Below are 57,671 nucleotides of genomic sequence, written 5' to 3'. Positions count from 1 at the left end.
ATTAAGTCATACCAGCGGTTAGCCAGCTCGGTGCGAGTCGCCATTTTTATCACCGGTACCGCCATTAGTCCGTAAGGCGTGCCGCGGCCGGTGGTGAACACCTGCACCGTGATGCCAGAGGCCACCTGCTGGGTGCCGCAGACAAAATCGCTGGCGGGGGTGGCGGCGTAAATCAGGCCACGTTTGGTCGGGCGCTGCCCGGGGGAAAGCACCTCAACGATGGCGCTTTTTCCTGATTTGGCAATCGACCCCAGCGCTTTTTCCACCACGTTGGCCAGGCCGCCTTTCTTGTTACCAGGTGAGGGGTTGGCGCTGCGGTCGGTTTTGCCCATATCGAGATAGTTATCGTACCAGGCCATCTCTTCCAGCAGGCGTTTACCCACCTCTTCGTTGATCGCCCGCGGCGTCAGCAGATGGATAGCGTCGCGGACTTCGGTCACCTCTGAGAACATCACCGTCGCGCCGCAGCGCACCAGCAGATCGGAGGCGTAACCCACCGCCGGGTTGGCGGTCACGCCGGAGAAAGCGTCGCTGCCGCCGCACTGCATACCTACCACCAGTTCAGAAGCCGGGCAGGTTTCCCGCTGACGCTGGTTGAGTTTCGCCAGATGGCGCTCGGCGACCTGCAGAATGTCATCGACCATCGATTTAAAGCCCACGTGCTTTTCATCCTGCAGGCTGACGATACTGGCGCTGTCCACCGGGATGCTTTTGACATCTTCCGTCCCCTGCAGCAGCCGCTCGGGCTGCAGCTTTTCACAGCCAAGGCCAATGACCATCACTTCGCCGCCGAAGTTCGGGTTAAGGGCGATATTGTGGATGGTGCGTATTGGCACCACCGCCGCTGGCGCATTAATCGCAACGCCGCAGCCATAGAGGTGATTCAGACCCACCACGCCGTCGACGTTGGGATATTTCGGCAGCAGGTCGCGTTCAATGAGTTTCACCACGTAATCGACCACGCCCGCAACGCAGTGCACGCTGGTGGTGATACCCAGCAGATTTTTGGTGCCCACGCTGCCGTCGGCATTGCGGTAGCCTGCGAAGGTATAGCCTTCCAGCGGCGGCAGCGGGGCCGGCACTTTGGTGGCCAGCGGCAGGGTGTTCAACGGCGGGGCGGTGGGCAACGCCACTAACGACTCGTCAATCCAGCTTCCTTTGGGGATGTCGCGCATTGCCAAGCCAATGACTTCTCCGTAACGGATAATTTCACCGTGGGCTGGGATATCCACCAGGGCGACTTTATGACCCTGTGGAATGTGCTCGATGAGCGTCAGGCCGTCCGGGAAACGCGTTCCGGCGGTTAATCCCCGATCGTTGACAATAATCGCCACATTATCTGTCGGGTCAACTTTTATATAAAACGCGGTAGGCGATTGTTGTCGAATTGAAATATCAGCCATTGTCCAGTTATCTCCAAACAGGTGCTAAAAATATCATTAAATGGTAATTCTGGCGCTGTTAAGCGGAATAATGAAATAAAGCATGTCAGGTGTGTCGGCGTGAAGATGTGATCTGAATCACTCCTTGTCGCCATGGACGCGCGCGGAGGGTGGGGAATCGTAAGAAGTGTGGATTAGCGCCCATAGCTTAAGGCGATTGCCCAACTAAGGCTTTAAAAAATGTGTTTATATTGTGTTTATGCATAGTGTCTGGCGAGTGGGAGCTGACTATACTGAGTCGTGTTTTTGTGACGTCCGATATGCGCATGGTTTGCCTTTTAATCGCGGGTTAATAATTTAGCAGTCACCTAACGAATATTAAAAGATGGTTAATTTGCGATGGGCTTACATTTTCCGGACTCAAGGGCAGAAAATAAAAAAGGACACCCATTCGCTGGTTTATTCTGCGGATAATATTTGGGGTCAGGCGATACGCTTTTCCAGCCTAATGGGGCTCTCTCGCCGGGCTGGTGATATAACGAATGAATTGCAGAAGTTAGCAACGATTAACGCAAGGTAAAAATCATGGATAACGCAATTTTCCCGAACAAATTTAAGGCCGCGCTGGCGGCTCATCAGGTGCAGATTGGCTGCTGGTGCGCGCTGGCCAATCCGATCAGCACCGAGGTGTTGGGTCTGGCGGGTTTCGACTGGCTGGTACTGGACGCGGAACATGCGCCGAACGACGTCACCACGCTTATCCCACAGCTTATGGCGCTGAAAGGCAGCTCCAGCGCTCAGGTGGTGCGCGTGCCGACCAACGAGCCCATCATCATTAAGCGCATGCTGGATATCGGCTTCTATAACTTCCTGGTGCCATTTGTCGAGACAGCGGAACAGGCGGCGCAGGCGGTGGCTTCTACTCGCTACCCGCCGGAAGGGATCCGCGGAGTCTCCGTTTCCCATCGCGGCAATATGTTCGGCACCGTGCCGGACTACTTCGCCCAGTCCAATAAAAACATTTCCATTCTGGTACAGATTGAGAGCCAAACCGGGGTGGACAACGTCGAGGCGATTGCCGCGACCGAAGGTGTCGACGGCCTGTTCGTCGGCCCGAGCGACCTGGCCGCCGCGTTAGGTCATCTGGGCAATGCCGCCCATCCTGAGGTGCAGCGCGCCATCCAGCATATCTTCGCCAGCGCGAAGAAGCACGGTAAGCCAAGCGGCATTCTGGCGCCGGTAGAGGCCGATGCGCGGCGCTACCTGGAGTGGGGCGCCACTTTTGTCGCCGTCGGCAGCGATCTGGGGGTCTTCCGTTCCGCAACCCAGAAACTTGCTGATGCCTTTAAAAAATAATCACCAGGATGAAGAGAGAGAACAATATGACAATCAAAGTGGGTTTTATCGGTCTTGGCATTATGGGCAAGCCGATGAGCAAAAATTTGCTGAAGGCGGGTTACTCGCTGGTGGTGTCTGACCGTAATCCGGAAGCGATTGCCGACGTGATCGCCGCGGGCGCAGAGACCGCGGCCACGCCGAAGGCGATTGCCGAGCAGTGCGATGTGATCATCACCATGCTGCCGAACTCGCCGCATGTCAAAGAGGTGGCGCTGGGGGAAAACGGCATTATTGAAGGCGCGAAACCGGGCACCGTGGTGATCGACATGAGCTCTATTGCGCCGCTGGCCAGCCGGGAAATTAGCGAAGCGCTGAAGGCCAAAGGTATTGATATGCTGGACGCGCCAGTAAGCGGCGGCGAACCAAAAGCGATCGACGGCACCCTGTCGGTGATGGTCGGCGGCGACAAGGCGATCTTCGACAAATATTACGATCTGATGAAAGCGATGGCCGGCTCCGTGGTGCATACCGGCGACATTGGCGCGGGCAATGTGACCAAACTGGCCAATCAGGTGATCGTCGCCCTGAACATCGCTGCCATGTCCGAAGCGCTGACCCTGGCCACCAAAGCCGGCGTCAATCCGGATCTGGTTTATCAGGCGATCCGCGGCGGTCTGGCGGGGAGTACCGTGCTGGATGCCAAAGCGCCGATGGTGATGGATCGTAACTTCAAGCCGGGCTTCCGGATCGATCTGCATATTAAAGATCTGGCCAATGCGCTGGATACCTCCCATGGCGTGGGCGCTCAACTGCCGCTGACAGCGGCGGTAATGGAGATGATGCAGGCGCTGCGTGCGGACGGTCTGGGCACCGCTGACCATAGCGCGCTGGCATGCTACTACGAAAAGCTGGCGAAAGTGGAAGTGACTCGCTAACAAGAAGAGCCCCTGCGCGGCCTGGTGGTTATGCCTGGTGCAACAGTGCCAGACTGCCACGGCGGGGCTAGCATGGACGCGGTATTGATGCCGTTTCCGCGTGTTAACCTCAGTTGTGACGCAGGAAGCGGCGTTTCGCGGCGCGTTTGATAATATTTATCATGCATCGCGCAATATCGCCGCCACCCTGCTGGTCGGGATGACGACAGAGGGATGACAACGGGCGGTAAACCCACTATACTGCGCGCCGAAGCTGACCAGACAGTCGCCGCTTCGTCGTCGTCCTCCTTCGGGGGGAGACGGGCGGAGGGGAGGAAAGTCCGGGCTCCATAGGGCAAGGTGCCAGGTAACGCCTGGGGGGTGTCACAGCCCACGACCAGTGCAACAGAGAGCAAACCGCCGATGGCCCGCGCAAGCGGGATCAGGTAAGGGTGAAAGGGTGCGGTAAGAGCGCACCGCGCGGCTGGTAACAGTCCGTGGCACGGTAAACTCCACCCGGAGCAAGGCCAAATAGGGGTTCATAAGGTACGGCCCGTACTGAACCCGGGTAGGCTGCTTGAGCCAGTGAGCGATTGCTGGCCTAGATGAATGACTGTCCACGACAGAACCCGGCTTATCGGTCAGTTTCACTCCTTAGAAAACCCCGCTTCGGCGGGGTTTTTGCTATCTGAATACCGGACGCAGGATGAATGACTGTCCACGACGCTATACCAAAAGCACGCGGCTTACCGGTCAGTTTCACCTCTTTATGTCAAAACCCCGCTTCGGCGGGGTTTTTGCTATCTGAATACCGGACGCAGGATGAATGACTGTCCACGACGCTATACCAAAAACACGCGGCTTATCGGTCAGTTTCACCTCTTTATGTCAAAACCCCGCTTCGGCGGGGTTTTTGCTATCTGAATACCGGACGCAGGATGAATGACTGTCCACGACGCTATACCAAAAACACGCGGCTTATCGGTCAGTTTCACCTCTCTATACCAAAACCCCGCTCCGGCGGGGTTTTTGCTATCTGAATCCGTGACGCGAATGAATGACTGTCCACGACGCTATACCAAAAACGCGCGGCGTAGCGGTCAGCTAGCGTTATTTAACCACCTTAGGATTCTGCAGCGTCGGTACCGTAGAATCTTGCACCTGATGAACCTGGCCGATAATCGTGGCGATGCTGCCGTTGCTTAAAGACTCGACGTCTGCGCTGTTATGCGATCCAAAATTAAAGGTCAGACGTTTATCCGTTTTATTCTGCTCATCGCGCATGGTCACGGTAAAATAGTAGCTGCCGGCGATGCCGCTCATTCTGCGAATGTCGACAATCACGCCGCGCACCTTAACCCATTTACCCAGATAATCGCTGCTGGCCTTCGCCGGATTGAGAGTAAACGGCTGCAGAAACTGCGCGACGGAATACGTTTGCATCGAAGCGACGGCGTCATCTCCCGGCTGAAATAATTTATCGCCTGCGGAATAAAAGGCTTTAGAGGCCAGGCCGCAGCCGCTTAACAACAATATGAAAAATACCAACGGTAATACACGAAAGCGTAATAACATACCTATCTCCTTATTTATTTTTTTAATGATATCCCTGATTCACTGGATAACGTGATGTGCGCTGATTAAATTAAAGAAAAAGTCACCACTGTCAACTATTTGATCTGCTTCTTTAATTGAAAGTAATGAGTTAATGTTGTTGTATGGAGTGTACGAATTAACATAGTGACCTCATTCATGTAATCAATGTGTTTGGTGTTTTTATTCTTATCACGAATGAAAATAATCTTTAGGTATTATTTTTTACAATTATTCACTCCCGGCTGTAAAATAATAAACCGCTATTTCTGGCAATTTCACATCAGGATAAGACAATGAAATTAATAACCCGTATTGCGTTCGCCACCCTTCTGACCAGCGGTTTCTCTCTGACGGCACAGGCCGCGGACGTGCAGGCGGCGCCAGCGCCAGCGCAGGATCCTATTGTCCAGCACTTAAAACTCACCAGCGATCAGGTGGCGAAAATTAAAAGCCTGCATCAGCAGCTGGAAAATAATGTGCAGCAGATTTCACAGCAAGACATTAAAGATGGCGCGCTGATTAACGTGATTGATTCCGGTAAATGGAATGAGAAAGCGGTGAAGGATCAGCTGGCGGCTTTCAGTAAAATTGATCAACAGGTACGTTATTATCGCGTGAAGTACTATTTTGATGTGAATCAGGTACTGACACCCGAGCAGCGTACCCAGGTGAAAAAAGATCTTGCCGACGCGCTGAGTGAATAATGCCATCGGCCCCTTTCGGGGCCGATATAAGTGGGAAGTCATCAAGGATAGCCGAATAATCCATACTGCAGGTTCAGGCGAGACTTTCTTCATCCCGCAGGCGAATCTCCGCCTCGGCAACAATGGCTTCCAGTTCGCTAAGCATCTCATCATAACCAAAGCTGACGACGCCGACGGTTTCCGGCGGCGTCGGGGCTAGCGGCGTCGGAGACGCCTTTTTTCTGTTTTTCTTCTTACTCACTGACAGACTCCATCACTTCCGTTGTTACACCGGTAAATCTATCAGCAAAGCGCGCAGCGGCGTATCGGCGACGAGGGTAATGTTAGCTTCGTCACGAATAAATGCCCCATCACCACAGGTGAGAGCCTGTTTTGGTTGTTCCTGCGCGATGGCATGGACCGTGCCGTGGATCGACTGCAGGTAGGCGCGTGGCCCATGCAATTGCACGTTGATCTGCTCACCTTTTTCCAGCGCGATATGATAGACCCAGGCTTGCTGGCGAAGCTGGAGGCTATTATTCCCCCCATCCGGTGAGGCCAGCAGCTGTAGCGGCGCGTTGGCGACCTCGATTTTCTGCTGCAACGGGTTTTCCCGCTGCGGGCAGGCATCGAGCCACAGCTGCATCCGCGTTAACGACTGCTCTTTGCTCAGATTATGCTCGCTATAGCTCACGCCAGGCTGGGTGGCGATCAGCAGTGCTTCACCGGCTTTGGCCTGCACGTGGTTGCCGTCGCTGTCGCGATACTCCGCTTCGCCTTCCAGAATCAGGTTCAGGATATCGACTTTTGGGTACGTTCTGGCCTGGAAGGAAGCGCCTGGCGCCAGCACTTCCTGATTGAGAACGCGTAAGGACGCGAAGCCCAGTAATTTCGGGTCGAAGTAGTGGCCAAAGGAGAAGGTGTAGCGGGCCTGCAGCCAGCCGAAGTCTGCTTGTCCGCATTGTTTGGCTGTTCGGGTAGTAATCATGTTCTTGACCTCTCTTTACACTAAATCAATGGTAAAGGTATGGACGCTGTATTGTTAGCCAGATATTCTGCCCGGTATGTTCAAATTTCCTGAATGAGAAAGCGATGGCCAAAGAGAGAGCATTAACGCTGGAAGCGTTACGCGTGATGGATGCGATCGACCGTCGCGGGAGCTTCGCTGCCGCGGCTGATGAGCTGGGACGCGTGCCTTCCGCCCTGAGCTACACCATGCAAAAACTGGAGGAGGAGCTGGACGTGGTGCTGTTTGACCGCTCAGGTCATCGCACAAAGTTCACCAATGTCGGACGGATGCTGCTGGAGCGCGGGCGCGTGCTGCTTGAGGCGGCGGACAAGCTCACCACCGACGCCGAAGCCCTGTCACGCGGTTGGGAAACTCACCTGACGATCGTCACTGAAGCGCTGGTGCCCACGCCGGATCTGTTTCCGCTGATTGAGAAACTGGCGACCAAGTCCAACACCCAGCTGTCGATTATCACTGAGGTGCTGGCCGGTGCCTGGGAGCGGCTGGAGCAGGGGCGGGCGGATATCGTTGTCGCGCCGGATATGCATTTTCGTTCCTCCTCGGAGATTAACTCGCGCAAACTCTATTCGGTGCTCAGCGTGTACGTCGCGGCGCCGGACCACCCGATCCACCAGGAGCCTGAACCGCTCTCTGAGGTCACCCGCGTGAAATATCGTGGCGTCGCGGTGGCGGATACCGCGCGCGAGCGGCCCGTTCTCACCGTTCAGCTGCTGGATAAACAGCCGCGCTTAACGGTGAGCACCATTGAAGATAAGCGCCAGGCGCTTCTGGCCGGGTTAGGCGTGGCGACCATGCCCTATCCGCTGGTGGAGAAGGATATTGCCGAAGGACGCTTGCGGGTGGTTAGTCCGGAATATACCAATGAAATTGACATTATCATGGCCTGGCGACGGGACAGCATGGGCGAAGCGAAGTCCTGGTGCCTGCGCGAGATCCCTAAGCTTTTTGCCGGCAGATAGTCGAGAACGCTCCTCCCGCTAGCGGGAGGAGCAGGAAGATTTAGTATGAAAAGGGTTTTGGATCGGGCCCGAATCGGTTGTTGCCTTCCGTTCCGCGCTGGCAGTTAAAGATCAGAATCACCAGCCAGCCGATGACCGGGATCAACAGCAGCAGCAGCCACCATGCCGAGCGGTCGGTGTCGTGCAGACGCCGAAACTGCACCGCCCACCACGGTAAAAAGACCAGTATGCCATAGATGGTCGTCAGAATGCCTTCGCCGCCCGCCCGCTGCCAGCCCAGCATTTTATCGATGATGCTCAATACGCCGGTCAGGATGAGGTTGACCAGAATAAACATCCAGTACTCTTTGCGCCGCGCACGGCCGCCAAATCCTATATAGTTTTTTAATACCTTGAGATACCAGTCCATTTCTACGCCTCAATTAACCGTCAATCACTTGTTTTTTAAGCGATCGCAATAAGAATAGACGTGAATGAATGGTGGGTAAATATCTGTTTTCTGAATTATTGGGCGCCATCACTGGCGCCCGACGGATCAACGGAAGCGCTGGTCGCGACCGTGCGGTTCGCTGAGATCCTGCTGCGGCCCAATGGAGATGATGCCGGTAGGGTTAATGGTTTTATGGCTGCGGTAATAGTGGTGACGAATATGCGGAAGACTCACCGTCTCCGCGATACCCGGCATCTGGTAGATGTCGCGCAGGAAACCGTAGAGATTGAGATAATCGCTGATGCGTCGTTTGTCGCATTTAAAATGGGTCACATACACCGGGTCGAAGCGTACCAGCGTCGTCCACAGGCGAATATCCGCTTCCGTCAGCTGATTGCCCGTCAGGTAACGATGCTGACCGAGGATCTGCTCCAGCCGCTCCAGTGAGGTAAACACCGCATCCACCGCTTCGTCGTAAGCCTGCTGACTGGTGGCAAAGCCGGCTTTATACACGCCGTTATTGACGTTGTCGTAGATCCAGCCGTTCAGCTCATCAATTTGTTCCCGCAGCGCCGGCGGGTAGTAATCCCCGGCTCTGGCGCCCAGGCCATCGAAGGCGGTATTAAACATACGGATGATTTCTGCCGACTCATTGCTGACGATGGTCTGCTGTTTTTTATCCCAGAGTACCGGGACGGTGACGCGGCCGGTGTAGTGCGGGTCGGCGTGCAGATACAGCTGATAGAGAAAATCGTGCTGATAAAGGGTGTCACCGGTGGCTCCCGGGAAGCTGTCGTCAAAGGTCCAGCCGTTTTCCAGCATCAGCGGATGGACCACGGAGACAGGAAGAAAGGGCTCCAGTCCTTTCAGCTTACGCATAATTAACGTGCGATGCGCCCACGGGCAGGCGAGAGAGACGTACAGATGATAGCGATCTTTTTCCGCCGCAAATCCCCCTTCGCCACTCGGGCCGGCCGCGCCATCGGCGGTGAGCCAGTTACGGAAGGCGGAAACGGAACGCTTAAAACGCCCACCGGTGGATTTTGTGTCATACCAGGTATCCTGCCAGACGCCGTCGACTAATTGTCCCATCTTTGTTCCTCCTTCTGACTTCAGATAGCAAAAGCGAGGAGTGGTCTCCTCGCTTTTTTCATTCAGTATAGTGCGCTTACCATTTCTTATTCAGTACACGGTCGATGCTGAATGCGCCCGGTCCGGTAATGGCCAGCAGCAGGTAACCGCCAGCGATGGTCAGGTTTTTCATGAACATCAGAGAGTTCACGCCTTCCGCAAAGTTGCTGTGGAACAGGAACGCGGTCAACAGGGTAAAGCCTGCGGTGAACAGCGCGGTGGTCCGGGTCAGGAAACCGAACAGAATCGCCAGTCCGCCGCCGAATTCAAGGAGGATGGTCAGCGGCAGCAGCGCACCCGGTACGCCCATGGCTTCCATATACTGCTGGGTTCCCGCATAACCGGTGATTTTGCCCCATCCTGCAGTGATAAACAGAATCGGCATCAGAATGCGCGCTACCAGTACACCAACATCTTCTAATTTTTTCATTTCTTACTCCAAAAAACCCAAAGGGCGGCGGTTTTGTTTTTTAGCGCAATCCCGCGTAGTTACACGGTGTTGCTGTCGATGGAGAGGATAGTAGCGAGGCGGAGAGGGAATTGTTAGCAAGGAAAACTGTAGATCTAGTTCAAAGTTTCTGAGTAATCGGCAAGAGGGGGGGGGGGGCGAAAGATTCCTGAACGCGATAGATCACTACCGCTCCTGGTATAGGCCTGGCCAGACGGGTAAGAGGACTGGCTGACCGCGGATGGCGGCCAGGAGGCAAGCTGTTACGAACGGCGTTGCGTATCGGGCGGGGAAGTGGCAGAGCGGGGCGCCGGGAAAAGCGCCCGCGCTCCGGGCGGCTAGCGGACTGTCGACTGGCGCAGGATCCCGCGGACCAGCCGCCAGGTACTCCATAAACCCAGTCCGCGTTTGGTCCAGCGCATTAAAAAATGCGGGTGCCGTACGGACCACACGGCCATCAGACCGCTGCCTACCATCAGCCACGAACGTAAACTGAGCAGCGTATGCCAGCCTCGGTCTAAGGGCGCAGTCGCATCCAGCCAGTGGCGGCGACAGGCGCTCAGCTCCAGCCGTTGCTGCTGGATCTGGCGCAGCAGCTGCGCCTTTTGCCGTTCACGCTCCTGTCGGCCATTCATGGTTTATCTTCCTCCAGAAGGGCACGGTCGTTCTCCAGCTCTTTCCGCGTCAGGCGCAGCAGCGTGGAGCGTCGCGCCTTACGTAAGGTAAGGATTCCGACAATCGCGGCGGCGAGTAGCAGCACGACGGTGGTGGCGATCATGACGTGCAGGCGGTACTGAGCGTCAACGGCCCAGATAACCAGCACCAGCAGACTCATGAGGCCAAACGCGGCAAACAGCAGCGTCAGTCCGGTCATGATCAGCAACTGGAAGAGGTTGGCTTTCTCCTCCTCCAGCTCCACGACGACCAGGCGCAGCCTTGTTTCCACCATTTCGACCAGCAGCGTAACGATACGCTGGCCAATGGAGAAGACGCGCTGACCCGGCCCCTGCGTGTGTTGTGTATTCGCCATAATCAGCGACGCGACAGCAGGACACCCAGCACCAGCCCGACGGCGGCGCCAATCCCGACCCCAGTCCACGGATTTTCGCGAACATAATCATCCGCTCGCGCGGCGGTCTCACGAGTTTGACGCAAAATCGCTTCGCTGGTCTCACCCAGGCGGGCGCGGCTCTCTTTCAGCGCGCTCTCCGCTTTACTGCGCAGTTTACCCATCTCTTCTTTCGACTTGTCCGCCGAGGAATTCAGTACTTCCTCCAGGGTGTCCGCCAGCGTTTTCAGTTCTGCACGAAGGTCGTCAGTCACATTCTCTTTAGCCATGTCGTTCTCCTGTAGCGTGGTCCGTATTGCGAAAGTTAATGGTGATTAGTAATCCCGAGACTCCAGCGTTTTCAACTCCTGTTGCGCTTCATTGAGTTTATGCTGGCGTTTGTTGATTTTGTCCGCATCGCCTTTCTTCCGGGCTTCCTGCAGATCGCGCTGACGTTCAGCGATCTCTTCCCGCTGTTTGGCAATTTTTTGCTGATGATCGGCTTTGAGTTTACTGTCGCTGCAGTTCTCCCGTACCTGACGTAGCGCGGTATTTAGCCCATCAATGCGACTTTGATTGTGATGCTTTTCGGCATAGCTGATCTCTCGTTGAATATCCTGCTCTTTTTCCTGGCAGGGAGAGGCGGCTATGGCGCTGGCGCTAAGTGAAGACAGGGCCAGAAGCAGAGCGATGCGGTGTTTCATGGATAGTACCTTCCATTGTCTTAGGGTATACCCGGAGGATAAACCCGTTCCCGTTGGTAAACGTGAATGCGTTGATTCACGCAGGTTTAAGCATAGTAACAAATGCGGGAAACCACCAGACTGCGTTGAAAACGCAGTCTGACGGCCGTTTACCCGAGCCGATGCGGCGCGTCGCGCAGGCGGGATAACCAGGCGGTGGGCGAGTTATCGTCCTCCAGCAAGGCGATAATATAACCATGTGGCAGAGCGCGACCGAGAACCTCTTTCGCCGCCGCGCCCTGGGCGGTGGAATCAAACTTAATCAGCAGGCCATCCTTTTGCGGCGTAATGCTCTTGAAGCGGATACCGTTAGCGTCGAGGTGATGCCAGACGGAGAAACCATCCGGCATACTGACGCCCTGGCCAACCGGACGGATCGCCAGCGTGGCCTCCTGCTGCTGCACCGCCAGCCAGAGCCAGAACAGCACGCAGAGCAAAAGAGAGCCACCCAGCAGCCAGCTGAGCTGGCGCAGGGAAGGGCGTTTTATGACCATCATCAGCCCCGGCTTCTGTATTTTTTCTTCCACAGCACCACCAGCGAGCCGATCAGTCCGAAGACCAACAGCGCAACCGGCAGGAGCATCAGGCAGGACATCAGCTGATCTTCATACTTAAGGAATACCGGGGTTTTGCCCAGCAGATAGCCCAGCGAGGTCAGGATGAGCACCCACAGCAGGCCGCTCATCCAGTTAAAGAACTGAAAGCGGGCGTTATTGAGACCGGAAAGCCCGGCGATGGTCGGCAGCAGCGTGCGCACGAAGGCGATGAAGCGGCCGATCAGCAGCGCGGAGAGGCCATGCTTATGAAACAGGTGATGCGCGCGCTGATGATAGTGAGAGGGCAGATGCGACAGCCAGTTTTGCACGATCCGTGTGTTGCCTAGCCAGCGCCCCTGGATATAGCTCAGCCAGCAGCCGAGGCTGGCGGCGGCGGTGAGCAGCAGCAACGTTTCCGGAAAGCCCATCGCCCCTTTGGCGATCAGCACGCCCACGAGCACAAGCAGGCTGTCCCCCGGCAAAAACGCGGCAGGCAGTAACCCGTTCTCAAGGAACAAAATCATAAACAAGACAAAATACAGCATGCCAATCATGGAGGGATTCGCGAGCGTTTCGTAATCCTGAGCCCACAAGGCATTCAATAACTGGGTTAATAGTTCCATTCACGATTCCTGGTACATCGGTTAACGGCACGTCTGAGCGCGTGGCATGTAGGGCGACAAGATTTTTATGAGATTATGGTCGCTGCTTCGGCGCTCTGAACGCTTCCCTGTATAAAACTGAAGTAAGTCAATACCTACTCCCAGAACGGCAAAATGCATCTAATTGTAACAAATCGTCTGACTTTCCGTCAGAGAAATTGCAATGTGTTGCTCGTTGATTTTGCTGATTGCGGCGATGTGAGGCGAGAGGATTTACACAGGCTGACACTATATATGTTTTGCTTACCTCAGCCTGCCTGGGGAACAGGCGCGCAGGGGCCGCGCGCCGGGGGGATAAAGGCTTATTTCGCGCCGTTGGCCGCCGTATCGAGATGAACCACCGGGTTTTCGGCAAATAAGTAGCGATCGGCATTAAATTCAAAGTCGTCGCTGGTTTCGTTAAACAGCATTTGCTTGGTATTTTCCAGATGCTGCCACATCGCCAGTTTGGCGGCGTTCGGATCTTTTCGCAGCAGAGCCTTCAGGATCTGATCGTGGTCGTCGCACCAGTTATCGACGGTGCGCAGGTCGATATGCTCATGCAGCTTTTTCCAGTACGGGTTATGCACGCGCTGGGTCCACATTTTTTCCACGATCGCCGCCAGGGCGCTATTCTGCGTGGCCAGCGCCACCTGGACATGAAACTGCAGATCCCACTCGGAGTCGCGGAAACACTTCTCGTTGCGCGCTTTCTCCTGAATCTCCATCAGCTTCATGATGTCCTGCTTGGTCACCTGAGTGGCCGCGAATTCGGCGATATTGCTTTCAATAAGCTGCCGCGCCTGCAGCAGCTCAAAGGGGCCATAGTTGGCGAACTCAAGGCTTTCATCGGCCACTTGCTGGTATTTCGGATGGTTAGAGATGACGTGAATGCCCGACCCTTTGCGGACTTCGACATACCCTTCCACTTCCAGCATGATAATGGCTTCACGAACCACGGTGCGGCTAACGTTTTTTTCATCGGCGATAAAGCGCTCGGCGGGCAGCTTATCCCCTACAAGGTAGACACCTTGTTCGATGCGCGTCTTCAGCTCAGCGGCAAGCTGCTGATAAAGACGACGTGGTTCAATGATTTCCATATTCGCTCCCGCAAGATGGCGACAATATTCGATTTGTTATACCACTTTTACGCGATTTCCACCACTGGCAGGGATGAAAAAGCCGCCTGAGAAGGCGGCTTGGCAGGCGATCACCTCAGCATCAGCGTCTCTAACTCTGGGTGGCCGGTTTGCGGCTGCTAAGCGGCGGCGTGTCATCGTCAGCCGGTTTGTTTTTCAGCACCGTCCAGATGACCAGCGCGCCCAGCAGGTCAAAGACCGCCAGTACGGCAAACAGCGGGCTGAAGCCGATGGTGTCTGCCAGCGCGCCGACGACCAGGGCGAACATGGTGCTCGCCAGCCAGGCGGCCATCCCGGTCAGACCGTTGGCGGTAGCGACTTCGTTACGGCCAAAGACGTCGGAAGAGAGGGTAATCAACGCCCCGGACAGCGCCTGGTGAGCGAACCCGCCGATGCACAGCAGGGCAATCGCCACGTACGGGCTGGTGAACAGGCCGATCATCCCCGGGCCAATCATCAGCAGGGCGCCCATGGTGACCACCATTTTACGCGACACGATCAGATTGACGCCGAACCAGCGCTGGAACAGCGGCGGCAGGTATCCACCGACGATGCAGCCGAGGTCGGCGAACAGCATCGGCATCCAGGCGAACATGGCGATCTCTTTCAGGTTAAAGCCGTAAACCTTAAACATGAACAGCGGGATCCAGGCGTTAAAGGTACCCCAGGCCGGCTCGGCGAGAAAACGTGGCAGGGCGATACCCCAGAACTGACGGTTGCGCAGGATCTGCCACGGCGACATTTTCTTCGCGTTATTGGTCTGGTGTTGAGACTCCTGGCCGCCAATGATGTAGTCGCGTTCTTCGTCAGATAATTTCTTCTGATCGCGCGGGTGTTTGTAGAAGATCAGCCAGGCGATGGCCCAGGCGAAGCTCAGCACCCCGGAGATAATGAACGCCATCTGCCAGCTGTGCATGACAATCGCCCACACCACCAGCGGCGGCGCGATCATGGCGCCGATAGAGGAACCCACGTTGAAGTAGCCCACCGCGATAGAGCGCTCTTTCGCCGGGAACCATTCGGAGCTGGCTTTCAGCCCGGCGGGGATCATCGCCGCTTCCGCCGCGCCCACCGCGCCGCGGGCCAGCGCCAGGCCACCCCAGCTGCCGGCGAGGGCGGTCGAGCCACAGAATATCGCCCAGGCGATAGCGAAGAAGGCATAGCCGACTTTAGTCCCCAGAATATCAAGGACATAGCCTGCGACAGGCTGCATGACGGTATAGGCAGCGGAATAGGCTGCAATGATATAGGAGTACTGTTGGGTCGAGATGTGTAACTCTTCCATCAGCGTCGGCGCGGCCGCCGCCACGGTGTTACGGGTCAGGTAGCCCAGCACGGTGCCCAGCGTCACCAGTGCGATCATGTACCAACGTAACCCTTTAATTTTACGCATGTAAACCTCATCGTCTGTAATTTCTCCGCACCAGGTGCGGCCTCTCCTGACGGCGATACGCGGTCGGGAAAGCGAAACGGAGGGTTCAGGAGGGCGGTCCCCTCTGGCCCGAACCTTACCATCAGTTGTTATGTAAAAAGTCGGTATCCATTCCGTATAAGCCGATGCCATCAACACCGGTAAAGCATTCCGTCGGTTTATATGTTGCGACGGCAGAAAGATAACTTGTCATACAACTTTAAAAGTTGAGTGCTGTCACAAAAGTGGGAAAGTTAGTGTGGTCTTTATGACTGGCGAGGAAAGCCAGATACGGCGCGCCCTGGCGAGACGTTTGCCGTGGACAGGCGGTTTTTTTTATCAGCGTTTATTGATCTAACTCACGAAAAACAGTTCGGTCTGTGGAAATTGGTGTGATAACTTTGTCAGCATTGTAGTCAATCATCTGAAAGGCTCCTGTTCCGGAGCGAAGAGGACACACGAATGACACCGTTTATGACCGAAGATTTTCTACTCGATAGCGAATTTGCCCGCCGCCTGTACCACGATTACGCGAAAGATCAGCCTATTTTCGACTACCATTGCCACCTTCCGCCGCAGCAGGTTGCCGAAAATTATCGTTTCAAAAATCTGTATGACATCTGGCTGAAAGGCGATCACTACAAATGGCGCGCGATGCGCACTAACGGCGTGCCGGAGCGTCTGTGTACCGGGGATGCCTCCGATCGCGAGAAATTTGACGCCTGGGCAGCCACCGTGCCTCACACAATTGGCAACCCGTTATACCACTGGACCCATTTAGAGCTGCGTCGCCCATTTGGTATTACAGGTAAGCTGCTGTCACCTTCCACCGCCGATGAGATCTGGGAACAGTGCAATGCGTTACTGGCGCAGGACGCCTTCTCCGCCCGCGGGATCATGAAGCAGATGAATGTGAAGATGGTCGGCACCACCGACGATCCGATTGATTCCCTGGAACACCATGCGGTTGTCGCCAAAGACACTTCATTTGATATCAAGGTGTTGCCGAGCTGGCGCCCGGATAAAGCGTTCAACATCGAGCAGGCGACCTTCAATGACTATATGGCTAAGCTGGGTGAAGTGTCGGACACCGATATTCGCCGTTTTGCGGACCTGCAAAGCGCGCTGACCAAACGTCTGGACCACTTTGCCGCTCACGGTTGCAAAGTCTCCGACCACGCCCTGGACGTAGTGCTGTTTGCGGAAGCGACCGACGCCGAGCTGGACGCCATTCTGGCGCGTCGCCTGGCTGGCGAAACCCTTAGCGAACGCGAAGTGGCGCAGTTCAAAACCGCGGTGCTGGTGTTCCTCGGCGCAGAGTATGCTCGTCGCGGCTGGGTGCAGCAGTACCACATCGGCGCGCTGCGCAATAACAACCTGCGTCAGTTCAAATTGTTAGGCCCGGACGTGGGCTTCGACTCGATCAACGATCGCCCGATGGCTGAAGAGCTGTCTAAGCTGCTGAGCAAGCAGAACGAAGAGAACCTGCTGCCGAAGACCATTCTCTACTGCCTGAACCCACGCGATAACGAAGTGCTGGGCACCATGATCGGTAACTTCCAGGGCGAAGGGATGCCGGGCAAGATGCAGTTCGGCTCCGGCTGGTGGTTCAACGATCAGAAAGACGGCATGGAGCGGCAGATGACCCAGCTGGCGCAGCTCGGCCTGCTGAGCCGCTTTGTCGGGATGCTGACCGACAGCCGCAGCTTCCTCTCCTACACGCGCCACGAATACTTCCGCCGCATTCTGTGCCAGATGATCGGCCGTTGGGTGACCGCCGGCGAAGCGCCTGCGGATATCGCGCTGCTGGGCGAGATGGTGAAAAACATTTGCTTTAACAATGCGCGTGACTATTTCGCCATTGAACTGAACTAAGACCAGAGGTCGGTTGATATGCAATACATCAAAATCCATTCGCAGGATAACGTCGCGGTCGCGCTGGCGGATATGACGGCCGGTAGCGTGGTGACGATCGACAATGACCCGGTCACCCTCGGTCAGGATATCGTTCGCGGACACAAGTTTGCACTGCGCGCTATCGCGAAAGGGGAAAACGTCGTTAAGTATGGGCTGCCGATTGGCCATGCGCTGGCGGATATCGCGCCGGGCGAGCATGTCCATGCGCACAATACGCGCACCAATCTCAGCGACCTTGACGCGTATCGCTATCAACCGGAGCAGGTTGCCCAACCGCCGCAGCCAGCGGATCGCGAAGTGCAGATTTATCGTCGCGCCAATGGCGACGTCGGCGTGCGCAATGAGCTGTGGATCCTGCCGACCGTCGGCTGCGTCAACGCCATGGCCCGCCAGATGCAGAACCGTTTTCTGAAAGAGGCAAACGGCGCGGAGGACATCGATGGGGTACATCTCTTCAGCCATACCTATGGCTGCTCGCAGCTCGGGGACGATCACCTCAATACCCGCACCATGCTGCAGAATATGGTTCGCCATCCGAACGCCGGGGCGGTGCTGGTGGTGGGCCTTGGCTGTGAAAACAACCAGGTGGAGGCCTTTCGCGAAACGCTGGGCGAGTATGATCCGCAGCGCGTGCACTTTATGGTTTGTCAGCATCAGGACGATGAAGTGGAGGCGGGAGTGGCGCATCTCCACCAGCTGTATGACGTGATGCGTCAGGATAAACGTCAGCCGGGTAAGCTGAGCGAGCTGAAGTTTGGCCTCGAGTGCGGCGGGTCTGACGGCCTGTCCGGTATTACCGCCAACCCGATGCTGGGGCGCTTCTCAGACTACGTGATCGCCAACGGCGGCACCACCGTGCTGACCGAAGTGCCGGAGATGTTCGGCGCTGAACAGCTGCTGATGAGCCACTGCCGCGACGAAGCGACCTTCGACAAGCTGGTGACTATGGTCAATGACTTTAAGCAGTACTTTATCGCGCACGACCAGCCTATTTACGAAAACCCCTCGCCGGGCAACAAGGCTGGGGGGATCACCACCCTCGAGGATAAGTCGCTGGGCTGTACCCAGAAAGCGGGCTCCAGCCAGGTCGTGGATGTCCTGCGCTACGGCGAACGTCTGAAAGTTCATGGTCTGAACTTGCTGAGCGCGCCAGGCAATGATGCCGTCGCCACCAGCGCGCTGGCCGGCGCCGGCTGCCATATGGTGCTGTTCAGTACCGGCCGCGGCACGCCGTACGGCGGCTTTGTGCCGACGGTGAAGATCGCCACCAACAGCGAGCTGGCGGCAAAGAAAAAGCACTGGATCGACTTCGATGCCGGACAGCTGATCCACGGCAAAGCGATGCCACAGCTGCTGGAGGAGTTCGTGGATACCATTGTGGCTTTCGCCAACGGCAAACCGACCTGTAATGAGCAGAATGACTTCCGCGAGCTGGCCATCTTTAAAAGCGGTGTTACCCTGTAAAGGCGCATTCATATTGGCGCCCGGGCGGCGTTGATCGCGCATTGGCCTGATAGCGCAGCGTCATCGGGTAAGCAGCAGCGGCGTTTCAGCCTGTGAAGCGCCGTTTGTTTTTTCTCTCAGGGAGCTTTCATGACCGCGTATTGGCTGGCTCAGGGCGTCGGCGTTATCGCCTTTCTTATCGGCATTACCACCTTTATCAACCGCGACGAACGTCGCTTCAGGCTTCAGCTGGCGGTCTATAGCGCCGTTATCGGCGTCCATTTTTTCCTGATGGGCGCCGCGCCTGCCGGGATGAGCGCCGGGCTTAATGCGCTCCGCACGGTCATTTCCCTGCGCACCCGCAGCCTGTGGGTGATGACAGTCTTTATCCTGCTGACGTTGATCCTCGGCCTTGGCAAGCTGCAGCATGCTATGGAGCTGCTGCCGATTATTGGCACTGTCGCCAGCACCTGGGCGCTGTTTCGCTGTAAAGGGCTGACCGTCCGCTGCGTGATGTGGTGCTCCACCGCCTGCTGGGTGACGCATAACCTGTGGCTGGGTTCGATTGGCGGGACGCTGATTGAAGGCAGCTTCCTGATCGTCAACGGCCTGAATATCATTCGCTTCCGCCGGATGCAAAAGCGGGGTATCGATCCGTTCAGGGTTGAAAACGCGGTGCAGGAAGAGAGCCCCTCCGCGCGGTAGCGGAGGGGAAAGGCATTAACTGCGCAGGGCGTTTTTCGCCAGCTGGTCGTCTTCCGCCATGCAGGCGGCGGCGGTAAACAGGGCGTCGGTGGAGGAGTTCAGCGCGGTTTCGCAGGAATCCTGCAGCACGCCGATGATAAAGCCGACGGCAACCACCTGCATCGCCACATCGTTCGGAATACCAAACATATTACAGGCCAGCGGGATCAGCAGCAGCGAACCGCCCGCCACGCCGGAGGCGCCGCAGGCGCACAGCGAAGCGACCACGCTCAGCAACAGCGCCGTCGGCAGATCCACCGGAATGTTCAGCGTATGGACCGCCGCCAGCGTCAGCACGGTAATCGTGATTGCCGCGCCCGCCATATTGATGGTCGCCCCCAGCGGAATGGAGACCGAATAGGTATCGCGATCCAGGTTCAGCTTCTCGCATAGCGCCATATTCACCGGAATATTGGCGGCGGAGCTGCGGGTGAAAAACGCGTAGACGCCGCTTTCGCGCAGGCAGGTCAGCACCAGCGGATAGGGGTTACGGCGAATCTTCCAGAACACCAGCAGCGGGTTAATCACCAGCGCCACCAGCAGCATACAGCCCACCAGTACCAGCAGCAGCTGGGCGTAGCCCCACAGCGTTTCAAAACCGGTGGTCGCCAGGGTGGAAGAGACCAGGCCGAAGATCCCCAGCGGCGCAAAGCGGATCACCACTTTAACGATAAAGGTCACCGCGTGGGAGATATCGTTGATCAGGTTTTTCGTGGTGTCGTTACCATGGCGCAGGGCGAAGCCAAGCCCCACCGCCCACACCAGAATACCGATATAGTTGGCGTTCAGCAGGGCGTCGACCGGGTTGGACACCATGCTCATCAGCAGACTACGCAGCACCTCAACAATCCCCGACGGCGGCGTGATGCTGTCGGCGGCGGTGGTTAAGTGCAGAGTCGACGGAAAGAGAAAACTGAACAACACCGCGGTCAGCGCCGCACTAAAGGTGCCCAGCAGATAGAGAAACAGAATAGGGCGAATACTGGTTTTTTGTCCGTGCTGATGGTTGGCGATCGAGGCCATGACGAGCATCAATACCAGCACCGGCGCTACCGCCTTTAACGCGCCGACGAACAGGGTCCCCAGCAGGCCGACGGCGATAGCCGCTGGCTTAGAGACCAGCGCCAGCAGCACGCCAAGCACCAGGCCGATTAAAATTTGTTTCACCAGGCTGCCTTGCGCCAGGCGGGAGAGCCACCCTGATGGGGGAGTGCGTGTTGTCATAATTCATTCCTTCCAGTGATGTAGCAAGCCATCCCAGCCACGTATTATTTGTTACGTTTATGTCAGGATGTAAATAGATGTTTGCATAGCCGAGTATACGGAAAGAAAGCCTGGCGGGAAGCGTAAAATACTGTGATTTTAATCTGGATCTTATTTTTTAACTACGCAGTAACATAATTGTGACATGAGCAGGCATTCTCGTTATGAGAAGGTCTGCTATAGCCGATTACCGCGCCGCCAGCGGGAGCCGACGGCGCGCCAGGCAGGTTATTCAGGCAGTTTGCGCTGCTTGTCGTGCTGCTTGTTGACCCAGGCGTTAATCAACAGCGTGACGGTCAGGATGCCGCCCACGACCCCCAGCGAGATGGCGACCGGGATATGGTAGAAGTCGACGATCAGCATCTTCACGCCAATAAACACCAGGATCACCGACAGGCCATATTTGAGCATCGAGAAGCGCTCAGCGACCCCCGCCAGCAGGAAGTACATGGCGCGCAGGCCGAGAATGGCAAACAGGTTCGAGGTCAGCACGATAAACGGGTCGGTGGTGACCGCGAAGATCGCCGGGATACTGTCGACGGCGAATATCACATCGCTCAGCTCGACCAGAATCAACACCAGCAGCAGCGGCGTGGCGAACAGCACCCCGTTTTTACGGGTGAAGAAGCGCTCGCTCTCGATTTTATCGGTCATTCGCAGATGGCTGCGGATCCAGCGCACCAGCGGTTTGTCGCCGATGCCGGAATCATCCTCTTTCGCCAGCGCCATCTTCACGCCGGTAAACAGCAGGAAGGCGCCGAAGACGTACAACAGCCAGTCGAACTGGGAGATAAGCCAGCTGCCGGCGAAGATCATAATGGTGCGCAGAACAATCGCCCCGAGGACGCCATACACCAGCACCCGGCGCTGCAGAGCAGGCGGCACGGCGAAGTAGCTGAACAGCATCAGCCAGACGAAGACGTTATCGACCGCCAGCGCTTTTTCAATCAGATAACCGGTGAGGAAGGCCAGGGCCTGCGGATCGGCGACGGCGCGGCCCTGGGTTTGCACCAGATACCACCAGAACGCGGCGTTGAACAACAGAGAAAGTGTGACCCAGAGGATAGACCAGCCAGCGGCCTGCTTCATGGTCATGCTATGCGAACCGCGTCGTCCCTGAAGCAGCAGGTCGATCGCCAACATGATCGCGACGACGACAGCGAATCCACCCCATAGCAACGGCGTGCCGACAGTATTCATTTGATATTCCTTACATAAAAACAAAAACGGCTGACGTCGGAAGACGGCAGCCGCTGCGCTTTTATGCATAGACCTCGCCTTCCGGCAAGGTCTCACTTACAACAACCAAAGTTCATCGCGATGGGCTTTGGTGATTGCCCGGCGACCGGATGCGGTATTACACGCATCGTAATGACGATCGGCCGGCAAGGAAGTTACTCCCCTTTGCTCGTAACAAAATATGTCACGAGGCGGTTTTCGTCAATGGCGGCCAGACGGGCCTTTACACTCTTTTACGCCAGCGGCTGCGTATCGGCCGGGAAGATCACCCCGGTCTGGCGACGAATTTCGCTCGACAGTTTCGCCGTGATACGGCTCACAGCCAGGCCCGGATGGTCGACATCCTCTGTTTCCACCAGCCGCGCGAAGGTCTCCGCCTCATACAGCATAGTATTGATATGCTGCGGCTGCGTCAGGTCCTGGGCTTTGCCGCCGCGCGGCACAAACGCCAGCTTCTGGCACTCGGAGATTTTTTCGATCACCAGTACCCCTTCTTCCCCCTGAATTTCGCTGGGGATCGCCGAGTCGCTCACCTTGGAGTGATGCAGCGTCACGTCGAAGTCGTCATAGCTCAGCACCACGGTGCCCTGGGCGTCCACGCCGCTGTCCAGCAGGCAGGCGGTGGCATGAACGGCCCGCGGTTCGCCCCACAGCGCCACAGCGGACGCCAGGCAATAGAAGCCGATATCCATAATCGAACCGTTGGAGAACGCCGGATTAAAGGTGTTGGGGTTTTCGCCGTCGAGGTAGCGCTGGTAGCGCGAAGAGTACTGGCAGTAGTTAATGAAGGCTTTACGCAGTTTACCCACTTTGCCGAGGGTTTCCTTCAGCAGCAGAAAGTTGGGCAGGCTGGCGGTTTTGAAGGCTTCAAACAGCACCACGTGGTTGGCTTTCGCCACCGCGATGGCCGCCTCGACCTCCTGTAGATTCGACGCCAGCGGTTTTTCGCAAATGACGTGCTTCTTGTGGCTCAGGAACAGCCGCGTCTGCGGGAAGTGCAGGGAGTTCGGGCTGGCGATATACACCGCATCAATGGCGTCGCTTTGCGCCAGCGCCTCCAGCGAGGTATACAGATGCTCGACCGGATAGTCATTGGCGAAGGCTTGCGCCTGTTCGAGGCTGCGGGAGTAGATGGCGGTAAGTTTATATTTGCCGGTTTCATGGGCGGCATCGACAAACTGCTTAGTGATCCAGTTTGTGCCAACAACTGCGAAACGTATCATAAACGGTGACGAACTCCATTAAAGGGAACCTGTCGCCACTCTATCATGCCCCCATGACAAAACCAGTGCGTGACTACGCAGAACGCTTCAACGAAAGGTGCGTCAGCCACAGGCGGGTGTCGAACTCCAGCTGGTAGTATTGCGGCTCCATATGGCAGCACAGCTGATAGAAAGCCTTGTTGTGATCCTTCTCTTTCAGATGCGCCAGCTCATGAACCACGATCATGCGCAGAAAGGCCTCCGGCGCGTCGCGAAATACCGTTGCCACGCGGATCTCCGCTTTGGCTTTCAGCTTGCCGCCCTGAACGCGGGAAATGGCGGTATGCAGGCCGAGCGCATTGTTCAGCACGTGGATCTTACTGTCATACATCACTTTGTTGATCGGCGCCGCGCCGCGCAGAAAGCGGTTTTTCAAGTCCTGGGTGTACTGATATAGCGCTTTATCGCTGTTAACGTCGTGCCCTTGCGGATAGCGCTTTTGCAGCACCTCGCCGAGGCGGTCTTGCTCGATTAACGTGGTCACCTGCGCCAGCAGCGATTCAGGATAGCCCTGTAAATAAATGAGTTTTGTCATCGTCTTATCATTACGTCTGTCAGGAGGGCAGTTCAGCCACGGTCATGGTAAAGACCAGCGGCGCAGTACCCTCATTGCGGTAACCGTGCTCTATTTCGGTGCGGGCCACCGCGGATTCTCCGACCGCCACCGTGCGGCAGGTCTCGCCAAGCGTCAGCGTCAGCGCGCCGGCTTCCACGTGCAGCAGCTCGAAGGTCGTCGCCGGGTGGCCGGGCGAGGTAAAGGCTTCGCCGGGCTGCATCTCCCAGCGCCACAGCTCAATCATATTCGGCCCGGCGGTGCCGGCGAGAAGCCTGGCGCTGCCTCCCAGCGGGCCTTGCCAGAGGGTGGGGATCTGCTCGGCGGGAATAATATGCAACGCGGGTTCGCTTGCCACATTGACGATATCCGCCACCGAAACGCCCAGCGCGGCGGCGAGTTTGCAGAGGATCGCAATGCTGGGGTTGGCGGCCTCTTTTTCCATCTCGACCAGCATACCTTTGCTGATGCTGGCCCGGCGCGATAGCTCGTCCAGCGACATTTTTTTCGCTTTACGGTAGGCCTTCAGCCGCGTGGCGACGGCGCGACTTACCTGGTCGACATCAGCTCCTGAATCGGTCGTTATATTGACTTTTACGTTCATTGGTCACTATGATGAAACAAATTGGTCATTACAGGATTATCGAATGCGTAGCGTAACGCCGTCAATCGAATCTGCGGTCAGCCGCCTGGCGCCGGGCTTTCGGGCATTAAGTATTGTGGTGGAGAGTGCGCCGGTGGCCAACCCCGCCATCGCGGAGCAGGCGCTGGCCGAGGCCTGCCAGGCGGTGCAGCAGGATGATGTGCCCTGGGCGCAAGCGCACCTGGCGGCATGGGATGAAGCCTTCAGCGCCTTCGGCGCGAAGGCGAAACGTACCCCCTGTTCGGCGCAGGCGCTGCGCAAGCGGGTGCGGAAAGAGGGGAGCCTGCCGGCCATCGATCCGGTAGTGGATATCTACAACGCGATCAGCATTCGCTATGCCGTCCCGGTCGGTGGGGAAAATCTGGCCGCCTACCGTGGCGAACCGCGGCTGGCCATTGCCCGCGGCGATGAGCCATTCGATACGCTAAAATCGGCAGAGCCGGTGGTGGAATATCCGGAGCCGGGCGAAGTCATCTGGCGGGATGATATAGGCGTAACCTGCCGACGCTGGAACTGGCGACAGGGCGTACGTACCCGGCTGGACAGCGGCGCGCAGACGATGTGGTTTATTCTCGAAAGCCTGCCGGCGATGCCGTTGTCGGCCCTGCAAGAGGCGGGAGAGCGGCTGGTAGGCTATCTGCAGCAGCTGATGCCCGGTGCCCGCGCGTCGATAACGCTGCTGCAAGCCGATGGCGAGGGCGATCTACGCTGAGCGGCGATGATCAGCGATCTCTCTTCAACTGGACAGGATTTGCGTATAAACTCGCGGGTTTTACTATTCCGGAGGCGGAGAGGCGATGAGCCAGGCAGAGTTAAACGGTGAGTTATTCACATTAGAGCGGTTCCCACCTAACGCTGAAGAAGAAGCGCTTCAGGCGTGGGAAGCGGCGGATGAATATCTGCTGCAACAGGTGAATGACGTCGACGGCCTGACGCTCATCTTCAACGACGGCTTCGGCGCGCTCGCCTGCGCGCTGGCGGAGCGCAACCCCGTCAGCATCAACGATTCCTTTATTTCCGAGCTGGCGACCCGCCACAACCTACGGATGAACGGCATTGATGAAGAGAGCGTGCGCTTTCAGGATAGCCTGAGCCCGCTGCCGGCCTCGCCGGCGCTGGTGCTGATTAAGGTGCCAAAGCAGCTGGCGCTGCTGGAACAGCAGCTGCGCGCCCTGCGCCAAGTGGTGACGCCGGAAACCCGCATTATCGCCGCGGCGAAAGCCCGCGATGTGCATAACTCGACGCTGGCGCTGTTTGAAAAAATTCTCGGTACCACCACCACCTCGCTGGCATGGAAAAAAGCGCGTCTGATCCACTGCGTTTTCACCGCCCCTGAGCTGGCCGATGCGCCGCAAACCTACAGCTGGAAGCTGGACGGCACGCCGTGGACCATCCACAACCATGCCAACGTTTTTGCCCGCAGCGGTCTGGATATCGGCGCGCGCTTCTTCCTGCAGCATTTACCGTCTAATTTAGAAGGCGAGATCGCCGATCTCGGCTGCGGCAACGGGGTGATTGGCCTGCAGGCGCTGGCGCAGAACCCGAACGCGCGGGTCATGTTCACCGATGAGTCGCACATGGCGGTGGCTTCCAGCCGGTTGAACGTCGAGCACAACCTGCCGGACGATATCGACCGCTGTGAATTTATGGTCAACAACTCGCTCTCCGGCATTGAGCCGGACCGCTTTACGGCGATCCTGTGCAATCCGCCGTTCCATCAGCAGCACGCCATTACCGACCATATTGCCTGGCAGATGTTTAACGACGCCCGCCGCAGCCTGAAATACGGCGGCGAGCTGTACGTCGTCGGCAACCGCCACCTCGATTACTTCCGTAAGCTGAAGCGCGCGTTTGGTAATTGCACGACGATTGCGACGAACAATAAGTTCGTCATTTTGAAAGCGACCAAGGTGCGTAAGCAGCGCTGATACTTGTCGCAGTTTACCCGGCTTGCGGCTGTCGCCTTAGCCGGGCTACCGGCTGACGCCTTCGCCGGGCTAGCGTGCGGGATTATCGTGGTAGCCCGGGGAAGGCGCATCGCGCCGCCCCCGGGACACGGCTAAATCGTCAGCGCCAGCTTCGTGCCCTGGGCAATCGCCCGGCGCGCATCCAGCTCCGCCGCCACGTCGCAGCCGCCGATCAAATGCACCGTTTTCCCTGCCGCGCGCAGCGGTTCCGCCAGCTCGCGGCGCGGCTCCTGACCGGCGCAGACAATCACATGATCCACCGCCAGCAGCTGGCGTTCACCGCCGATAGTCACATGTAACCCCTCATCATCGATCTTCTCATAGCTGACCCCCGGGATCATTTTCACGCCGCGCGCCAGCAGCGTCGCGCGATGGATCCAGCCGGTGGTTTTGCCGAGCCCTTCGCCCGGTTTGCTCGCTTTGCGCTGCAGCATCACAATTTGTCGCGGGCTTTGACTCAGTTGCGGGCCCTCAGGACTCAGCCCTCCCGCCGTTTGCAGGCTGGTATCGATACCCCATTCGCGACAGAATTCGCCGATATCCTGGCTGGTGGCCACGCCCGACTGGCTTAGGTACATCGCGGTGTCGAAGCCGATGCCGCCGCAGCCGATGATCGCCACCTTCGCGCCAACCGGCGCTTTGTCGCGCAAGACATCCAGGTAGCTGAGCACCTTGGGATGATCGATCCCGGCGATCGCCGGCAGGCGCGGGGCGATACCGGTGGCGAGGATCGTCTCATCGAACGCCAGCAGATCGTCTGCCGTAACGCGGGTGTTCAGGCGCAGATCGACGCCGTTAAGATCGAGCATGGTGCGGTAGTAACGCAGCGTCTCGTGGAACTCCTCTTTGCCAGGGATCTGTTGGGCGATATTAAACTGGCCGCCGATCTCCGGCAGCGCATCGAACAACGTGACCTGATGGCCGCGGGCGGCGGCGTTAACGGCAAAGGCCAGACCGGCCGGCCCGGCGCCGACCACCGCCAGCCGTTTAGGCGCGTTGGCAGGCAGGACCGGCATCAGGGTTTCATGACAGGCGCGCGGGTTGACCAGACAGGAGGTGACTTTGCCGACGAAGATCCGATCGAGACACGCCTGGTTGCAGCCGATGCAGGTGTTGATCTGATCGGCACGATCGTTCTGCGCTTTTGACATAAATTCGGCGTCGGCAAGGAACGGGCGGGCCATTGATACCATATCGGCATCGCCGCGGGCGAGAATATCCTCCGCGACCTGCGGATCGTTGATGCGGTTGGTGGTGATCAGCGGGATCGACACCGCGCCTTTCAGCTTGCGGGTGACCCAGCTAAAGGCGCCGCGCGGTACCGGCGTGGCGATGGTTGGAATGCGCGCTTCGTGCCAGCCGATCCCGGTGTTGATGATGGTCGCTCCCGCCGCTTCAATCGCTTTGGCCAGTTCGGTGACTTCCGCCAGCGTGCTGCCGTCGTTGACCAGATCGAGCATCGACAGACGGTAGATGATAATGAAATCGTGGCCGGCGCGCTGGCGCACGGCCTTGACCACTTCAACGGCGAAACGCATACGGCGCGCGTAATCGCCGCCCCATTGATCGCTGCGCTGGTTGGTGCGCGCGGCGAGGAATTCGTTAATCAGATAGCCCTCAGAGCCCATCACCTCGACGCCGTCATAGCCCGCTTCCCGCGCGAGCTGGGCGCAGTGGGCAAAATCATCGATCAGCGTGAGGATCTCGTTGTGGCTCAGCTCATGAGGGGTGAACCGGTTAATCGGCGCCTGCAGAGGCGAGGGGGCGACCAGCGCGGGCTGGTAGCTGTAGCGCCCGGTATGCAGGATCTGCAGAGCGATTTTGCCGCCTTCCTGATGTACCGCGTCGGTGATCTGGCGATGATGCGCCAGATGGCTGGCATCGTTGAGCACCGCGCCGCCGGCCATGGTCACCCCGGACGGGGCGGGAGCGATGCCGCCGGTGACGATCAGCGCCACGCCGTGACGCGCGCGCTCGGCGTAAAAGGCCGCTAACCGCTGCGCGCCGTCGGGCAGTTCTTCCAGACCCGTATGCATGGAGCCCATCAACACGCGGTTTTTAAGGGTAGTGAAGCCCAGCTCAAGCGGGGCGAAAAGCGACGGATAGCGGCTCATAATGGCTTCCAATGTAAAATTATTGTTATGTGGTCGGATGAGTTACTAATTTAGCCGTCGTGGAGAAAAAGGGAAAAGGGGAGTGCGGTGATTGTGATGGGATTCAAAGAACGGCGAAGCGTTGCCCCTCACCCCGGCCCTCTCCCAAAGGGAGAGGGAGAAAGGCGGACCAGCACTGGTATTCAGGCTTGCGCCAGACGGTTCCCTCTCCCTCCGGGAGAGGGTTAGGGTGAGGGCGAAGACGGGTACCGATATCCAGGCCAGCGCCAGACGGTTCCCTCTCCCTCCGGGAGAGGGTTAGGGTGAGGGCGAAGACGGGCACCGATATCCAGGCCAGCGCCGGACGGTTCCCTCTCCCGCCGGGAGAGGGTTAGGGTGAGGGGGAAGACGCAACGCGCTGGCGGCGTTCCAGACCCGGCGCCTGCCACATCGATGTTGTCAGCCCGCTATCGACAAGACCAAGCTGATCGGCATACACCGACTGCCATTTACTCATCATCTCCTGATAAAGCTCGCGATGTTGCGGATTAGGGCTGAATTCGCGGTGCCAGCTCACTAACTTTTCTCCAGCGCTGGCCATATCGCCGTACAGCCCGGCGCCAGCGCCGGCGGCAATGGCGCAGCCGAGGGCAGTGGCTTCGCGGACCACCGGTACCCGTACCGGCAGGCCGGTGACGTCGCTGAGGATCTGGCTCCACAGCGCGCCTTTAGAGCCGCCGCCGGCAAACACCAGGCTGTCGAAAGTCACCCCGGAAAACTGCGAAATCTGCGCCAGGTTGCAGGCGGAGACAATCGCCGCGTTCTCCTCCAGGGCCCGGAACAGGGTGGCTTTATTGCACTTCTCCGGATCGATGGAGAGGTTAATAAACGATGGCGCAGCGTGGTACCACTGCTTAAAGTGCATGGCGTCGGAAAAAATAGGCATCACGCCGTGGGAACCGGCGGGTACGCGGCTGGCCATCTCCTCCAGCAGCGAATAGGCATCGACGCCGAGACGCTCGGCAATCAGCTTTTCTTCAGCGCAGAAGGCGTCGCGGAACCAGCGCATGGTCAGTCCGGTAAAGAAACTGATCGATTCCGCCTGCGCCATGCCGGGGATCACGTGAGGATTGACGCGGATATTCATCTGCGGGTCGGTGCGCACCTGCGGCAGATTGACCACCTGCTGCCAGAAAGTGCCGCCGAGTACCGCGCTTTGCCCGGCGCGTACCACCCCGAGCCCGAGGCAGCCGAGCTGCACGTCGCCGCCGCCCATCACCACCGGCGTCCCGACGCGCAGGCCGCTCTGCTGGGCTGCTGCTTCGGTGACGGCGCCCAGCAGCGTGCCGGTCTCTTTCACCGGCGAGAGCATATCGGCGCGCAGCCCGGCCATATCCAGCAGCGCCGGACGCCAGTCGCGGCTGAACAGATCGAGCATGCCGGTGGTGCCTGCGTTTGACGGGTCGACCGCCAGCTCGCCGGAAAGCTTCGCCGCCAGCCAGTCGCTGATCATGGTGATAGTCGCCGCCTTGCGGTAGATATCGGGACGATGGTGCGCCAGCCACAGCAGGCGTGGCATGGCGCTGAGCGCCAGCGTTTGCCCGGAGACCTCGTACACCTCGGATTCAAAACGATAGTCGTGGATCTCCTTAAGCTCCGCCACTTCGCGGCTGGCGCGGGCATCAACGTTGGCGCAGGCCCAGATGGCCTCGCCGTTGCGGTCATAGAGGACGATCCCTTCGCGCATCGAACAGCAGGCGACGGACTGAATATCGGCGGCAGAGAGCCGGGCGGCGTCGAGCGCCTGGCGAATGCACTGGCAGGCCAGCTGCCAGTTGGTGGTAAGGTCGAACTCCATCGAGCCGGGGACGTTATCGACGCTCAGGTGTTTCCATTCGGCCTGGCCCACCGCCAGCTGGCGGCCATTAAGATCGAAAATGACCGCCCGTATGCTGCCGGTCCCGGCATCTAACGCTAACAGGTAACTCATGACATGCGCCTCACTGTTGTCGCGCGGCGCCGGGCCGTCAGGAGGCCAGTGCGAGCACCGCGCGTGCTGTTGTCTCTTCCGTTACCAGGCCATTAATGCGCTTGCCAATCAGAGCGGCATGAATCGCCTGCGCTTTTTGTTCTCCCCCGGCGACGCCGACGATGGTCGGCAGCTGCGCCAGCTCATCAAGGGTCACGCCGAGCAGTTCCCGATGGATCTCCAGTCCTTCTACCGGCCGGCCGTCGGCCTGCAGGAAATAACCTAAAATGTCGCCGACCGCCCCTTTGCGGGCGTACATCAGCTGTTCGCCCTCGCTGATATAGCCGGAGCGCAGAATGGTCGCGTCGCGCCGCTGATCGATAGCGCCAATGCCAACCACCGCCGCGTCCGCCGCCGTCGCCGCCAGCATCACATCGCGCACGCTGGATTCGCGGCGCAGGATCTCAGCGACCTCCGCCGACGAGACCCGCAGCGGCGCCGGAATAATACTGACGCTGCAGGCGGCATCCAGTTGGCCGATGCCGGTCATATAGGGGCCGACGCCGCCGGAGAGAGTGACCAGTCGCACCTGCTGCGAGCCGATAAAGCCGCTGAGATGCTGCAGGCAGCTCATGGTGGCTTCGCCGAAGCCGACCGCCAGCAGCTGTCCCGGTTGCAGAATGCCCATCAGCGACTGCGCGGCACCGATCCCCAGCCGGGTATTCATCGGCGGGGTGTTGAGCGCCGGCAGCACACGGGCAATCTTGAGGCCAAAGCGCTGCTGGAGTTCACTTTCCAGCGCCAGACAGCCCTCATAGCGCGAGTTGATCTGCACGCGAATCACCCCGGACTGGCGGCCTTTCTCCAGCAGGCGGGAAATCTTCAGCCGCGGCAGCCCCAAACGCTCGCCGATGTCGTTTTGCGTCAGGCCGTCGTGGTAGTAACACCACGCCACCCGCGCCACCAGCTCTTCCTCGGCTAACGCCAGCCCGGCGTAGCGATGGTCTTCCGTAATGCGTTTTTCGCTCATAAATTGAACTCTTATAAAAATTTAGATCATATGTTCGCTATTGCGCGGCTGGAAAGTGTGAGCCGACTGGCAAAACGGATCTTTCATCTCTGGCCGCTTTTTTCCGGACGATCTAAAGCGCCAAACTGTGATCTTCGCACGGTTGTAAATATAGTTCACCGTCTACGCTTTTGAACATTATTAAATTTAAAAATCATTTGTTCAAACGAGGCGCGACGATGAAGCCACTGCTTGAAGCTCGCCAGATCCGCAAACAGTTCTCCGGCGTTGCCGTGCTGAAGGGCATCGACTTTACGCTATGCGCGGGCCAGGTGCATGCGCTGATGGGGGGCAACGGCGCGGGTAAATCGACGCTGATGAAGATCATCGCCGGCGTCGAAACCCCGGATAGCGGTGAACTGACGATCGGCGAACGCGCGTTTGCGCGCCTTAACCCGGCGTTGGCCCACCAGCTGGGCATCTATCTGGTGCCGCAGGAGCCAATGCTGTTTCCCAACCTCAGCGTGCGCGAGAACATTCTCTTTCGTCTGCCGAAGCGGGCGGATACCACCGCGCGGCTGCAGGAAAAACTGCAGCAGCTGAACTGCCAGATCAACCTCGATGCCAGCGCCAGCACGTTGGAAGTGGCCGATCAACAGATGGTCGAGATCCTGCGCGGCCTGATGCGCGAGGCGCGGATCCTGATCCTGGATGAACCCACCGCCTCTTTAACGCCGGGTGAAACCGAGAGACTGTTTAGCCAGATCCGCGCGTTACAGGCGCTGGACGTTGGGATCGTCTTTATCTCGCACAAACTGCCGGAAATCCGCCAGCTGGCCAGCCATGTGTCGGTGATGCGCGACGGGGCAGTGGTGCTCAGTGGCGAAACGGCGGGCTACGGCGACCAACAGCTTATCAGCGCCATGACGCCGGCCAGCCGCGACCATGCGCTGAGCGACACGCAAAAGCTGTGGCTGGCGCTACCGGGCAATCGCCGTACCCAGGCGCAGGATTTTCCCGTGCTGCGGGTGGAGGATCTCACTGGCGAAGGTTTTATCGATCTCAGTCTGGAGATCCGCGCCGGGGAGATCGTCGGCCTTGCCGGGCTGGTGGGATCCGGGCGCACCGAATTTGCCGAAACCTTATACGGCCTGCGTCCGCCGCGCGCCGGGAGGATCTGGCTGGAGAACCGCGAGATTAGTCAGGAGAGCACCCGCGCCAGGTTGGCCAGCGGGCTGGTCTATCTGCCGGAAGACCGCCAGGTCTCCGGGCTGTTTCTCGATGCGCCGGTGCGCTGGAACACGGTGATGTTCAATCAGCCGTCGTGGTGGCAGCAGGGGAAACGGGAGGCGGCGGTGGTCGAGCGCTATCACCGGGCGCTGGGGATCAAGCTGGCCGATGGCGACCAGCCGGTACGCACTCTCTCCGGCGGCAACCAGCAGAAGGTGCTGCTGGCGCGCTGTCTGGAAGCTAATCCGTTGCTGCTGATTGTCGATGAGCCGACGCGCGGCGTGGATGTCTCCGCCCGCGCCGATATCTATCAGCTGCTGAAAAGCGTCGCCGCGCAAAATGTGGCGGTGCTGATGATCTCTTCCGATGTGGAGGAGTTCGTCGGTCTGGCCGACCGGGTGCTGGTGATGCATCAGGGCCGCCACAGCGGCGAGCTGGCGCGGCAGGCGGTGACCGTCGATCGCATGATGACCCTGGCCTTCGGAGGGCAGGCATGAAAACGTTATTCAAGAATCGCGATCTGAGCGCCTTTTTTGCCATCGTGGCGCTGTTTGCCGTGCTGGTGGCGCTCAATCCGGCCTATTTCAGCCTGCAGACGCTGGCGATGATTTTCGCCAGCTCACAAATCCTGTGCCTGCTGGCGCTGGGGGCGACGCTGGTGATGCTGACCCGCAATATCGACGTGTCGGTGGGCTCCACCGTTGGCCTGAGCGCCATCGCCGTTGGGGTAGCGCTGAACAACGGCTACGGGCTGGCGACGGCGATCGCCTTCGCGCTGGCGATAGGCGCGCTGGCCGGGGCTTTTAACGGCCTGCTGGTGGTGGGGCTGCGCATTCCGGCGATCGTCGCGACGCTCGGCACGCTGGGGTTGTATCGCGGGGTGATGCTGCTGTGGACCGGAGGGAAATGGATCGAAGGCTTGCCCGACAGCCTGAAATCGCTCTCGGAGCCCGCGTTTATCGGCGTGTCGCCGCTGGGCTGGCTGGTGCTGGCGCTGCTGCTGGCGGGCGGCTGGCTGCTGTCGCGCACCGCCTCTGGACGTGATTTCTATGCCGTTGGCGATAACCTCGCCGCTGCCCGCCAGCTGGGCGTGGCGGTCAATCGCACACGGATGCTGGCTTTTACCCTCAACGGTATGCTGGCGGCCTGCGCCGGGATCGTCTTCGCCGCGCAGATTGGCTTTGTCCCCAATCAGACCGGCAGCGGCCTGGAGATGAAAGCCATCGCCGCCTGCGTGCTGGGCGGAATATCGCTGCTCGGCGGCACCGGTACGCTGCTCGGCGCGTTTCTCGGCGCCTTTTTCCTCACCCAAATCGACACCGTGCTGGTGCTGTTCCGCCTTCCTGCCTGGTGGAATGACTTTATCGCCGGCCTGGTGCTGCTCGGGGTGCTGGTGCTTGATGGACGCCTGCGCCAGGCGCTGGCCCGCCATCAGCGGGCGCTGAAGTACGGTCGTTTCCAGCCCGGCAACAAAGGGGGCAAACAGGTTGCCCGCTTTCCCGAACGCAAAAGCAAAGAGGTGGCTTAAATGAAGCTGAAGCTTAACTGGGAAAGCGCGCTGCTGGCGTTATTAGTCGTGGAAATCCTGCTGTTCGGCGCGCTGAATCCGCGCATGCTGGATCTCAATATACTGCTCTTTAGCACCAGCGACTTTATCTGCATCGGCATCGTCGCGCTGCCGCTGACGCTGGTGATTTTCAGCGGCGGGATCGATATTTCGCTGGGCTCGACCATCGGACTGCGCGCCATCGCCCTCGGGGTGATGACCCAGGCGGGCTGGCCGCTGTGGCTGGCGGTGTCGCTGACGTTGCTGCTGGGGCTGCTGTGCGGGCTAATCAACGCCGCGCTGATCCACTACACCGGCATCAGCCCGCTGGTGATCACCCTCGGGACGCTGTATCTGTACGGCGGCGGCGCGCTGCTGCTTTCCGGCATGGCCGGCGCCACCGGTTATGAGGGGATCGGCGGCTTTCCCGACAGCTTCACCGCCTTCGCCAATTTAACTCTGGGCGGGCTGCCGCTGCCGCTGGTGCTGTTCGCGGGTATCACCTTTCTCTTCTGGCTGCTGGCCCATCGCGGGCGCTTTGGCCGCCACCTCTTTTTACTCGGGCAAAACCCGCGCGCCGCGCTATGCGGCGCTGTCGGTGAACGGCATCCCGTATGTGCTGTATGGCCTGGTCGGTATTGCCTCGGCGGTCGCGGCGCTGGTGATGGTCTCCTATTTCGGCTCGGCGCGTTCGGATTTAGGCCGTGACCTGCTGATGCCGGCGCTGACCGCGGCGGTGCTCGGTGGGGCCAATATTTACGGCGGCTCGGGATCGATACTGGGTACCGCGCTGGCGGCATTGCTGGTGGGGTATCTGCAACAGGGTTTACAGATGGTCGGCATCCCCAACCAGGTGTCGAGCGCGCTGTCAGGGGCGCTGTTGGTTGTGGTGGTGATGGGGCGTTCGCTGAGCCTGCACCGTGAATGGGTGCGCGCGACCTGGCGGCGTCTTTTCTCGCGTAAAACAATCGGAGCACAACAATGAAAACAAAACGTATCCTGCAGGTCAGCGCGCTGGCGCTGGCGATGAGCGTGGCAACCGCGCAAGCGGCGGACCGCATCGCCTTTATTCCTAAGCTGGTCGGCGTCGGCTTCTTTACCAGCGGCGGCAACGGCGCGAAAGAGGCGGGGAAAGCGCTGGGCGTGGATGTCACCTATGACGGCCCAACCGAGCCCAGCGTCTCCGGCCAGGTGCAGCTTATCAACAACTTCGTCAACCAGGGCTACAACGCGATTATCGTCTCAGCCGTCTCACCGGACGGCCTGTGTCCGGCGCTGAAGCGGGCGATGCAGCGCGGGGTGAAAGTCCTGACCTGGGATTCCGATACCAAGCCGGAGTGCCGCAGCATCTATATCAATCAGGGCACGCCGCAGCAGCTCGGCGGCCTGCTGGTGGAGATGGCGCAAAAGCAGGTGACGAAGCCCGCTGCCAAAGTGGCGTTTTTCTACTCCAGCCCGACGGTGACCGACCAGAACCAGTGGGTGAAGGAAGCCAAAGCCAAAATCGAAAAAGAACATCCGCAGTGGCAAATCGTCACCACCCAGTTTGGCTATAACGATGCCACCAAATCGCTGCAAACTGCCGAGGGGATCTTAAAAGCGTATCCGGATCTCGACGCCATTATCGCGCCGGATGCCAATGCCCTGCCGGCGGCGGCGTAGGCGGCGGAGAACCTCAAGCGTCAGGGCGTGGCGATCGTCGGCTTTAGTACCCCCAATGTGATGCGCCCCTACGTGGAGCGCGGCACGGTGAAAGCCTTTGGCCTGTGGGATGTGGTTCAGCAGGGCAAAATTGCGGTTAACGTCGCCGATCGATTACTGAAAAAGGGCGATCTTAACGTCGGGGATAGCGTTGAGGTGAAAGATATCGGCTCGCTGAAGGTCGAACCGAACAGCGTGCAGGGCTACCAGTATGAGGCGAAGGGCAACGGTATCGTGTTGCTGCCGGAGCGCGTGGTGTTCAGCAAAGAGAACATCAATAACTACGACTTCTGACGGAGGATGAGATGGCTGATTTAGATGATATCAAAGAGGGCAAGGACTTCGGCCTCGACCGCCCGCAGCAGAACACGCTGTACACCCTGAAAGGCTGCGGCTCGCTGGACTGGGGCATGCAGTCGCGGCTGGCGCGCATTTTTAATCCGCACAGCAACCGCACGGTCATGCTGGCCTTCGACCACGGTTACTTCCAGGGGCCAACCACCGGGCTGGAGCGTATCGACCTGTCGATTGCGCCGCTGTTCGAGGAGACCGACGTGCTGATGTGTACCCGCGGCGTATTGCGCAGTCAGGTACCGGCGGCGACCAATAAACCGGTGGTGCTGCGCGCCTCCGGCGGTAACTCGATTTTGAGTGAACTCTCCAACGAATGCGTGGCGGTGGCGATGGAGGACGCCCTGCGTCTCAACGTTTGCGCGGTGGCGGCGCAGGTCTATATCGGCAGCGAATACGAACATCAGTCGATCAATAACATCATCAAACTGGTGGACGCCGGCAACCGCTACGGTATGCCGGTACTGGCGGTCACTGGCGTCGGCAAAGAGATGGCCCGCGACGCCCGCTACTTCTCGCTGGCCAGCCGGATTGCCGCCGAAATGGGGGCGCAGTTTGTGAAGACTTATTTTGTTGAGGACGGTTTTGAGAAAGTGACCGCCAGCTGCCCGGTACCGATCGTCATCGCCGGGGGCAAAAAGCTGCCGGAGCATGAGGCGCTGGAGATGTGCTGGCGGGCGATCGACCAGGGGGCGTCCGGGGTGGATATGGGACGCAATATCTTCCAGTCCAGCGCCCCACGGGCGATGCTGAAGGCGGTGAAAAAGGTGGTGCATGAGAATCTGAACGCGCGCGAAGCGTACCAGTTCTGGCAGGAAGAGAAACAGGGAGAGCGGAAATGAACGTGACGCTGGTGGAGATCAATATCAAACCGGAGCGGGTCGACGAGTTTCTCGAGGTATTTCGCGCCAACCACGAAGGCGCGCTGCGGGAGCCGGGCAACCTGCGCTTTGATGTCCTGCAGGATCCGGAAGTGAAGACCCGCTTTTTTATCTACGAAGCCTATAAAGACGATGAGGCGGTGCTGGCGCACAAGAAAACCCCGCACTATTTAGCCTGCGTCGAAAAGCTGGAGGAGATGATGTCGCAGCCGCGGCAGAAGCGCAGCTTTATCGGCCTGCTGCCGCAGGTGTGAGACGAGCCCTCACCCCGACCCTCTCCCGAGGGGAGAGGGAGAAAAGCGGCTTCGAACGGTTCCCTCTCCCTGTGGGAGAGGGGTAGGGTGAGGGGAAAACGCTACGGCTTACGGAAAAACTCGTTATACAACATATATAAATGCGCCGCGCTCCACGAGAAGTTGGGCGCCCCCTGCTGGGCGCCGGTCAGCGGATTGTAGTTCTCCTGAATCGGGCCATCGGCGGTTAAGCCTTTGGCGTGCTGGAAGAAGGCGTCCGCCAGCTTCAGCGCCTCATCGCGATGACCGTAGCGCTCCATTCCCTTCAGGCCGAACCAGAACTGATCCACCCACACCCGTCCACGCCAGTAAATATCGGCGCCAAAGGCCGGGTTGGTCAGTGCGGCGGTGCCCAGCGGCACAAAGGTGTTGAACTCTTTCGGGTCGAGCATCACCGAAATCACATCGTCAGCATGTTGCTGCGTCGCCGCGCCGTTAAACAGCGGCGACCAGCCTTCCGGCCCTTTGCCGCGCTCGACGATCGGTTTACCGGCGCAGCCGTTGGCTAGCGGTTGTTCCTCGATACGAATGTCGTAATAGAAGCGGGTCTGCGGGTCAAACATGCAGGTATTGATATAATCCGCCAGCTTCGCCGCCAGCGCCTGATAGCGCTTTGCCTCTTCCGCTTTGCCAAGAACGGTCGCCATCTGCGCCAGATAGTGGTTATCGCTGTACATATAGCTGGCCTGATCGACCGACTCCTGAAGCAGCGAATACCCCAGCAGGTTGCCGTCGCGGTCGCGGTTTTCGGCGAATTTGACCGTCCAGTCGCTGCGTTTGCCGCCGTTGGCGACATATTTATCCAGCTGTTCTTTATCGATAAAACCAAATACCGCCGCATCGTCTCGCCCGGATTCCCACGATGCCGCTACCTGCGCCGGGATTTCGAGGCTGTCGTAATCGCCTTTGGCCGTCACCTGCTCGTAGGCGCTGAGGCCGGAAAGCGTCTGCTCGGTTTGCCCTTTTTTCACCGTGAACAGCATGGCGCCGTCGGCAGTGTTGTGCGCCTTATCGCGGGTCGCGCCATATTCCGGCACGCCGTTACCGTTATGGTCGCGATTGCGCAGCCACCAGTCGTGATAGGCCACCAGATTCGGATACATCTCTTCCAGCCACGCTTTATCTTTGGTGACGTTATACACCTCCATCACCGACCAGGCCGCGAGGCTTGGCTTAGTGTTGCGTTCGTTCCAGTTGCCGCCGTCGCCGCCGCGCTCGGGGCTCAGGTTCCAGGCAATCAGATCGGGCACAAATCCGGCATCCTGCGGACGCACCTTATCATTGGCTTTAATCTGCCAGGAGAAGACGGCGCGGATATTCTCTTTGGCGATATCCGGGTTGAAGTGGGCCATGGCGTAGGCTTGCTTCCAGGTATCCCACGGCCAGGTCTGGTTGCCGGAGAACCAGCGGCCGGTCACGGATGGGGTGACGGTGTGGTAATGCACCGCGCCGCCCGGCGCGCGCCAGTTGCCGTTGAGCGTCTCAATGGCTTTCACCGCTACGCGAGTCTGTTCGGCGGTGGCGTCCGGATTAATGAGCCCTTTTTGCAGATAGCCGTCCCAGCGCTGTTCGGAGGCGGCGAGATAATACGCCGGGCGCGCCAGAATATCGCGGATTTGCGCTTTTTCCTGGCGCGCTTGCTCCGCGGTAAGTAGGTGCGAATAGGTAGTGTACAGGATGGTGGAGCCGCGGATCTCCGCGCTGCTGGTAAAGCGATGACCGTCGATACGGGTCTCGGTTACCAGCGAACGGTGGATCTGATACTGCGATTCACCGGAAGTCATCAGGTCAGAGGCGGCGCGAACTTTGCCAAAGCTGACCGTCAGGCCGTCCGGCGTGGCGCTCAGACGGCGCTGATAGTCCGGGAAGGCTTCATCAATGGTTTTGTCCGATAGCGCTTTACCCTCTTTGGCGGCCAGTTTTTCCAGCAGTTCGCCATCCCACACCAGCTTCAGCGGAGTGTTGCTGGTGATTTTGGTCTCCAGCAGTGAAGTGTGGGCGCTGGCGAAGCGCAGCGTCATCTCCACCTTCACGCCGGGGGCGGTCAGCGTTTGTTTCAGCGCGCCGGGCAGGCTCCAGGCCTGCAGGGTGAAATCGACCTTTTTGCCGTTCTGATACACCGTCAGGCGATCGAAGTTGGTGGCCATAAAGTTGAGGTACTCTTCGGTCAGCAGCGCCGGGCCGGGGAAGCCGCCCATGGTCGCCGGGCCATCGGGCAGCAGGTGGCCGTGCCACGCCCCGAGGTCGAAAAAGGGGTTGAAGCGCTGGTGGTCATCGGCGTCGAAATCCTGCATATACTGCGGCGCGCCGCTGCGGTCGATGACGTTTTTAAACGCCTGCGCGGTGACGGCATGGGCGGAAAAACTCAGCATCAGCGCGCAGGCAAGCGGCGTCAGCGTAGTGGTGAGGTTCATGGTATCTCGGCTCCTTGTTACCAGTAGAAGTATTGCATCAGGAAAATTTTGTCGCTGGGGTCGCCGCTGGCGTTGCTGGTATAGAAACGGCTGTCGGCGGCGGTGGCGAAACGACCGCCGCCGTATTCGTACCAGATGCCAAATTGCATAAACGCGGTGGTTTCATCAGCGGCGTGGTCCGGGCGGTGTTTGGCGTAGCTGTATGCGGTGGAGAAGTAGAGCCCGCTTAATGCTTCATACATGGCGCTGGCCATAAAGCCGGTTTCGCTGCCGGGGACATCCAGCCCTTTGGCGCGGCCGGTATGGTGCCAGGCGCGGAAGGCCAGATTGGGCGACAGAACGCCGGTCAGGAATAGCTGCCCGGTGCCGTCGGTCACTTCAAGGCCGTTCATCCAGGTGACGTCTTTGACGATGTCGTACTGTACGTAGCCGTTGATCATCGCCGGATAGGTGTACTTATCGTCATAGCGATCGTATTTGCCGAAGTGCAGCCAGGCCTTGCTTTCATCGTGATGCCCGGCCGGCGTGGCGGTGACGCTATAGCGGAAATCGCCGCTGCGGTTTTGTACCTTCAGCGCGTACATGATGTCGCGGGTATTGGGGATCACGTAACCCAGATCGGGGGTAAAGTCGCCCCACCACTGCAGGTCGTCCAGCGACGAGTCCTGGCGCAGGCTGAGCATGATCTCGGTGTTGTTATCGGTTTTATAGCCGCCATAGAGGCGGTTAAGGCCGCCTTCCACGCCGCCCCAGCTGTGGCCGGGCGTCCAGGCATTGCCCTGGCTATCGGCCTGTACCGTCCAGGCTTCGCCGTAAATCAGCCCGAACCAGTGGCCGTTTTTGACCTCCAGCCCGCCCTCGATATAGGTGCCATCGCTGTATCTATGTTTGTCCTCGCCTTCTAAATCCATGTATCCGCCAACCCCCAACTCGCCGTAAAAGCGATAGGAGGTGGTGGTTAATTCCGGCGTTTTGGTATCGTCGTGCTCGGCCGGATGGACGGTCTCAGCGGCCGCCGCAGGGGCGCAAAAAGCCAGGGCAACGAGTGCCCCGTATAAGTAAGAGTTAGTTTTCATTTTTTTAAGGTATTTAAGAGGTATGGGAAGCCGGAGCCGCTTCTATTTGTTGTTGTTCCTGGGTTAATCCTTTGACGTATCTGCTGTATTTCCACCACGCGAAGCCAAGGAAAATCACGATCCCGCCAACGTTGTAGAAAATAATGGTCAGGATGTTGCCGCCGGTTGGGAAGGTTGAGGCGACGAAACCGATGGCGAAAATCACAATTAGCATGGATACCACCACGATGCCGGTGGTACGCGAGCCCATGCGGAAATCGCGCGGCAGATGGTCGAGTTTGCGGCGCAGGTTGAGGTAGGCCAGCATGATGAACAGCGGCGGCAGCATGGAAGCGGCGGCGGTCATGTTGATGATGGTGTTCATCAGATCCTGCACGGTGTTGGATCCCAGCGTCGGGATGATCATCAGTGGAATAACGATCAGATACTGGATCCAGGCCGCGCGCGCCGGGACACCGTTCTCATTGAGCTCGACGGTTTTTTTACCAAAGATGCCGGAGGGAATTTCCGAGAAGAAAATTTTAACCGGAGTGGCGGTCCACATCAGTAGCGAGCCAAACATCGCGGTAAACGAAACGAGGCCGACGAAGCGGTTCATCAGCATTTCCGGCAGGCCAAAGTAAGCCGCCAGGCCGTGGAACACCTGCACCGATCCGCCGGTAAACTTCAGCTCTTTGCTGCTGACGAAGACGTTGATCAGCACGGAGGAGATCGAGTACAGCACGCCGATGAAGATCCCGGCGAGGATGATCACTTTAACGAAGGATTTCGAGCCGCCTTTCACATCGTTGACGTACACCGCCACCGATTCCGCGCCGCCCGCCGCCATAAAGATCCACGTGGTAATACCGAGGAACGCCCAGTTGAAGTTAGGGATCATCGCTTCGACGGTGATCGGATCCGCTGGCTGCACGCCGCCCACCAGTGCGGAACCGGCCAGCAGAATATAAGAGAGCGTCAGCAGCAGCATCAGCGATGAGGTGACGGAGGTGATAGGCCCCAGCATTTTCGCGCCGTTGGTGGAGATCCAGGTGGAGAAAGCGAACAGCGCCATGCTCAACACAGTAGTGGCGAACGGCGTCAGAATGTATTCGTAGCCGAGGAAGGCGTAAGAGGCATAGGCGATCACGCGCGGCAGCAGCGAGGTGAAGAAAAACAGGTTTACGAACCAGTAGGTATAGGCGGTGATAAACGCCCAACGGCCGCCGAGCGAACTCTTCACCCAGGCGTAAACCCCGGCCTCGGAGTTTTTATTCAGCGACACGAACTCGGCGATAATCAGGCAAAACGGAATGAAGTAGAACAGGGTAGCGAGGAAGAACATCGGCGCCGACGCCAGCCCCAGTTCGATATTGTTGTTGATGACGTTATTGAAACTGTAAACGGCGGCAAAGGTCAGCGATAACAGGCCGAACTTGCCGATGGTATTACGTTTAGTATCAGACATAACACATCTCCACACATTGTCCTTCAGAGGGTCGCTGAAGGGGGTTGTGTTGTTTGTAGGGTAGAGGTAGTTAAGAATTAATGTCGATTTTAGTAAAAGTTTTAGTAAATAGAAGTAAAGAAACCGAATAGCTTTAACTCGATCACGAAAAAGGTTGAGTAATACGTAATCAGGCGAGGGATAAAAAAATCCCGCCAGCCGATGAGGGGCTGACGGGACGACAGGAACGTTATTTACCGGCGGCGGCAGCGTTAACCGGCGCCGCGGCGCGCAGACGTTGCTGCTTTTTTTCAAAGCGGGTGATCCACCACCACGCCAGGCCGGAGAAGACCGCGGTCATAAAGACGTTGATAAAGAAAGCGTTAACCAGATCGACGCCCGGCGGGAAGGCTGAAGCGGTCATGCTAACCACGAAAATCACAATTAGCATCGATACCACGCTCATGCCCACTTTCCTTGAGCCCATACGGAAATCGCGCGGCGTGTCATCGTGTTTCCAGCGGAAGACGAAGTAGGCGGCCATGATGAACAGCGGCGGCAGCATGGCGGTACCGGCGGTGAGATTAATGGCGGTGTTCATCATCTGCTGCACGCTGGCGGAGCCGAAGCCGTTAACAATCAGCATCAGGAAAACGAACAGGAACTGCCACCAGGCGGCGCGTACCGGCACGCCGTGGGCGTTCAGCTCGGTGGTTTTCTGGCCGTAGATACCCTTCGGGATTTCCGAGAAGTGGATTTTGACCGGTGCGGCGGTCCACATCATCATGCTGCCGAAGATGGCGATAAACAGAATGATGCCGACGAAGCGGCCCATCAGCGCTTCAGAAATGTGGAAGTAGGCGCCGAGACCGGTAAAGATTTCCACCATTCCGCCGGCGTAGGTCAGGTTCTCTCGGGCGACAAAGACGTTAACCAGCAGCGAACCTAAGGCATACATACCGCCAATCAGCACCCCGGCGGTGATGATGACTTTAATAAAGGATTTCTGCCCGCCCTTGGTGTCGTTGAGGTAGGCGGCAACGGTTTCCGCGCCGCCCGCGGCCTGGAAAATCCAGCACATAATACCGAGCGTCGCCCAGTTGATGGTCGGCTCCATCGCCGCCAGGGTAATCGGCTGCGCCGGGACGTGACCGGAACCCAGCGCGGTCAGCGCGCCGACGACGTAAATCGCGAACAAAGCGAACACGCCGTAGGCCACGCATTCGGAAATTTTACCCAGCCAGGTCGCCCCTTTGGTGGATATATGGGTAGCCATGGCGAACAGCACGATGGAGATAAGCGAGGTCACCATCGGCGAGAAGGGGATCGCGTAACCGGTGATCGCGTATGAGGCGTAGGCCACCACGTTCGGCAACAGCGAGAGGAAAAAGAACAGGTTCACAAACCAGTAGAGGAAGGAACCAAGATAGGCGGCGCGTGTGCCCAGCGGCTGCTTCAGCCACGCGTACATCCCGGATTCGGAGTGTTTATTGGCCGAGACGAATTCGGCGATGATAAACACGAACGGGATAAAGTAAACGATAGTGGCGAATAAGAAGATAGGCGCGGAACTGAGCCCTAACTCAATGTTGTTATTGACGATATTTCGCACGTTAAAGACGGCGGTAAAGGCCATCGATAACAGCGCGAACTTGCCGATTTTGGCACGTACAGATTCGGACATACGTCCTCCAATCATTCATCTACCCGCCGCAGCGGGCTGGAACCGAAAGGCCAACGGGCGTACCCGTTGACCTCCCTTGTCGCTTAACGCGGGTTTACTTATTGAGGAAGTAGCCGTCTTCAACCGTGACTCGCAGCACCACTTTTTTTACCGGCGCATCGCAGATAAAGCGGTAGGCTTCGTCGATATCGCAAATCACCATCTGCCCTTCGTGAACCTTCACCGTTTCACCGATCCCTTTCAGGTATTCGCGATCGGTTTCGTCGCGGTAGCAGGCGACGGTTTGCAGATTTTCTTTGGCGGCAAACTCGATTTTCTGCTGCCCCTGCAGGTAATAGTGCACCTCAAAGTAGCGGCGGTTGCCGACAAATAGCGCGTCGGTCGTACTATCGTTTTCCACCCGATAGGAGAGCGAATCGCCAATGGAATGCGCCACACCCGGGCGGATGTTGTCGATGTTATTGATGGCTTCCACGCAGCGCTGCCATTTGCGGCCGCTATGATAAACTTGCTTAAACTGTTGTAAATTATCGAGAATTCTCATTGTTCAGCCTCGCTGTGTGCAACGGGGGAAAAGAAACCGGCGCCGAAGCTATGGTTCGCCAGTACCTGCGAGGTGCCGCATCCGCCCTCCAGCGGCAGCAGCGTAAAGCCATAGTTGAAGGTGTTGAGCCAGACGCGCCAGCTATCCAGCACTTCGCTGCCCCAGGAGTTGGAGCCGAGGCCGAGCAGTTGCGCATCGATATTCAGAGTGATGTCATCGCTGCGCTGTAGTTCGTTGCAGTGCTGGGCGGCGTGCAGGTTTTCCGCCGTATAATGCCAGGCGCTGATATTGAGCGGATTGCGCGGTACGACCAGCAGACCGCTGCCGTGGCGGTCGCTGAACGATGCCCAGCGCACGTGCTGACGGTTGCCGTTGTTCTGCGGGAACGGATAATTGACAAACATATCGTCGACGGTGGTATGCCAGATATCAATGATGTTGCTTTGCTGGCTGTCGGCGTAGTTCTCGCCCGGTCCGCGGCCATAGTAGTTCACCTGGTCGAACTCACCGTTAATGCCCAGCATAAAGCCGATGCACGGGACGATGTGCGGATAGTCGCCGTAGCGCTCGCCGGCCAGCTCAACGTTGATGTGGCCCTGTGGGGTAATCTGCCAGCGATAGGTACAACGCATACCGAAGTCGAACACCGGCGGCGCAATTACGCTGCGGGTGGTGATCACCACCGTTTCGCCCTCTATTTCGGCGCTGAATTCGCGCAGATGTTCCTGCATTATCTGCAGGTGTGCCGGCTGCCACAGTCCTTCGTATTCCTGTTTATGGTTATCAATCATGGGCTTGAAGAAATTGATCTTCGGCTCGCGGGTTACCTGGTCGACGCCGTTGACCTGCCATTCGCTCAGTTTGCCGCTGACCTTACTGAACACCACGCGGAAGTTATGGCCGCAGATGGTGTAGCTGAGGCGTTCATCGACAATCTGCAGCGGCGTGGCGCTGGCGTTTAACAGCGGGGTTCGCGCGGCGGTTCGCGCTTTAAGCGGGAACTGATAGACGGCGATATCGTGATTAGCTTCGCTATACGGGGTACGCGAATCTTTGGTCACCATGATGTTGACGAAAGCTTCACGCTCGTCGAGCTGCGGCAGGGCGATTTGCAGGTCGCGGCCGCTGTTCGGCGCCAGGTCTTTCACTTTCAGCAGCTGACTGGAGAGCGTTTCGCCTTCGGCGCGCACTTCAACGCGCAGGGTGTAGTCATCGAGAGTGGAGAACCACAGTTTGTTTTCCACTCGCAGTTCGCCGCGGCAGATATCCCGCGCCTGTACTTTCACCGGGGCGATGACCTGTTTGTATTCGCGCAGGCCCGGCCCCGGCGTCTGGTCGGAGAAAATCAGACCATCGAGGCAGAAGTTGTAGTTGTTCGGGTAGTCGCCATAATCGCCGCCGAATTTGTACCACACCGCGCCGTTTTCGTCGGTGGCCTGAATACCGTGGTCGCACCATTCCCACACGTAGTGGCCCTGGATGCAGTCGTGCTGGTAGAAGACGTTCTGGTATTCGGTTAATCCGCCGGGACCGTTGCCCATCGCATGGGCGTACTCACAGATAATGCGTGGTTTTTCATGCGGATGTTCGCCAAATTCGTTCATCAGCGGCACGCGGGTGTACATGGTGGAGATGATATCCACCACCTCGGCGTCGCGATCCTCTTCGTAGTGCACCAGCCGGGTATCATCCAGCGCTTTAGTGGCGTGGTACATGGCGCGGATGTTGCAGCCATAACCGGATTCGTTACCCAGCGACCAGATGACGATCGACGGATGGTTTTTCTGCGCGTGGACGTGGCGCACGATGCGCTCAACGTAGATGTGTTCCCAGGCCGGGTCGTTAGTGATGGCGCTGAGGTTGCCGACGTTGGCGAAACCGTGGGACTCCACGTCGGTTTCCGCCATCACGAACAGTCCGTAGATATCGCACATTTCATAGAAACGCGGGTCGTTCGGGTAGTGGGCGGTGCGAACCGAGTTGATGTTGTGCTGCTTCATCAGCAGCAGATCTTTTTCCACGCGATCCATGCCGACCGCGCGGCCTTTCAGATGATCGTTATCGTGGCGGTTTACGCCGTGCAGCATCACGTAGCGGTTATTGATATAGAACAGGCCGTCACGCACTTTGATATCGCGGAAACCGACGCGCTGCGGGATGATTTCCAGCACCTCGCCGGCGGCGTTCTTTAACGTCAGCACCAGATGATAGAGATACGGGCTTTCCGCCGACCACTGCTGCGGCGCGCTCACATCAATCGTGAAGCCGGTGTTCAGTTGCTGACTGACCTGCAGTTGACCGACGTTGCCCGAATAAAGCGCCTTTTCGCCGTCGAACAGGGTATATTCCAGCGTCGCCGCCGCCGTCTGCGGAGCCAGGTTTTCCAGCGTCAGTTGGCAGGAGAGGGTCGCGTCGATGTAGTCATCGTTAAAATCGGTGCGCACGGTGAAATCCTGCACGTGCAGCGGATTTTTCCCCACCAGATAGACGTCGCGGAAAATGCCCGCCGACCACCACATGTCCTGATCTTCAATATAGGTGGAGTCCGCCCACTGCATCACGCGCACGCACAGCAGGTTGTCGCCGGTTTTCACCGCCGCGCTAATATCGAACTCGGCGGTCAGGCGGCTGCCTTTGCTAAAGCCGATGTACTGGCCGTTAACGTAGACTTCGAAATAGGTTTCGACGCCATCGAATTTGATGATGGTTTGTTTGCCCTGCCAGCCGTCGCCGAGGGTGAACAGGCGCTGGTAGGCGCCGGTCGGGTTATCGGTCGGAACATACGGTACGTCGATGGGGAAGGGGAAACCTTCGTCGGTGTACTGCAGCTGACCGTGGCCCTCCATCTGCCACATACCCGGTACGGTAATCGGCCCCCACTCGTTCTGATAGCATGAGGTAAAGCTCTCCGGTACCAGCAGCGGGTTGGTGAAAAAGCGAAAGTTCCACTGCCCGCTGAGGGACAGGAAGCGGCTGCTGGTTTCGCGGGCGAAGGTCCGCGCCTGGGCCAGTGAGTCGTAAGAGAAGAAATACGCCCGCGGCGGCAGCCTGTTTTCATGAGTGAGTTGAAGGTTTTCCCAGCGATTCATATCGCCTCCCTGAACGGCTTAATAAGATAAACCTCATTTTAGTAAAACTTTTACTAAATAAAATCGTCAGGGATGATTTACTTTAACTTGATCACAAAATGAGCCGCTTTTGTGCCGGGTGGCGGCTTCGCCTTACCCGGCCTACAGAGTGGCGTTCCGGCCAGGACCTGTAGCCCGGCCAGGCGAAGCGCCGCCGGGGAACTGGATGGGGGATGAAGCCGCTTTATGCCGGGTGGCGGTTTCGCCTTACCCGGCCTACAGAGTGGCGTTCCGGCCAGGACCGGTAGCCCGGCTAAGCGTAGCGCCGCCGGGATGTGGTTGGATTAACGGGTGGTTCCGCGCAGCTTCAACACGCTGGGAACAAAAACGTTAAGCGGCAGGGCGCGGCCATCGCGGGCCTTCTCGATCAGCAGGTTCACCCCCTGGCTGCCCATCATTTCGGAGTGGATCCGCACCGTCGACAGCGGCGGGAAGGTAAAGCGCGCGGTGGGGATATCGTTGACGCTAATCAGCGAAATATCTTCCGGGATCGCCAGCCCGCGTTCGTGAATGGCGCGCAGCACGCCGATGGCGATGGAGTCCGAGGCGACAAACAGCGCCCGCGGAAACTCCGCTTGCGCCAGCATCTGCTTCGCCAGCTCATAACCGGACGAGCTGGAAAAACCGCCGCGCCAGATATCATCGGCTGAAACCACGCCCTTCAACTGGCCGTACTCCACAAACGCCACTTCACGAATATCGGCCTTGCCGGGCTGGTCCTGGCCGCCGATAAATCCAATACGCGACGCGCCTTGCTGGATAAAGAAGTCGACCACCTCTTTAGCGATACGTACCAGGTCGATATCCACCGCATCGTACGGGCTACCGGCTTCGTGGAAATCAATAAAGCAAATATTGTCGGTCAGCGCGCTGGCGGTCTCGCGCAGCTCGCGCGTCGGCTGGCCAATAATCAATACGCCGGTGACCTTTTTCAGCTCGGGCAGGGTGTTATTGAGATAGCAGTTGGTGAGCTCGATGGCGAGCTTTTCGCATTGGGTTTCAATACCGTGGCGAATGGCGAGATAGTAAGGGTCGTTAATTTCCAGCTCTTGCTGGTAGCTATACAGCGCCAGGATATGATGATGGCCGACAGGTAGGACCTGAGTTTTACGCGCGCTGCTGCTTTTATACTCCAGCTTCTCCGCAATCTCCAGAATACGATGCTTGGTCTCTTCTTTTACATTCAGGGTGGGATCGTCGTTTAACACCCGGGAAACCGTCGCCAGCGAAACACCCGCTTCGGTCGCAATGTCTTTTAGCGTTGCCATCTTTTTCCTTTATCGGACGTTGCCCATGTTTGCTCATCCATTGTAAAGCAAGCGTCGCGTCCTGCACCTTATTTCAGTAAAAAACGCCTGCGTGGGAGGGCTATTTTCCCCGGCGATAGCGTGACAGAAGTAGCATTATTCTCAGTATCATGCAGACGAACGGCAAAAATTTGCTATCTTTTAGTAAAAATTTACTGGAGGTGAGAGATGGATACCGTAGCTTACGCTGATTTTGCCAAACTGGAGATGCGCGTCGGCAAGATTGTCGAGGTGAAGCGCCATGACAATGCTGACAAACTGTACATTGTGCGGATTGATGTCGGCGGCCGCACGCTGCAGACGGTCACCAGCCTGGTGCCCTACTACAGCGAAGAGGAGCTGCTGGGGAAAACGGTGGTGGTGCTGTGTAATCTGGCGAAAGCCAAAATGCGTGGTGAAACTTCTGAGTGCATGCTGTTATGCGCAGAAACCGAAGACGAAAGCGAAAGCGTGCTGTTGACGCCGGAGCGCGTCATGCCGGCAGGCGTGCGGGTGGTATAACGAAAATACCCTCTCCCGACCGGGAGAGGGTTGTGTGTGAATTACGCCTCTGCAACCGAGACGCGCAGGGCCGCCAGCGCCTTACGCGCCGCCTTCAGCACCTGCTCGCACTGCTCAAGGGTGAGCGTCAGCGGCGGTTCAACGCGGATCGTCTTGGCGTTGTTTAACGTCCCGGCGACCAGCACACGCTGCCTGAACATCTCGCTGGCAAAGTCGTAGCCAATCTCGTTATCGACAAACTCGATGGCCATCAGCATGCCTTTCCCGCGCACATCATTCACCAGGTCCGGATACTCCTGCGCCAGCAGGCGGAAACCGTCCAGCAGCATATCGCCTTTCTGCGCCGCCTGCGCCGGCAGGTTTTGCGTCAACAGCACGTTGATGGTCGCCAGCGCCGCCGCACAGGCCAGCGGGTTGCCGCCGAAGGTGGTGGTGTGCAGGAACGGGTTGTCGAACAGCACCGAGAAGACCTCCTCCGTCGCCACCGTCGCGCCGATCGGCATCACGCCGCCGCCGAGCGCTTTCGCCAGACACAGGATGTCAGGCTGAACGTTCTCATGCTCGCAGGCGAACATCTTGCCGGTGCGGCCCATACCGGTCTGCACTTCGTCGAGGATCAGCAGGGCGCCAAACTCGTCGCACAGTTTGCGCACCGCCGGCAAATACCCCGTCGGCGGCAGGATCACCCCCCCTTCGCCCTGAATCGGCTCAAGGATCACCGCTGCGACGTCGTCACCGGTTTTCTTGCACTCGCTCAGCATGGTGCGCATGGCGTTGATATCGCCGAACGGCACATGGCGGAAGCCCGGCAGCAGCGGCATAAACGGTTTGCGGAAAGTCGACTTGGCGGTGGCCGACAGCGCCCCCAGCGATTTGCCGTGGAAGGCGCCGCTGGTGGCGATGAAGGTGAATTTACCTCGCGGCGACTGATAGGCTTTCGCCAGCTTGATGGCCGCCTCTACCGATTCGGTACCGCTGTTGCAGAAGAAGCTGTACTTCAGTTTGCCGGGCGTTAAGGCCGCCAGGGTTTTCGCCAGCATCGCGCGTAGCGGGTCCAGCAGTTCCTGACTGTGAAGCGGTTGTTTCGCGAGTTGATTCTCGACGGCGGATACCACAACTGGATTACGGTGCCCTACATTGAATATGCCAAACCCGCCAAGGCAGTCGATAAACTCCTGTCCCTGGGTGTCGACAAGCGTATTTAACCCTCCCGCTTGCCACTCTACGGCTCCGTAATCCCCGCCGGCTGTGACCGATTTTCGATACTCTAAAAACCCCGGATTCACATGCTCTTTAAAGTATTCTCTAACCTCCTGGTTAAGTGCTTTCATTTCCTCATGGTCAAGCGTGCGCTTTTCAATGAGATTCAGTGCGTGTGCGCTGCAGGCCAGAGCCGATGCGCTGGAAGGTAACCTGTTCAAAATGTGCTCCTGGGGCGGACGTATCACACGATACTGGATTAAGTATTGCAGGGATTACGCCAGTTCGGCAGAAGCGGTGAAAATCGGGATAAATGCAAAGTAAAAGACGAAATGTGTAAAATTTAATCTCATGGCGCCATTATTGGCACGTTTTATTCCTGAGCTGGCGAGATTTTCTGCCTTGCGGCCATTAGCGGGACGATCCGTCGTGGTGCGGGCTGCCCCAGCGCGGGGCAACCGATGGTGAGAAAAGAGGCTTAGTCTAGCTGGGAGATCTCCATCGCCGCTCGGTCGATAATGCCAATGATCTGCTTGAGCTGGGCGGCGCTGCTGGCCTGCTGGTTCACTTTCAGGTCGAGGACCGCTTTGAAATTCTCCAGCGCGCGCTTCATCTGCGGATCTCTGCGCAGCTCGAAGCCGACCATCCGCGCCTGCAAACGCTCCTGGATATGGGCCAGGTGCTCCTGGTTCTCCGCGTGCAGCTGTTTCCCCTCTTCGCTGATGACGATTTTTTTGCGTCCGTTGTCGTCTTCCACGCTGATAAGGCCCTGGTCCTGGAGCAGATCCAGCGTCGGGTAGATCACCCCCGGGCTGGGGCTGTAGTTCCCCTGGGTGAGGGTTTCGATCTCTTTGATCAGCTCATAGCCGTGGCTGGCGCTGCGACTGAGGATGTCCAGAATAATCAGCCGCAGTTCGCCGTGGCCAAAGAAACGCTGGCGACGTCCGCCGCCGCGGCGGCCATGTTCGCCGTGTTCGCTGGGATCGCTGTGGCGCCCGCGTGGCCCACGCCCCTCTTCATGATGATGTCGCATGGTTACCTCTCGTTGTTTTTTTTGATATATCTAATTTATATCTAAAAAATGAATATTCGCAATGCAACTTACGATTTATTTTTTAATGCTTTGATATTTATATATTTATTTTTGATATACGTATTTTAATGCGGTTTGTTTTGACTATATCAAAAAAAGACTTGCATTCTTTTTAGTTGGCAATCATTATCATTTGCATCGAGTTTAGATATATCTATTTACCGTTCACGAAGGCGATCGATGATGACAAGAACCAAAGCAGACAAGTACCCGCAGCGTGTCCGCAATGAGCTGCGTTTCCGTGAGCTGACGGTGCTGCGCGTGGAGCGCGCAGGCGCGGCCTTCCAGCGCATCGTGCTGGGAGGCGAGGCGCTGGAAGGTTTTGTTTCCCGCGGCTTTGACGACCACACCAAGCTTTTCTTCCCGGAGCCGGGCGCGGCGTTTGCGCCGCCGCAGGTGACCGAGGAGGGGATCGACTGGGGTGAGGGCGTGCGGCCTGCTACCCGCGACTATACGCCGCTGTACGATGCCGAACGCCATGAGCTGGCGTATGACTTCTTTATCCACGATGGTGGAATTGCCAGCCGCTGGGCGCTGGAGGCAAAAGTGGGCGATAAGCTGGTGATCGGCGGTCCGCGCGGCTCGCTGGTGGTGCCGGAGGATTACGCCTGGCAGTTATATGTCTGCGATGAGTCCGGTATGCCGGCGCTGCGTCGTCGCCTGCTGGGATTGCGTCAGCTGGCGGTGACGCCGCAGGTGACGGCCATCGTCACTATCGCTGATGCGTCATATAAAGATTATTTGGCGGATCTCGACGGCTTTAACATCGAGTGGGTGGTGGGCCACAATCCGGCGTTCGTCGCCGAGCGTCTGGCGCAGGTGAAGGTGCCGGCGGAGGATTATTTCATCTGGCTGACCGGTGAAGGCGCGGTGGTGAAATCGCTGCTGGCGCGCTTTGAAGATGAGAGCATCGATCAGCAGCTGGTGCGTTCGCAGGCGTACTGGCACAGCAAGTAAAAAGCCATCGTGGTAAAACCCGGATAGCGGCGCGTAGTGCCTTATCCGGGCTAACCGCGATGCCGTTTTTTGTCGGGTGTCGGCTAACGCCTTACCCGACCTACCCTTCGGCGCTGTGACGTTGCCCCGGTAAGCGCAGCGCCACCGGGGAGGCTTATCGTTCCGCCAGCGCCTTAAACACCATCGCCACCGCGTGGGCGCCGGGGTCCATGTTGCCGAGCAGGCTGTCGCTGTTGAGATAGGACGCTCGTCCGGCGCCGGCTTTGCTCGACTGGCAGGTGCGATCCGCGCCGGCCTGCGCCGCGGCAAAAGCGGCCTGCAGGTTCTCCGGTTCGGCCAGCAGCGCCGTCAGCGCCGGCTGCAGAGCATCGATCATTGTCCGGTCGCCTTCATCGGCGCCGCCGTAAAATTTCATCTGCTCCAGACCAGCGTTCAGCGCCTCGGCCACGCTGGCGCCTTGCTCCAGTTTCTGCCCGGCAGCGGTGAAGAAGATCGACATCAATACCCCGCTGGAGCCGCCCATCACCACCGTCAGGCGTTCGCCCGTGAGCGCGAACAGCGTGGGCAGGTCGTTCAGCGGCAGCTGCTGGCGCTGCAGCAGGTCGGCAATCTCACGCGCCCCGGCGGCGAAGGTGGAGCCGGTATCGCCATCGCCCACTTTGGCATCCAGCGCGTTGAGATGATCTTCAAGCCCGACGAGGGTGCTGGTCACCTGCGCGACGTAATCGCCCACCTGCGGGTTGGCAGAGGGCGTAAAGTCGACGCGTGCGCTGGCGAGAGTGGAGGGCATGATGTTAACTGTCCGCGGCTGCACCGGCCGTGGCCAGCCGGCGGTTTCCACATCCGCCAGCAGCGCTTTCTCAATACTCTCTTCCAGCACGATGGCGCTCAGCGAGAAACCCTTCATATCCAGGGCCGTCACCAGCGAGGCCGGGCCAATCAGCCAGTCAACGCGCGCCTGCAGCGGCGTGTTAGCCAGTTCGCGGGTCAGGATCGCCATTTCGGCCACCGACACGCCGCCGAGGTTATTGAGCATCACCGCCAGACGGCCGGTTTCCGGCAGGGCGGCGGTCAGTTTTTCCACCATCAGGTTGATGATGTCCGCACTGTTTTGCGTGGCGATGGTGGAGGCGCCAGGCTCGCCGTGGATGCCCATTCCCAGCTCGGCGTGACCGGCCTGATGGCGCGGCGCGCTGTCGGCCTCCTGTGGCAGATGGCAGCTGGCCAGCGCCACCCCGATGCTGGCGGTGTGGTTGGCGGCGTACTGCGCTTCGCGCAGAACGGTGGCGAGGTTGTAGCCGCGTTCGGCAAAATAGCCCGCCACCTTATGGACGAACAGCGTACCGGCGATGCCCCGCGGCTGTTTATTATCCGGCAGCGAAATGTCGTCGCCAACGATCAGCATTTCCACGTTGTAGCCAAGACGGCGCGCTTTCTCCGCCGCCAGGCCAAAGTTCAGCCGGTCGCCGGTATAGTTTTTTACGATCAGCAGGCAGCCCGCCTCGCCGGTCACCGCCTGAATGGCGGTAAGCACCGCGTCGACGCTCGGCGAGGCGAACAGATCGCCACAGACTGCGGCGGTCAGCATGCCTTTACCAATAAAGCCGACGTGCGCCGGTTCGTGGCCGGCGCCGCCGCCGGAGATCACCGCCACGTTGTTTTTATTCAGGTCGCGACGGACCACCACCCGGATCGCCGGGTCGCTCTCCAGCCGGGCGAGGTTATTCCACGGACTGGCGATGATGGTTCCCTCAATCACATCGTTGACGAGGCTGGCGCGCTGGTTAAAAAAGAATTGAGACATAGTGGTTCCTGAAGAGTAAGCGAAAACTCACCCTCCGGAGGCAGACCTCCGGAGCGGTAACGGTCAAAGTGGATTTAGTGGCGGATAAGGCGCTGGTGGCGCATATCGAGCGCGATGGGCTCGCCGGGCTGCACGCTGTTCAGCGCCTCGCCCTGCTGGCACAGCCAGGCGATCCCCGCCGCGCGGGCGATAATCGCGCCGTGGGCCTGTTCGCTGCCGTCGCGCAGGCACAGACCTTTGACGCGACTGGCATCCAGTTGCAGGACAGTCGACGGGAACATGTTGTCGGCGATAATAATGGTCGGCTCGCCGGGCGTCGGCAGCGTCTCCTGAACGTCCTGCAGATGGCGCAGGGTGCGCTGCAGAATATCTTCGATATCGATATAGCGCGCCTGCAGATAGGGATCATCCAGCTGGCGATACTGCTGGCTGAGCTCCATCAGCACCTGATGCCACGCCCATTCCGCCGAGCACGGCTCGGTGAGCAGACGATCGTTGGCGGCATCAAACAGATCCTCATCGTCGAGCAGGGTGTGGTGCCCGGCGAAGATCGCCGCGATGTCGGCGTTAAATTTATTCTCCGCCAGCTCGGTCAGGGCGGTGAGCTCCGCCAGCGTCTGGTCGATGGCCCGGCGCAGTCGCTGCTGCTCGCGGGCGACATCGGCGGCGGCTGGACGCACCGGTTGGATCAGGGCCAGCGAATAGCGCAGCGCGATGCCTTCGACGCGCCCGGAGGTGGCCGGGGCCGCTGCCGGTTGCGCCGCAGGCGATTCGCCGAAGTTATCGGCGGCCAGCGCCTGAAACGCCGCCAGCGCCGCATCGGCCTCTGGCCCACGGGCCAGCAGGCGCAGCTTGTCGTTGCGTCGCACCTGCAACAGGGCGATTTGGTTGAGGCTGTCCGGTTTGACGCACTTCCCGTTTTTCTCCAGCAGCAGATCGGCGTTAAAGCCTGCCAGAGCGGCGACCAGCTTCGACGCCGGACGCACGTGCAGGCCGTTGTGGTTCTGTATGACCACCGCAAGCGATTTGCTGTCGCCATCGTCGGCAAGCGTCGGCGTCGGCGCGGCGTCAGGGGTTGGCGAAGGTAAACCCAGCTGGATCCGTTTGGCCTCCAGGGCGTTCATGGCGTCGGCGATCACTTTGTCGATCCCGGCGCCGGAAGCGGCGCTGACGGTGGCCGCCAGCGTCCCCTCCACCAGCGGCGCGGCGCACAGCCGCACCTTCGCGGCAATCGCCGGATCGAGCAGATCGAGAGCGGTCTCGGCGCTGAGCAACGCGCTGCCGATATCCATCATCACCAGCACGTGGTCGGTGTCGGCGACGGATTCGATCGCTTCCATGACCTTGATCGGGTCGGTGCCGATCGGGCTGTCGGGGTCGTCGATCCCGGCGGCGATCGCCAGCTTGCAGCCGTCGTTGATTAACATCTGCCGGGCCAGTTCTCCGACACCTTCGCCCAGCCGGGCGCTATGAGAAACAATAACCAGGTTTACCATCGCGATTTCCTTACTCTTTGGCCGCGGCGGCCAACATCTGCATCATAAACATCACTGACGTGGCGCCCGGATCCTGATGGCCGATGCTGCGTTCGCCAAGGTAGCTGGCGCGGCCTTTGCGCGCCTGCATGGTGATGGTGCTGTGGGCGCCGGCTTCCGCTGCTTTGCAGGCGGCATCCAGCGCGGCGGCGATCGACAGGTGCTGCTCGCTGGACTGGCGCAGGGAGTCCACCACCGGCAGCCAGACGTCGCACATGGTTTTATCCCCCGGCTCCGCTTTGCCGCGGTTGACGACGCCGTCCGCGCCTTCGCGGATCATCAGGTACAGTTCGTCGAGCGTCAGGCTCTGGTGAGCCTGAGTGACCTGCGCGGCGCGAATGAAGAAGGTGCCGAACAGCGGGCCGCTGGCGCCGCCGACGTTGGAGAGCAGCGTCATGCCGGTGTTTTTGAGGATAAAGCCAATATCTTTATCGGCAATCGACGGCAGCTTTTCCACCACCTTGCTGAAGCCGCGGTGCATGTTCAGGCCGTGATCGGCATCGCCGATCTCTTTATCGAGGCCGGTGAGAAAATCGCTCTCTTTGGTGAAGATATCGCCGCAGCGGTACAGCCAGTCGACGATTTGCGTTCTGTTCAGTGACATGTCGTGCTCCTTAGTTTCCCCAGTTCAGCGCCGGGGTATGAACCGGGGCGTCCCATAGCGCCAGCGTCTCATCATCCACTTTCAGCAGAGTGATGGAGAAGCCCGCCATATCCAGCGAGGTGCAGTAGCTACCGACGAGGTTGCGTTCGATGATGATGCCGGACGCTTCGCAGCGCTGGGCGAGACGGTGATACACGCCGTACAGTTCGGACAGCGGGGTGGCGCCGAGGTTATTGACCAGCGCGATGACCCGGTCGCCGTTTTGCAGCGCGGTTTTGCTCTGCTTCACTTCCTGCCACGCGCCCTTGACGGTATCCCACTGGCGCAGCGTGCGGCTGTAGGCGCCATTCTCCAGCAGGGTATCGAACATCTCATCGACGGTTTGGTCCAGCGAGCTGAAGCGACGGCGGTCGATGCCCGGCTCGCCGTGAATGCCGACGCCGAACTCCATTTCATCGTCCTGCAGGGTAAAGGAAGGTTGTCCGGCGGCCGGTACGGTGCAGGCGCCGAGGGCGATGCCAATGGAGTGGCCGAGATTATTCAGGCGGCGCCCCAGTTCAGCGCAGGCCTCCAGCGAATCGCCGCGCTCGGCGGCGGCGCCGACCAGTTTTTCGATCAGTACGGTATTGGCGACGCCGCGGCGGCCTGCGGTATAGAGACTGTCCTTCACCGCCACGTCGTCGTCGACCACCACGGTGGTGACTTTAATGCCGCTCTCATGCAGCAGCTCGGTGGCGGTTTCGAAGTTCAGGATGTCGCCGGTGTAGTTTTTGATAATCAGCAGGACGCCTTCGCCGCCGTCAATCTGCATCGCGCATTCGAACATTTTATCTGGCGTCGGCGAGGTGAAGATTTCCCCCGGGCA

51 protein-coding genes, 1 other RNA gene and 3 pseudogenes (2 of these 55 cut by a window edge) are annotated in these 57,671 nt (G+C 58.6%); 19 read left to right on the top strand and 36 right to left on the bottom strand.

The features are described from left to right. On the bottom strand, positions 1–1,403 hold the 5' portion of the coding sequence (garD, locus tag CE636_RS11950) for a galactarate dehydratase (RefSeq protein WP_017901471.1). It extends 169 nt beyond the left edge of the window; only the first 1,403 of its 1,572 coding nucleotides appear in the window; the start codon lies at positions 1,401–1,403; its stop codon lies beyond the left edge, outside the window. Between the two features lie 564 nt (positions 1,404–1,967). On the opposite strand from garD, the gene garL reads away from it, so the two are divergent. From garL to rnpB, 4 genes and pseudogenes are all read left to right on the top strand, one after another. Beyond that, entirely contained in the window at positions 1,968–2,738 is a 771-nt protein-coding gene (gene garL / locus CE636_RS11945) for a 2-dehydro-3-deoxyglucarate aldolase (protein ID WP_004206138.1), read from the top strand. A 26-nt stretch (positions 2,739–2,764) separates the two neighbouring features. After that, complete coding sequence (garR, locus tag CE636_RS11940; RefSeq protein WP_004206137.1) at positions 2,765–3,655, top strand: 2-hydroxy-3-oxopropionate reductase; 891 nt, start codon at positions 2,765–2,767, stop codon at positions 3,653–3,655. Positions 3,656–3,726: 71 nt separating this feature from the next. Beyond that, positions 3,727–3,872: pseudogene (locus CE636_RS11935) on the top strand (glycerate 2-kinase); the annotation flags it as partial. Positions 3,873–3,904: 32 nt separating this feature from the next. Then, positions 3,905–4,287, top strand: an RNA gene (gene rnpB / locus CE636_RS11930) — RNase P RNA component class A. Positions 4,288–4,744: 457 nt separating this feature from the next. Here rnpB and CE636_RS11920 read toward each other — a convergent pair. Continuing rightward, positions 4,745–5,209 (bottom strand): OB-fold putative lipoprotein, encoded by a 465-nt coding sequence (locus CE636_RS11920; RefSeq protein ID WP_004206136.1) that lies wholly within the window; start codon positions 5,207–5,209, stop codon positions 4,745–4,747. 314 nt (positions 5,210–5,523) lie between these two features. Between CE636_RS11920 and CE636_RS11915 the strand changes: the two genes are divergently transcribed. Then, on the top strand, positions 5,524–5,934 hold the full coding sequence (locus CE636_RS11915; RefSeq protein WP_004206135.1) for a Spy/CpxP family protein refolding chaperone: 411 nt from the start codon (positions 5,524–5,526) through the stop codon (positions 5,932–5,934). A gap of 73 nt (positions 5,935–6,007) precedes the next feature. Here CE636_RS11915 and CE636_RS28715 read toward each other — a convergent pair whose 3' ends face one another. Next, a complete protein-coding gene (locus CE636_RS28715) occupies positions 6,008–6,175 on the bottom strand; it encodes a hypothetical protein (RefSeq protein WP_004206134.1) in 168 nt (55 codons plus the stop codon). Positions 6,176–6,199: 24 nt separating this feature from the next. Continuing rightward, positions 6,200–6,901, bottom strand: coding sequence for a pirin family protein (locus CE636_RS11910; protein WP_017900661.1), 702 nt, complete (start codon positions 6,899–6,901; stop codon positions 6,200–6,202). Between the two features lie 104 nt (positions 6,902–7,005). Here CE636_RS11910 and CE636_RS11905 point away from each other — a divergent pair, with 104 nt between their 5' ends. Next, positions 7,006–7,902 (top strand): LysR family transcriptional regulator, encoded by an 897-nt coding sequence (locus CE636_RS11905; RefSeq protein WP_004144865.1) that lies wholly within the window; start codon positions 7,006–7,008, stop codon positions 7,900–7,902. Positions 7,903–7,942: 40 nt separating this feature from the next. Here the strand turns inward: CE636_RS11905 and CE636_RS11900 are convergent, their stop codons facing one another. From CE636_RS11900 to CE636_RS11850, 11 genes are all read right to left on the bottom strand, one after another. Further along, positions 7,943–8,311: a DUF805 domain-containing protein gene (locus tag CE636_RS11900; RefSeq protein WP_017900662.1), complete on the bottom strand. Its 369-nt coding sequence runs from the start codon at positions 8,309–8,311 to the stop codon at positions 7,943–7,945. 126 nt (positions 8,312–8,437) lie between these two features. After that, on the bottom strand, positions 8,438–9,424 hold the full coding sequence (locus tag CE636_RS11895; protein ID WP_017900663.1) for a glutathione S-transferase family protein: 987 nt from the start codon (positions 9,422–9,424) through the stop codon (positions 8,438–8,440). A 76-nt stretch (positions 9,425–9,500) separates the two neighbouring features. Then, positions 9,501–9,893 carry a DoxX family protein gene (locus CE636_RS11890; protein WP_002917920.1) on the bottom strand — a complete coding sequence of 131 codons (393 nt, stop codon included), beginning with the start codon at positions 9,891–9,893 and terminating at the stop codon, positions 9,501–9,503. Positions 9,894–10,249: 356 nt separating this feature from the next. Then, the gene (locus CE636_RS11885) at positions 10,250–10,546 is read right to left on the bottom strand and encodes a YqjK-like family protein (RefSeq protein WP_017900664.1); all 297 of its coding nucleotides are present in this window, start codon (positions 10,544–10,546) and stop codon (positions 10,250–10,252) included. After that, entirely contained in the window at positions 10,543–10,941 is a 399-nt protein-coding gene (locus CE636_RS11880; RefSeq protein ID WP_004206125.1) for a phage holin family protein, read from the bottom strand. Before CE636_RS11880 ends, CE636_RS11885 begins: the two co-directional genes overlap by 4 nt. Before the next feature lie 2 nt (positions 10,942–10,943). Next, positions 10,944–11,249, bottom strand: a complete 306-nt coding sequence (locus CE636_RS11875; RefSeq protein ID WP_002917916.1) for a DUF883 family protein — start codon at positions 11,247–11,249, stop codon at positions 10,944–10,946. Between the two features lie 45 nt (positions 11,250–11,294). Further along, positions 11,295–11,663: a DUF1090 domain-containing protein gene (locus tag CE636_RS11870; RefSeq protein WP_004206124.1), complete on the bottom strand. Its 369-nt coding sequence runs from the start codon at positions 11,661–11,663 to the stop codon at positions 11,295–11,297. A 149-nt stretch (positions 11,664–11,812) separates the two neighbouring features. Further along, positions 11,813–12,190 (bottom strand): EnvZ/OmpR regulon moderator MzrA, encoded by a 378-nt coding sequence (gene mzrA / locus CE636_RS11865; protein WP_164852390.1) that lies wholly within the window; start codon positions 12,188–12,190, stop codon positions 11,813–11,815. A gap of 8 nt (positions 12,191–12,198) precedes the next feature. Beyond that, positions 12,199–12,861, bottom strand: a complete 663-nt coding sequence (yqjA, locus tag CE636_RS11860) for a DedA family general envelope maintenance protein YqjA (RefSeq protein WP_004206121.1) — start codon at positions 12,859–12,861, stop codon at positions 12,199–12,201. 341 nt (positions 12,862–13,202) lie between these two features. After that, positions 13,203–13,979 (bottom strand): transcriptional regulator ExuR, encoded by a 777-nt coding sequence (gene exuR / locus CE636_RS11855; RefSeq protein WP_004206120.1) that lies wholly within the window; start codon positions 13,977–13,979, stop codon positions 13,203–13,205. A gap of 130 nt (positions 13,980–14,109) precedes the next feature. Continuing rightward, positions 14,110–15,411, bottom strand: a complete 1,302-nt coding sequence (locus tag CE636_RS11850; protein WP_004206119.1) for an MFS transporter — start codon at positions 15,409–15,411, stop codon at positions 14,110–14,112. Positions 15,412–15,891: 480 nt separating this feature from the next. Between CE636_RS11850 and uxaC the strand changes: the two genes are divergently transcribed. The 3 genes from uxaC (at position 15,892) to CE636_RS11835 (ending at position 19,494) form a co-directional block, all read left to right on the top strand. Further along, the gene (gene uxaC, locus CE636_RS11845; RefSeq protein WP_004206118.1) at positions 15,892–17,304 is read left to right on the top strand and encodes a glucuronate isomerase; all 1,413 of its coding nucleotides are present in this window, start codon (positions 15,892–15,894) and stop codon (positions 17,302–17,304) included. A gap of 18 nt (positions 17,305–17,322) precedes the next feature. Then, positions 17,323–18,810, top strand: coding sequence for a UxaA family hydrolase (locus CE636_RS11840; protein ID WP_017900666.1), 1,488 nt, complete (start codon positions 17,323–17,325; stop codon positions 18,808–18,810). Positions 18,811–18,939: 129 nt separating this feature from the next. Next, the gene (locus CE636_RS11835; protein WP_004206116.1) at positions 18,940–19,494 is read left to right on the top strand and encodes a YgjV family protein; all 555 of its coding nucleotides are present in this window, start codon (positions 18,940–18,942) and stop codon (positions 19,492–19,494) included. A gap of 15 nt (positions 19,495–19,509) precedes the next feature. Here CE636_RS11835 and sstT read toward each other — a convergent pair whose 3' ends face one another. From sstT to CE636_RS11810, 5 genes are all read right to left on the bottom strand, one after another. Continuing rightward, positions 19,510–20,757 (bottom strand): serine/threonine transporter SstT, encoded by a 1,248-nt coding sequence (sstT, locus tag CE636_RS11830; RefSeq protein ID WP_004206115.1) that lies wholly within the window; start codon positions 20,755–20,757, stop codon positions 19,510–19,512. 267 nt (positions 20,758–21,024) lie between these two features. Next, on the bottom strand, positions 21,025–21,996 hold the full coding sequence (locus CE636_RS11825) for a TerC family protein (protein WP_004188496.1): 972 nt from the start codon (positions 21,994–21,996) through the stop codon (positions 21,025–21,027). Positions 21,997–22,268: 272 nt separating this feature from the next. Next, the gene (locus CE636_RS11820; protein ID WP_004206114.1) at positions 22,269–23,258 is read right to left on the bottom strand and encodes a Gfo/Idh/MocA family protein; all 990 of its coding nucleotides are present in this window, start codon (positions 23,256–23,258) and stop codon (positions 22,269–22,271) included. A 73-nt stretch (positions 23,259–23,331) separates the two neighbouring features. Continuing rightward, on the bottom strand, positions 23,332–23,832 hold the full coding sequence (locus tag CE636_RS11815) for a M48 family metallopeptidase (protein ID WP_017900667.1): 501 nt from the start codon (positions 23,830–23,832) through the stop codon (positions 23,332–23,334). A gap of 19 nt (positions 23,833–23,851) precedes the next feature. Next, positions 23,852–24,454 carry a helix-turn-helix domain-containing protein gene (locus CE636_RS11810; protein WP_004206112.1) on the bottom strand — a complete coding sequence of 201 codons (603 nt, stop codon included), beginning with the start codon at positions 24,452–24,454 and terminating at the stop codon, positions 23,852–23,854. 43 nt (positions 24,455–24,497) lie between these two features. Between CE636_RS11810 and CE636_RS11805 the strand changes: the two genes are divergently transcribed. Both CE636_RS11805 and rlmG read left to right on the top strand, forming a co-directional pair. Continuing rightward, complete coding sequence (locus CE636_RS11805; RefSeq protein WP_017900668.1) at positions 24,498–25,205, top strand: B3/4 domain-containing protein; 708 nt, start codon at positions 24,498–24,500, stop codon at positions 25,203–25,205. Positions 25,206–25,290: 85 nt separating this feature from the next. After that, entirely contained in the window at positions 25,291–26,421 is a 1,131-nt protein-coding gene (gene rlmG, locus CE636_RS11800) for a 23S rRNA (guanine(1835)-N(2))-methyltransferase RlmG (protein ID WP_017900669.1), read from the top strand. Between the two features lie 131 nt (positions 26,422–26,552). Here the strand turns inward: rlmG and CE636_RS11795 are convergent, their stop codons facing one another. The 3 genes from CE636_RS11795 to lsrR all read right to left on the bottom strand — a co-directional run bounded on the left by CE636_RS11795 (position 26,553) and on the right by lsrR (position 31,552). Further along, complete coding sequence (locus CE636_RS11795; protein WP_017900670.1) at positions 26,553–28,574, bottom strand: NADPH-dependent 2,4-dienoyl-CoA reductase; 2,022 nt, start codon at positions 28,572–28,574, stop codon at positions 26,553–26,555. 370 nt (positions 28,575–28,944) lie between these two features. Further along, the gene (gene lsrK / locus CE636_RS11790) at positions 28,945–30,543 is read right to left on the bottom strand and encodes an autoinducer-2 kinase (RefSeq protein ID WP_017900671.1); all 1,599 of its coding nucleotides are present in this window, start codon (positions 30,541–30,543) and stop codon (positions 28,945–28,947) included. A gap of 37 nt (positions 30,544–30,580) precedes the next feature. After that, positions 30,581–31,552 (bottom strand): transcriptional regulator LsrR, encoded by a 972-nt coding sequence (lsrR, locus tag CE636_RS11785; protein WP_004206105.1) that lies wholly within the window; start codon positions 31,550–31,552, stop codon positions 30,581–30,583. A gap of 218 nt (positions 31,553–31,770) precedes the next feature. Here lsrR and lsrA point away from each other — a divergent pair, with 218 nt between their 5' ends. The 6 genes and pseudogenes from lsrA (at position 31,771) to lsrG (ending at position 37,494) form a co-directional block, all read left to right on the top strand. Next, positions 31,771–33,258, top strand: coding sequence for an autoinducer 2 ABC transporter ATP-binding protein LsrA (lsrA, locus tag CE636_RS11780; RefSeq protein WP_017900672.1), 1,488 nt, complete (start codon positions 31,771–31,773; stop codon positions 33,256–33,258). Then, positions 33,255–34,289, top strand: coding sequence for an autoinducer 2 ABC transporter permease LsrC (gene lsrC, locus CE636_RS11775; protein ID WP_017900673.1), 1,035 nt, complete (start codon positions 33,255–33,257; stop codon positions 34,287–34,289). The genes lsrA and lsrC overlap by 4 nt, the downstream gene beginning before the upstream one ends. Beyond that, positions 34,290–35,292, top strand: a pseudogene (gene lsrD / locus CE636_RS11770) (autoinducer 2 ABC transporter permease LsrD). Then, positions 35,289–36,302, top strand: a pseudogene (gene lsrB, locus CE636_RS11765) (autoinducer 2 ABC transporter substrate-binding protein LsrB). The pseudogenes lsrD and lsrB overlap by 4 nt, the downstream one beginning before the upstream one ends. Positions 36,303–36,313: 11 nt before the next feature. Continuing rightward, positions 36,314–37,201, top strand: coding sequence for a 3-hydroxy-5-phosphonooxypentane-2,4-dione thiolase (gene lsrF, locus CE636_RS11760; RefSeq protein ID WP_004206100.1), 888 nt, complete (start codon positions 36,314–36,316; stop codon positions 37,199–37,201). After that, positions 37,198–37,494 carry a (4S)-4-hydroxy-5-phosphonooxypentane-2,3-dione isomerase gene (gene lsrG, locus CE636_RS11755; protein WP_004181386.1) on the top strand — a complete coding sequence of 99 codons (297 nt, stop codon included), beginning with the start codon at positions 37,198–37,200 and terminating at the stop codon, positions 37,492–37,494. The genes lsrF and lsrG overlap by 4 nt, the downstream gene beginning before the upstream one ends. Positions 37,495–37,595: 101 nt before the next feature. Here the strand turns inward: lsrG and ygjK are convergent, their stop codons facing one another. From ygjK to ebgR, 7 genes are all read right to left on the bottom strand, one after another. Continuing rightward, positions 37,596–39,947: an alpha-glucosidase gene (gene ygjK / locus CE636_RS11750; RefSeq protein WP_017900674.1), complete on the bottom strand. Its 2,352-nt coding sequence runs from the start codon at positions 39,945–39,947 to the stop codon at positions 37,596–37,598. Between the two features lie 17 nt (positions 39,948–39,964). Then, entirely contained in the window at positions 39,965–41,023 is a 1,059-nt protein-coding gene (ygjJ, locus tag CE636_RS11745) for a protein YgjJ (protein WP_048325788.1), read from the bottom strand. A gap of 13 nt (positions 41,024–41,036) precedes the next feature. Continuing rightward, positions 41,037–42,470 (bottom strand): amino acid permease, encoded by a 1,434-nt coding sequence (locus tag CE636_RS11740; RefSeq protein ID WP_017899717.1) that lies wholly within the window; start codon positions 42,468–42,470, stop codon positions 41,037–41,039. Positions 42,471–42,699: 229 nt separating this feature from the next. Then, the gene (locus tag CE636_RS11735; RefSeq protein WP_009485171.1) at positions 42,700–44,133 is read right to left on the bottom strand and encodes an amino acid permease; all 1,434 of its coding nucleotides are present in this window, start codon (positions 44,131–44,133) and stop codon (positions 42,700–42,702) included. Between the two features lie 94 nt (positions 44,134–44,227). Then, complete coding sequence (locus tag CE636_RS11730; RefSeq protein ID WP_017899718.1) at positions 44,228–44,677, bottom strand: beta-galactosidase subunit beta; 450 nt, start codon at positions 44,675–44,677, stop codon at positions 44,228–44,230. Next, complete coding sequence (gene ebgA / locus CE636_RS11725) at positions 44,674–47,766, bottom strand: beta-galactosidase subunit alpha (RefSeq protein WP_017899719.1); 3,093 nt, start codon at positions 47,764–47,766, stop codon at positions 44,674–44,676. Before ebgA ends, CE636_RS11730 begins: the two co-directional genes overlap by 4 nt. Before the next feature lie 323 nt (positions 47,767–48,089). Beyond that, the gene (gene ebgR / locus CE636_RS11720; protein ID WP_009485173.1) at positions 48,090–49,073 is read right to left on the bottom strand and encodes a transcriptional regulator EbgR; all 984 of its coding nucleotides are present in this window, start codon (positions 49,071–49,073) and stop codon (positions 48,090–48,092) included. A 207-nt stretch (positions 49,074–49,280) separates the two neighbouring features. Between ebgR and CE636_RS11715 the strand changes: the two genes are divergently transcribed. Then, positions 49,281–49,613 (top strand): tRNA-binding protein, encoded by a 333-nt coding sequence (locus CE636_RS11715; RefSeq protein ID WP_017899720.1) that lies wholly within the window; start codon positions 49,281–49,283, stop codon positions 49,611–49,613. A 41-nt stretch (positions 49,614–49,654) separates the two neighbouring features. Here the strand turns inward: CE636_RS11715 and ygjG are convergent, their stop codons facing one another. Both ygjG and CE636_RS11705 read right to left on the bottom strand, forming a co-directional pair. Next, a complete protein-coding gene (gene ygjG / locus CE636_RS11710) occupies positions 49,655–51,034 on the bottom strand; it encodes a putrescine aminotransferase (protein ID WP_025999194.1) in 1,380 nt (459 codons plus the stop codon). Positions 51,035–51,291: 257 nt separating this feature from the next. Next, positions 51,292–51,846 (bottom strand): PadR family transcriptional regulator, encoded by a 555-nt coding sequence (locus CE636_RS11705; protein WP_017899722.1) that lies wholly within the window; start codon positions 51,844–51,846, stop codon positions 51,292–51,294. Between the two features lie 240 nt (positions 51,847–52,086). On the opposite strand from CE636_RS11705, the gene CE636_RS11700 reads away from it, so the two are divergent. Then, positions 52,087–52,863, top strand: a complete 777-nt coding sequence (locus tag CE636_RS11700; RefSeq protein ID WP_017899723.1) for a siderophore-interacting protein — start codon at positions 52,087–52,089, stop codon at positions 52,861–52,863. 154 nt (positions 52,864–53,017) lie between these two features. On the opposite strand, the gene CE636_RS11695 is transcribed toward CE636_RS11700, so the two are convergent. The 4 genes from CE636_RS11695 to dhaK all read right to left on the bottom strand — a co-directional run. Then, positions 53,018–54,667, bottom strand: coding sequence for a glycerone kinase (locus tag CE636_RS11695; protein ID WP_017899724.1), 1,650 nt, complete (start codon positions 54,665–54,667; stop codon positions 53,018–53,020). Positions 54,668–54,741: 74 nt separating this feature from the next. Then, the gene (dhaM, locus tag CE636_RS11690; protein ID WP_017899725.1) at positions 54,742–56,163 is read right to left on the bottom strand and encodes a dihydroxyacetone kinase phosphoryl donor subunit DhaM; all 1,422 of its coding nucleotides are present in this window, start codon (positions 56,161–56,163) and stop codon (positions 54,742–54,744) included. 10 nt (positions 56,164–56,173) lie between these two features. Beyond that, positions 56,174–56,806, bottom strand: a complete 633-nt coding sequence (gene dhaL / locus CE636_RS11685) for a dihydroxyacetone kinase subunit DhaL (RefSeq protein ID WP_017899726.1) — start codon at positions 56,804–56,806, stop codon at positions 56,174–56,176. A 10-nt stretch (positions 56,807–56,816) separates the two neighbouring features. Beyond that, positions 56,817–57,671: the 3' portion of a dihydroxyacetone kinase subunit DhaK gene (gene dhaK, locus CE636_RS11680; RefSeq protein WP_004206091.1), read on the bottom strand. 216 nt of this gene lie beyond the right edge of the window; only the last 855 of its 1,071 coding nucleotides appear in the window; the start codon falls outside the window, past its right edge; its stop codon occupies positions 56,817–56,819.

Origin of the sequence: Klebsiella sp. LY (genome assembly GCF_004010915.1) — a bacterium.
Taxonomy (GTDB): Bacteria; Pseudomonadota; Gammaproteobacteria; order Enterobacterales; family Enterobacteriaceae; genus Klebsiella; species Klebsiella quasipneumoniae.
The sequence above is the reverse complement of the archived record's forward strand: the minus strand, read 5'-3'. Positions and strand labels throughout refer to the sequence as shown.

Coding starts and splice junctions, on each gene's coding strand:
- lsrC (WP_017900673.1), top strand. CDS start 33,255: ATGAAAACGTTATTCAAGAATCGCGATCTGAGCGCCTTTTTTGCCATC.
- CE636_RS11815 (WP_017900667.1), bottom strand. CDS start 23,832: ATGACAAAACTCATTTATTTACAGGGCTATCCTGAATCGCTGCTGGCG.
- dhaM (WP_017899725.1), bottom strand. CDS start 56,163: ATGGTAAACCTGGTTATTGTTTCTCATAGCGCCCGGCTGGGCGAAGGT.
- CE636_RS11820 (WP_004206114.1), bottom strand. CDS start 23,258: ATGATACGTTTCGCAGTTGTTGGCACAAACTGGATCACTAAGCAGTTT.
- CE636_RS11735 (WP_009485171.1), bottom strand. CDS start 44,133: ATGTCCGAATCTGTACGTGCCAAAATCGGCAAGTTCGCGCTGTTATCG.
- CE636_RS11730 (WP_017899718.1), bottom strand. CDS start 44,677: ATGAGAATTCTCGATAATTTACAACAGTTTAAGCAAGTTTATCATAGC.
- ebgR (WP_009485173.1), bottom strand. CDS start 49,073: ATGGCAACGCTAAAAGACATTGCGACCGAAGCGGGTGTTTCGCTGGCG.
- CE636_RS11810 (WP_004206112.1), bottom strand. CDS start 24,454: ATGAACGTAAAAGTCAATATAACGACCGATTCAGGAGCTGATGTCGAC.
- lsrK (WP_017900671.1), bottom strand. CDS start 30,543: ATGAGTTACCTGTTAGCGTTAGATGCCGGGACCGGCAGCATACGGGCG.
- ygjJ (WP_048325788.1), bottom strand. CDS start 41,023: ATGAAAACTAACTCTTACTTATACGGGGCACTCGTTGCCCTGGCTTTT.
- uxaC (WP_004206118.1), top strand. CDS start 15,892: ATGACACCGTTTATGACCGAAGATTTTCTACTCGATAGCGAATTTGCC.
- lsrF (WP_004206100.1), top strand. CDS start 36,314: ATGGCTGATTTAGATGATATCAAAGAGGGCAAGGACTTCGGCCTCGAC.
- garR (WP_004206137.1), top strand. CDS start 2,765: ATGACAATCAAAGTGGGTTTTATCGGTCTTGGCATTATGGGCAAGCCG.
- exuR (WP_004206120.1), bottom strand. CDS start 13,979: ATGGAAATCATTGAACCACGTCGTCTTTATCAGCAGCTTGCCGCTGAG.
- CE636_RS11875 (WP_002917916.1), bottom strand. CDS start 11,249: ATGGCTAAAGAGAATGTGACTGACGACCTTCGTGCAGAACTGAAAACG.
- dhaL (WP_017899726.1), bottom strand. CDS start 56,806: ATGTCACTGAACAGAACGCAAATCGTCGACTGGCTGTACCGCTGCGGC.
- CE636_RS11890 (WP_002917920.1), bottom strand. CDS start 9,893: ATGAAAAAATTAGAAGATGTTGGTGTACTGGTAGCGCGCATTCTGATG.
- CE636_RS11910 (WP_017900661.1), bottom strand. CDS start 6,901: ATGATTACTACCCGAACAGCCAAACAATGCGGACAAGCAGACTTCGGC.
- CE636_RS11705 (WP_017899722.1), bottom strand. CDS start 51,846: ATGCGACATCATCATGAAGAGGGGCGTGGGCCACGCGGGCGCCACAGC.
- CE636_RS11885 (WP_017900664.1), bottom strand. CDS start 10,546: ATGAATGGCCGACAGGAGCGTGAACGGCAAAAGGCGCAGCTGCTGCGC.
- ebgA (WP_017899719.1), bottom strand. CDS start 47,766: ATGAATCGCTGGGAAAACCTTCAACTCACTCATGAAAACAGGCTGCCG.
- CE636_RS11920 (WP_004206136.1), bottom strand. CDS start 5,209: ATGTTATTACGCTTTCGTGTATTACCGTTGGTATTTTTCATATTGTTG.
- CE636_RS11805 (WP_017900668.1), top strand. CDS start 24,498: ATGCGTAGCGTAACGCCGTCAATCGAATCTGCGGTCAGCCGCCTGGCG.
- CE636_RS11715 (WP_017899720.1), top strand. CDS start 49,281: ATGGATACCGTAGCTTACGCTGATTTTGCCAAACTGGAGATGCGCGTC.
- CE636_RS11700 (WP_017899723.1), top strand. CDS start 52,087: ATGATGACAAGAACCAAAGCAGACAAGTACCCGCAGCGTGTCCGCAAT.
- lsrG (WP_004181386.1), top strand. CDS start 37,198: ATGAACGTGACGCTGGTGGAGATCAATATCAAACCGGAGCGGGTCGAC.
- CE636_RS11900 (WP_017900662.1), bottom strand. CDS start 8,311: ATGGACTGGTATCTCAAGGTATTAAAAAACTATATAGGATTTGGCGGC.
- CE636_RS11835 (WP_004206116.1), top strand. CDS start 18,940: ATGACCGCGTATTGGCTGGCTCAGGGCGTCGGCGTTATCGCCTTTCTT.
- ygjK (WP_017900674.1), bottom strand. CDS start 39,947: ATGAACCTCACCACTACGCTGACGCCGCTTGCCTGCGCGCTGATGCTG.
- CE636_RS11695 (WP_017899724.1), bottom strand. CDS start 54,667: ATGTCTCAATTCTTTTTTAACCAGCGCGCCAGCCTCGTCAACGATGTG.
- sstT (WP_004206115.1), bottom strand. CDS start 20,757: ATGACAACACGCACTCCCCCATCAGGGTGGCTCTCCCGCCTGGCGCAA.
- garL (WP_004206138.1), top strand. CDS start 1,968: ATGGATAACGCAATTTTCCCGAACAAATTTAAGGCCGCGCTGGCGGCT.
- CE636_RS11795 (WP_017900670.1), bottom strand. CDS start 28,574: ATGAGCCGCTATCCGTCGCTTTTCGCCCCGCTTGAGCTGGGCTTCACT.
- CE636_RS11915 (WP_004206135.1), top strand. CDS start 5,524: ATGAAATTAATAACCCGTATTGCGTTCGCCACCCTTCTGACCAGCGGT.
- CE636_RS11905 (WP_004144865.1), top strand. CDS start 7,006: ATGGCCAAAGAGAGAGCATTAACGCTGGAAGCGTTACGCGTGATGGAT.
- CE636_RS11825 (WP_004188496.1), bottom strand. CDS start 21,996: ATGAATACTGTCGGCACGCCGTTGCTATGGGGTGGATTCGCTGTCGTC.
- CE636_RS11870 (WP_004206124.1), bottom strand. CDS start 11,663: ATGAAACACCGCATCGCTCTGCTTCTGGCCCTGTCTTCACTTAGCGCC.
- CE636_RS11840 (WP_017900666.1), top strand. CDS start 17,323: ATGCAATACATCAAAATCCATTCGCAGGATAACGTCGCGGTCGCGCTG.
- CE636_RS11740 (WP_017899717.1), bottom strand. CDS start 42,470: ATGTCTGATACTAAACGTAATACCATCGGCAAGTTCGGCCTGTTATCG.
- lsrR (WP_004206105.1), bottom strand. CDS start 31,552: ATGAGCGAAAAACGCATTACGGAAGACCATCGCTACGCCGGGCTGGCG.
- lsrA (WP_017900672.1), top strand. CDS start 31,771: ATGAAGCCACTGCTTGAAGCTCGCCAGATCCGCAAACAGTTCTCCGGC.
- CE636_RS11880 (WP_004206125.1), bottom strand. CDS start 10,941: ATGGCGAATACACAACACACGCAGGGGCCGGGTCAGCGCGTCTTCTCC.
- CE636_RS11895 (WP_017900663.1), bottom strand. CDS start 9,424: ATGGGACAATTAGTCGACGGCGTCTGGCAGGATACCTGGTATGACACA.
- rlmG (WP_017900669.1), top strand. CDS start 25,291: ATGAGCCAGGCAGAGTTAAACGGTGAGTTATTCACATTAGAGCGGTTC.
- yqjA (WP_004206121.1), bottom strand. CDS start 12,861: ATGGAACTATTAACCCAGTTATTGAATGCCTTGTGGGCTCAGGATTAC.
- CE636_RS11850 (WP_004206119.1), bottom strand. CDS start 15,411: ATGCGTAAAATTAAAGGGTTACGTTGGTACATGATCGCACTGGTGACG.